This is a genomic window from Bradyrhizobium sp. B117 (genome assembly GCF_038969555.1).
Classification (GTDB): Bacteria; Pseudomonadota; Alphaproteobacteria; order Rhizobiales; family Xanthobacteraceae; genus Bradyrhizobium.
Window position 1 is genome coordinate 9343604 of record NZ_CP152414.1, and the last position, 56150, is coordinate 9399753.

General features: G+C 65.1%; 55 protein-coding genes (2 of these 55 running past the window's edge). 23 read left to right on the plus strand and 32 right to left on the minus strand.

Annotated elements, in window-relative coordinates:
• On the plus strand, positions 1-2413 hold the 3' portion of the coding sequence (locus AAFG16_RS44375; RefSeq protein ID WP_342735417.1) for a winged helix-turn-helix domain-containing protein. The gene continues 428 nt to the left of window position 1, outside the view; the window shows 2413 of its 2841 coding nt (coding positions 429-2841); the start codon falls outside the window, past its left edge; its stop codon occupies positions 2411-2413.
• A gap of 105 nt (positions 2414-2518) precedes the next feature.
• Here the strand turns inward: AAFG16_RS44375 and AAFG16_RS44380 are convergent, their stop codons facing one another.
• Positions 2519-3190 carry a response regulator transcription factor gene (locus AAFG16_RS44380; RefSeq protein ID WP_283082463.1) on the minus strand — a complete coding sequence of 224 codons (672 nt, stop codon included), beginning with the start codon at positions 3188-3190 and terminating at the stop codon, positions 2519-2521.
• A gap of 339 nt (positions 3191-3529) precedes the next feature.
• Between AAFG16_RS44380 and AAFG16_RS44385 the strand changes: the two genes are divergently transcribed.
• A complete protein-coding gene (locus tag AAFG16_RS44385; RefSeq protein ID WP_283082464.1) occupies positions 3530-5155 on the plus strand; it encodes an MFS transporter in 1626 nt (541 codons plus the stop codon).
• A gap of 67 nt (positions 5156-5222) precedes the next feature.
• On the opposite strand, the gene AAFG16_RS44390 is transcribed toward AAFG16_RS44385, so the two are convergent.
• The 3 genes from AAFG16_RS44390 to AAFG16_RS44400 all read right to left on the minus strand — a co-directional run bounded on the left by AAFG16_RS44390 (position 5223) and on the right by AAFG16_RS44400 (position 6675).
• Positions 5223-5696 carry a secondary thiamine-phosphate synthase enzyme YjbQ gene (locus AAFG16_RS44390; RefSeq protein ID WP_342735420.1) on the minus strand — a complete coding sequence of 158 codons (474 nt, stop codon included), beginning with the start codon at positions 5694-5696 and terminating at the stop codon, positions 5223-5225.
• A gap of 166 nt (positions 5697-5862) precedes the next feature.
• Positions 5863-6396, minus strand: coding sequence for a hypothetical protein (locus tag AAFG16_RS44395; RefSeq protein ID WP_342735422.1), 534 nt, complete (start codon positions 6394-6396; stop codon positions 5863-5865).
• A 36-nt stretch (positions 6397-6432) separates the two neighbouring features.
• A complete protein-coding gene (locus AAFG16_RS44400) occupies positions 6433-6675 on the minus strand; it encodes a hypothetical protein (protein ID WP_342735424.1) in 243 nt (80 codons plus the stop codon).
• Between the two features lie 75 nt (positions 6676-6750).
• On the opposite strand from AAFG16_RS44400, the gene AAFG16_RS44405 reads away from it, so the two are divergent.
• From AAFG16_RS44405 to AAFG16_RS44425, 5 genes are all read left to right on the plus strand, one after another.
• Positions 6751-7125, plus strand: a complete 375-nt coding sequence (locus AAFG16_RS44405; protein ID WP_283082468.1) for an AtpZ/AtpI family protein — start codon at positions 6751-6753, stop codon at positions 7123-7125.
• A gap of 113 nt (positions 7126-7238) precedes the next feature.
• On the plus strand, positions 7239-7988 hold the full coding sequence (locus AAFG16_RS44410) for a F0F1 ATP synthase subunit A (protein WP_080133417.1): 750 nt from the start codon (positions 7239-7241) through the stop codon (positions 7986-7988).
• Positions 7989-8041: 53 nt separating this feature from the next.
• Positions 8042-8269 (plus strand): F0F1 ATP synthase subunit C, encoded by a 228-nt coding sequence (locus tag AAFG16_RS44415; protein ID WP_018643436.1) that lies wholly within the window; start codon positions 8042-8044, stop codon positions 8267-8269.
• 61 nt (positions 8270-8330) lie between these two features.
• Entirely contained in the window at positions 8331-8897 is a 567-nt protein-coding gene (locus tag AAFG16_RS44420) for a F0F1 ATP synthase subunit B' (protein WP_283082469.1), read from the plus strand.
• A 5-nt stretch (positions 8898-8902) separates the two neighbouring features.
• Positions 8903-9388: an ATP F0F1 synthase subunit B gene (locus tag AAFG16_RS44425; RefSeq protein WP_283082470.1), complete on the plus strand. Its 486-nt coding sequence runs from the start codon at positions 8903-8905 to the stop codon at positions 9386-9388.
• A 197-nt stretch (positions 9389-9585) separates the two neighbouring features.
• Here AAFG16_RS44425 and AAFG16_RS44430 read toward each other — a convergent pair whose 3' ends face one another.
• The 5 genes from AAFG16_RS44430 to AAFG16_RS44450 all read right to left on the minus strand — a co-directional run bounded on the left by AAFG16_RS44430 (position 9586) and on the right by AAFG16_RS44450 (position 14890).
• Entirely contained in the window at positions 9586-10239 is a 654-nt protein-coding gene (locus AAFG16_RS44430; protein WP_283087109.1) for a hypothetical protein, read from the minus strand.
• A 129-nt stretch (positions 10240-10368) separates the two neighbouring features.
• Complete coding sequence (locus AAFG16_RS44435) at positions 10369-10956, minus strand: GNAT family protein (RefSeq protein WP_283082471.1); 588 nt, start codon at positions 10954-10956, stop codon at positions 10369-10371.
• 39 nt (positions 10957-10995) lie between these two features.
• Positions 10996-12285, minus strand: coding sequence for a pitrilysin family protein (locus AAFG16_RS44440; RefSeq protein WP_342735431.1), 1290 nt, complete (start codon positions 12283-12285; stop codon positions 10996-10998).
• Complete coding sequence (gene thrC / locus AAFG16_RS44445; protein WP_342735433.1) at positions 12282-13700, minus strand: threonine synthase; 1419 nt, start codon at positions 13698-13700, stop codon at positions 12282-12284. The genes AAFG16_RS44440 and thrC overlap by 4 nt, the downstream gene beginning before the upstream one ends.
• Positions 13701-14245: 545 nt before the next feature.
• Positions 14246-14890: a response regulator transcription factor gene (locus AAFG16_RS44450; RefSeq protein ID WP_283082474.1), complete on the minus strand. Its 645-nt coding sequence runs from the start codon at positions 14888-14890 to the stop codon at positions 14246-14248.
• A gap of 86 nt (positions 14891-14976) precedes the next feature.
• Between AAFG16_RS44450 and AAFG16_RS44455 the strand changes: the two genes are divergently transcribed.
• Positions 14977-16317: a histidine kinase gene (locus AAFG16_RS44455; RefSeq protein WP_342735435.1), complete on the plus strand. Its 1341-nt coding sequence runs from the start codon at positions 14977-14979 to the stop codon at positions 16315-16317.
• A gap of 120 nt (positions 16318-16437) precedes the next feature.
• Here the strand turns inward: AAFG16_RS44455 and AAFG16_RS44460 are convergent, their stop codons facing one another.
• From AAFG16_RS44460 to coxB, 9 genes are all read right to left on the minus strand, one after another.
• A complete protein-coding gene (locus AAFG16_RS44460; protein WP_283082476.1) occupies positions 16438-16803 on the minus strand; it encodes a nuclear transport factor 2 family protein in 366 nt (121 codons plus the stop codon).
• Between the two features lie 105 nt (positions 16804-16908).
• Positions 16909-17670 (minus strand): SURF1 family protein, encoded by a 762-nt coding sequence (locus AAFG16_RS44465; protein ID WP_342735437.1) that lies wholly within the window; start codon positions 17668-17670, stop codon positions 16909-16911.
• Positions 17667-18068: a DUF983 domain-containing protein gene (locus AAFG16_RS44470; RefSeq protein ID WP_342735439.1), complete on the minus strand. Its 402-nt coding sequence runs from the start codon at positions 18066-18068 to the stop codon at positions 17667-17669. The genes AAFG16_RS44465 and AAFG16_RS44470 overlap by 4 nt, the downstream gene beginning before the upstream one ends.
• A gap of 97 nt (positions 18069-18165) precedes the next feature.
• Positions 18166-19062: a cytochrome c oxidase subunit 3 gene (locus AAFG16_RS44475; protein ID WP_283082479.1), complete on the minus strand. Its 897-nt coding sequence runs from the start codon at positions 19060-19062 to the stop codon at positions 18166-18168.
• A gap of 80 nt (positions 19063-19142) precedes the next feature.
• A complete protein-coding gene (locus AAFG16_RS44480; RefSeq protein WP_342735441.1) occupies positions 19143-19796 on the minus strand; it encodes a cytochrome c oxidase assembly protein in 654 nt (217 codons plus the stop codon).
• Positions 19797-19801: 5 nt separating this feature from the next.
• Entirely contained in the window at positions 19802-19966 is a 165-nt protein-coding gene (locus tag AAFG16_RS44485) for a hypothetical protein (RefSeq protein ID WP_018644977.1), read from the minus strand.
• Between the two features lie 7 nt (positions 19967-19973).
• A complete protein-coding gene (locus AAFG16_RS44490) occupies positions 19974-20918 on the minus strand; it encodes a heme o synthase (RefSeq protein WP_342735445.1) in 945 nt (314 codons plus the stop codon).
• 60 nt (positions 20919-20978) lie between these two features.
• Positions 20979-22607: a cytochrome c oxidase subunit I gene (gene ctaD, locus AAFG16_RS44495; RefSeq protein WP_342735447.1), complete on the minus strand. Its 1629-nt coding sequence runs from the start codon at positions 22605-22607 to the stop codon at positions 20979-20981.
• A gap of 88 nt (positions 22608-22695) precedes the next feature.
• Positions 22696-23550, minus strand: coding sequence for a cytochrome c oxidase subunit II (coxB, locus tag AAFG16_RS44500; protein WP_283082483.1), 855 nt, complete (start codon positions 23548-23550; stop codon positions 22696-22698).
• A 447-nt stretch (positions 23551-23997) separates the two neighbouring features.
• Between coxB and AAFG16_RS44505 the strand changes: the two genes are divergently transcribed.
• Positions 23998-24558 carry an invasion associated locus B family protein gene (locus AAFG16_RS44505; protein ID WP_342735449.1) on the plus strand — a complete coding sequence of 187 codons (561 nt, stop codon included), beginning with the start codon at positions 23998-24000 and terminating at the stop codon, positions 24556-24558.
• A 6-nt stretch (positions 24559-24564) separates the two neighbouring features.
• Here the strand turns inward: AAFG16_RS44505 and AAFG16_RS44510 are convergent, their stop codons facing one another.
• Positions 24565-24852, minus strand: a complete 288-nt coding sequence (locus tag AAFG16_RS44510) for a hypothetical protein (RefSeq protein WP_342735451.1) — start codon at positions 24850-24852, stop codon at positions 24565-24567.
• A 170-nt stretch (positions 24853-25022) separates the two neighbouring features.
• Between AAFG16_RS44510 and tldD the strand changes: the two genes are divergently transcribed.
• The 4 genes from tldD to AAFG16_RS44530 are packed head-to-tail and all read left to right on the plus strand — an operon-like array spanning position 25023 to position 28154.
• On the plus strand, positions 25023-26450 hold the full coding sequence (gene tldD, locus AAFG16_RS44515; protein ID WP_342735453.1) for a metalloprotease TldD: 1428 nt from the start codon (positions 25023-25025) through the stop codon (positions 26448-26450).
• Positions 26447-27223, plus strand: a complete 777-nt coding sequence (lepB, locus tag AAFG16_RS44520; protein WP_342735455.1) for a signal peptidase I — start codon at positions 26447-26449, stop codon at positions 27221-27223. Before tldD ends, lepB begins: the two co-directional genes overlap by 4 nt.
• Before the next feature lie 10 nt (positions 27224-27233).
• Positions 27234-27575 carry an MmcQ/YjbR family DNA-binding protein gene (locus AAFG16_RS44525; protein WP_283082488.1) on the plus strand — a complete coding sequence of 114 codons (342 nt, stop codon included), beginning with the start codon at positions 27234-27236 and terminating at the stop codon, positions 27573-27575.
• Between the two features lie 12 nt (positions 27576-27587).
• A complete protein-coding gene (locus AAFG16_RS44530) occupies positions 27588-28154 on the plus strand; it encodes a nucleotidyltransferase family protein (RefSeq protein WP_342735457.1) in 567 nt (188 codons plus the stop codon).
• A gap of 124 nt (positions 28155-28278) precedes the next feature.
• On the opposite strand, the gene AAFG16_RS44535 is transcribed toward AAFG16_RS44530, so the two are convergent.
• From AAFG16_RS44535 to AAFG16_RS44545, 3 genes are all read right to left on the minus strand, one after another.
• Positions 28279-28857, minus strand: a complete 579-nt coding sequence (locus AAFG16_RS44535) for a PAN domain-containing protein (RefSeq protein ID WP_283082489.1) — start codon at positions 28855-28857, stop codon at positions 28279-28281.
• Between the two features lie 113 nt (positions 28858-28970).
• Entirely contained in the window at positions 28971-30341 is a 1371-nt protein-coding gene (locus AAFG16_RS44540; protein ID WP_283082490.1) for a glutamate--cysteine ligase, read from the minus strand.
• A 99-nt stretch (positions 30342-30440) separates the two neighbouring features.
• Positions 30441-30938, minus strand: a complete 498-nt coding sequence (locus AAFG16_RS44545; RefSeq protein WP_027561950.1) for a MarR family winged helix-turn-helix transcriptional regulator — start codon at positions 30936-30938, stop codon at positions 30441-30443.
• 126 nt (positions 30939-31064) lie between these two features.
• On the opposite strand from AAFG16_RS44545, the gene gstA reads away from it, so the two are divergent.
• The 3 genes from gstA to AAFG16_RS44560 all read left to right on the plus strand — a co-directional run bounded on the left by gstA (position 31065) and on the right by AAFG16_RS44560 (position 32936).
• Entirely contained in the window at positions 31065-31679 is a 615-nt protein-coding gene (gene gstA, locus AAFG16_RS44550; protein ID WP_342735461.1) for a glutathione transferase GstA, read from the plus strand.
• Positions 31680-31905: 226 nt separating this feature from the next.
• Positions 31906-32214, plus strand: a complete 309-nt coding sequence (locus AAFG16_RS44555) for a hypothetical protein (RefSeq protein ID WP_342735463.1) — start codon at positions 31906-31908, stop codon at positions 32212-32214.
• Positions 32215-32591: 377 nt separating this feature from the next.
• On the plus strand, positions 32592-32936 hold the full coding sequence (locus AAFG16_RS44560) for a hypothetical protein (RefSeq protein WP_342735465.1): 345 nt from the start codon (positions 32592-32594) through the stop codon (positions 32934-32936).
• Positions 32937-32988: 52 nt separating this feature from the next.
• Here AAFG16_RS44560 and AAFG16_RS44565 read toward each other — a convergent pair whose 3' ends face one another.
• From AAFG16_RS44565 to AAFG16_RS44580, 4 genes are all read right to left on the minus strand, one after another.
• The gene (locus tag AAFG16_RS44565) at positions 32989-35202 is read right to left on the minus strand and encodes an FAD-dependent oxidoreductase (RefSeq protein ID WP_342735467.1); all 2214 of its coding nucleotides are present in this window, start codon (positions 35200-35202) and stop codon (positions 32989-32991) included.
• Between the two features lie 155 nt (positions 35203-35357).
• Complete coding sequence (locus AAFG16_RS44570) at positions 35358-36566, minus strand: acetyl-CoA C-acetyltransferase (RefSeq protein ID WP_342735469.1); 1209 nt, start codon at positions 36564-36566, stop codon at positions 35358-35360.
• A 69-nt stretch (positions 36567-36635) separates the two neighbouring features.
• The gene (locus tag AAFG16_RS44575; RefSeq protein WP_342735471.1) at positions 36636-38426 is read right to left on the minus strand and encodes an acyl-CoA dehydrogenase C-terminal domain-containing protein; all 1791 of its coding nucleotides are present in this window, start codon (positions 38424-38426) and stop codon (positions 36636-36638) included.
• A 39-nt stretch (positions 38427-38465) separates the two neighbouring features.
• The gene (locus AAFG16_RS44580) at positions 38466-38849 is read right to left on the minus strand and encodes a nuclear transport factor 2 family protein (RefSeq protein WP_342735473.1); all 384 of its coding nucleotides are present in this window, start codon (positions 38847-38849) and stop codon (positions 38466-38468) included.
• Between the two features lie 204 nt (positions 38850-39053).
• On the opposite strand from AAFG16_RS44580, the gene AAFG16_RS44585 reads away from it, so the two are divergent.
• On the plus strand, positions 39054-39644 hold the full coding sequence (locus AAFG16_RS44585) for a PadR family transcriptional regulator (RefSeq protein WP_342735475.1): 591 nt from the start codon (positions 39054-39056) through the stop codon (positions 39642-39644).
• A gap of 11 nt (positions 39645-39655) precedes the next feature.
• On the opposite strand, the gene AAFG16_RS44590 is transcribed toward AAFG16_RS44585, so the two are convergent.
• The gene (locus AAFG16_RS44590) at positions 39656-40414 is read right to left on the minus strand and encodes an outer membrane protein (protein WP_342735477.1); all 759 of its coding nucleotides are present in this window, start codon (positions 40412-40414) and stop codon (positions 39656-39658) included.
• 441 nt (positions 40415-40855) lie between these two features.
• Between AAFG16_RS44590 and AAFG16_RS44595 the strand changes: the two genes are divergently transcribed.
• The 3 genes from AAFG16_RS44595 (at position 40856) to AAFG16_RS44605 (ending at position 46279) form a co-directional block, all read left to right on the plus strand.
• Positions 40856-44251 carry a hypothetical protein gene (locus AAFG16_RS44595; RefSeq protein ID WP_342735479.1) on the plus strand — a complete coding sequence of 1132 codons (3396 nt, stop codon included), beginning with the start codon at positions 40856-40858 and terminating at the stop codon, positions 44249-44251.
• A gap of 343 nt (positions 44252-44594) precedes the next feature.
• Complete coding sequence (locus AAFG16_RS44600) at positions 44595-45512, plus strand: sulfite exporter TauE/SafE family protein (RefSeq protein WP_342735481.1); 918 nt, start codon at positions 44595-44597, stop codon at positions 45510-45512.
• The gene (locus tag AAFG16_RS44605) at positions 45509-46279 is read left to right on the plus strand and encodes a TIGR02186 family protein (RefSeq protein WP_283082501.1); all 771 of its coding nucleotides are present in this window, start codon (positions 45509-45511) and stop codon (positions 46277-46279) included. The genes AAFG16_RS44600 and AAFG16_RS44605 overlap by 4 nt, the downstream gene beginning before the upstream one ends.
• A 157-nt stretch (positions 46280-46436) precedes the next feature.
• On the opposite strand, the gene AAFG16_RS44610 is transcribed toward AAFG16_RS44605, so the two are convergent.
• Together AAFG16_RS44610 and AAFG16_RS44615 are read right to left on the minus strand one after the other, a co-directional pair.
• Positions 46437-47210: an MBL fold metallo-hydrolase gene (locus tag AAFG16_RS44610; protein ID WP_342735484.1), complete on the minus strand. Its 774-nt coding sequence runs from the start codon at positions 47208-47210 to the stop codon at positions 46437-46439.
• 13 nt (positions 47211-47223) lie between these two features.
• Positions 47224-48132, minus strand: coding sequence for a DMT family transporter (locus AAFG16_RS44615; RefSeq protein WP_342735486.1), 909 nt, complete (start codon positions 48130-48132; stop codon positions 47224-47226).
• 95 nt (positions 48133-48227) lie between these two features.
• On the opposite strand from AAFG16_RS44615, the gene AAFG16_RS44620 reads away from it, so the two are divergent.
• Positions 48228-49091: a LysR family transcriptional regulator gene (locus tag AAFG16_RS44620; RefSeq protein ID WP_283082504.1), complete on the plus strand. Its 864-nt coding sequence runs from the start codon at positions 48228-48230 to the stop codon at positions 49089-49091.
• Between the two features lie 16 nt (positions 49092-49107).
• Here AAFG16_RS44620 and AAFG16_RS44625 read toward each other — a convergent pair whose 3' ends face one another.
• Positions 49108-49341 carry a hypothetical protein gene (locus AAFG16_RS44625; RefSeq protein ID WP_342735488.1) on the minus strand — a complete coding sequence of 78 codons (234 nt, stop codon included), beginning with the start codon at positions 49339-49341 and terminating at the stop codon, positions 49108-49110.
• A 208-nt stretch (positions 49342-49549) separates the two neighbouring features.
• Between AAFG16_RS44625 and AAFG16_RS44630 the strand changes: the two genes are divergently transcribed.
• Together AAFG16_RS44630 and AAFG16_RS44635 are read left to right on the plus strand one after the other, a co-directional pair.
• On the plus strand, positions 49550-52075 hold the full coding sequence (locus AAFG16_RS44630; protein WP_342735490.1) for a glycogen/starch/alpha-glucan phosphorylase: 2526 nt from the start codon (positions 49550-49552) through the stop codon (positions 52073-52075).
• A 226-nt stretch (positions 52076-52301) separates the two neighbouring features.
• A complete protein-coding gene (locus AAFG16_RS44635; RefSeq protein WP_342735492.1) occupies positions 52302-53117 on the plus strand; it encodes a thioesterase family protein in 816 nt (271 codons plus the stop codon).
• A gap of 171 nt (positions 53118-53288) precedes the next feature.
• Here the strand turns inward: AAFG16_RS44635 and AAFG16_RS44640 are convergent, their stop codons facing one another.
• Positions 53289-54905: a phosphoenolpyruvate carboxykinase gene (locus tag AAFG16_RS44640; RefSeq protein WP_283082508.1), complete on the minus strand. Its 1617-nt coding sequence runs from the start codon at positions 54903-54905 to the stop codon at positions 53289-53291.
• 284 nt (positions 54906-55189) lie between these two features.
• Positions 55190-56150, minus strand: the end of a protein-coding gene (locus AAFG16_RS44645; protein ID WP_342735494.1) for a CHAT domain-containing tetratricopeptide repeat protein. It continues 1628 nt past the right edge of the window; only the last 961 of its 2589 coding nucleotides appear in the window; its start codon lies beyond the right edge, outside the window — the gene reads right to left on this strand; the stop codon is at positions 55190-55192.

Consider the following 56150-nt stretch of genomic DNA (forward strand, 5'->3'; position numbering starts at 1 on the left):
TGCGATTGCAGCCATCTCTGACAGGCTCACGACCTCGCGATTCGTGACGATCACCGGCCCCGGTGGGGTCGGCAAAACCGCTGTCGCCGTGGCGATTGCTTACGACCTGCTCGAGACATTCTCCGGCGCCGCGCACTTCGTTGACCTTGCTGCGCTAAGCGATCCCGATCTTGTGACCACCTCGATCCTGCTGATGCTGGGCCTGCCGGCGCAGGCCGACGACCCGCTGCCCGCGCTGCTCGCCCATCTTCAGGACGAGCGGATGCTGCTGATCCTGGACAATTGCGAGCATGTCATCGCCGCTGCGGCGTCGCTCGCAGCGGAGATTTTCCACGCCGCGCCGCATGTCCATATCCTCGCCACGAGTCGCGAAGCCCTGCGCGTCGAGGGCGAGCAAGTCTATCGGCTGGCGCCGCTTGCCGTTCCGCCCGACGGCAGCGAGCTGACGGCGACGACAGCACAGACCTATCCAGCGCTGCAGCTCTTCCTCGAGCGGGCGTCAGCCGGCGGCGCGCAGATCGCGCTCGACGATGCCAATGCCGCGATCGTCGCGAACATCTGCCGCAAGCTCGACGGCATGGCGCTGGCGATCGAGCTCGCCGCGGGCCGGGTCGAAGCCTACGGCCTGGAGCAGACGGCCACGCTGCTCGACGAGCGTCTCAATCTGCTCTGGCAGGGCCAGCGCACCGCGCCACCGCGCCAGAAGACTTTGCAGGCGACGCTGGACTGGAGCTACGGCCTCTTGTCCGACACCGAGCGCCTGGTGTTGCGCCGCCTCGCGGTCTTCGCGGGCCACTTCACCATCGACGCCGCGCTGGAGGTCGTGCCGGACGAGCGCGTCGACCGCTCCCGCCTGTTCGACGCCATCGACAGCCTCGTCGCCAAGTCGATGGTCGCACCGCGCCCGATCGGCGCCATGATGCGCTATCGCCTGCTCGACACGACGCGGGCCTATCTGCTCGAGATCGAGCCCGACGAGGCGGCACTCGCGGCCCGCCACGCGACCTACTATCGGCGATGGCTGGAGCAGGCCGGGACGATATGGGCCACCGTGCCGAGCGCCGACGAGCGCGCGATCCATTTCTCCGCGCTTCACAATGTGCGCGCCGCGCTCGACTGGTGCTTTGGCGCGGGCGGCGATGCCGGCATCGGCATCGCGCTCGCGGCCTCGGCATCCCCGTTGTTCCTGGCGATGTCGCTGCTGATCGAATGCCGGCGCTGGTCGGAACGGGCACTGCTTGCGATCGATCCGTCCACGCGCGGCAGCGCCGAGGAAATGCACATCCAGGCCGCGCTCGGCCTGACCTTGATGTTCACGCGCGGCGGCAGCGAAGCAGCGCGTGGGGCACTGGCGAGAGGTCTTGCGATCGCCGAAGGGCGCGGCGATGCGCCGAACCAGCTCCAGCTGCTCGGCCGCATGCATATCTTCCACGAACGAATGGGACAGTTCGACGCCGCGCTCGGCTATGCCCAGCAGAGCCTCAAGGTCGCCGAAGCTCTCGGCGATGCCGCTTCAATTGCGCTCGCAAGGTCGCTCCTGGGTGTCTCTCTGCATCTGGCCGGCGAGCATCGCGACGCGCTGACGATGCTGGAAGCGGCTTGGCAGGGCCCCGGCACGGAGCGCATCAGCACGGTGTACGGCTTCGATCACCGCAACCGGGCCGGCATCTCGCTGGCACGAGAGTTTTGGTTGCAGGGCCGGCCCAAGGACGCTTCACGACTGGCGCAGCAGACGATCGCCGAGGCTGCGCAGATGGACCATCCGATCACGCTCTGCATCGCGCTGATCTGGGCAGTGTCGATCGATCTCTGGAACGGAGATCTCGACGCCGCCGAAGCGAACATCGACCGTTTCATCGCACATGCCAATTCGCGCTCGATGGGTCCGTATCTCGCAGTCGGCCGCGGCGTCAAAGGCGAATTGGCGATCCGGCGCGGCGATGCCGCGGGCGGTGTCGAGACGATAAGCGCCTGCCTGGGCGAGCTTCACGACGCAGGCTACGAGCTGCTCACCACGACCCTCAACATCGCTCAGGTCCACGGCCTGCTGGCGCTCGGCCAGATCGAGCAGAGCGCACGCCAGATCGACGACGCGATCCACCTCGTCGAGCAAAACGGCGATCATCTCTACATGCCCGAACTGCTGCGGATGAAGGCCAAGGTATTGCTGTCGCTACCGGAGCCGAATACCGGGGACGCGGAGGCCTGCCTCATGCGATCGCTGAAGCTCAGCCGCGACAAGGGCGCGAAAGCCTGGGAGCTGCGAGCGGCGATTGATCTTGCGCAGCTTCTTGCTGAACGGCGCAGCCGCAAGGACGCAAGGCAATTGCTCCAAGCGGCGCTCGAAGGTTTCGCCGATGGCTCCGAAACGGCCGATATCAGGGCGGCCGACGCGCTGCTGTCGACGCTGTAGCGGACTAAAGCGCGATGAGATCAGGACGAATCGTCATCGCGCTTTAGGTTATTGTTTGAGCATGATCTTTTCGGAAAACCGCTGCGCACTTTTCCGGATGATGCTCTACCCCGTCGGGGTGCCCTGCTTCCACTGGCCGCCGGCGATCTTGGCCGCCGCGATCACGGCCTGGGTGCGGCTCTCGACGCCGAGCTTTTGCAGGATCGCCGAGACATGCGCCTTGATGGTCGCCTCGGACACGCCGAGCTCATAGGCGATCTGCTTGTTGAGCAGCCCTTCCGACAGCATCATCAGCACCCGCACCTGCTGCGGCGTCAGCGTGACCAGGCGGTCGCGCAGGCGCGTCGTGTCGGGATCGGCGGCGGCGGAGAGGTCGGTGTCGGCGGGAACCCAGACGTCGCCCTCCATCACCTTGAGGATGGCGTCGCGCAGCGTCTCGACGCCGAACCGCTTCGGAATGAAGCCGGAGGCGCCGAAATCGAGCGAGCGGCGGATCGTGGCATTGTCGTCGGAAGCCGAGACGATGACCACCGGGATCGCCGGATATTGCGCGCGCAGATAGATCAGGCCGGAAAAGCCGGAGATCCCGGGCATCGAGAGGTCGAGCAGGATCAGGTCGACGTCGGAGGCCTGTTCCAGAAGCCCGGTCAAATCCTCGAACGATCCGGCCTCGTCGATCCTGGCCGAGGTCAGGACGCCCGCTACCGCCTGCCGCAGCGCGTCGCGGAACAAGGGATGGTCATCGGCAATGACGAGATGGGTCGAGGGAGCGTTCATCGTTCTCTTGCTGGCAATCACCGGCCAGTAAGCCGGTCCGGGGCCTCGGTCAATTCTTCCCCGACCCGCCGTGGCATGCAAGCAGACAATATCCCTTTGCGGGAACGGGGTTAATCCAAAGTCGAGCACTATCGTGCCGGTTGGAGGCTGCGCGCCGTCAGGTGCGCGTCAGTGCGCAAGGCCGAAAGTCGTATTGGGGCGGGTTTCACGCCGATGTTACCTTGCGGGCAAGACCTGGGTTGATCCGGCATGTTCGGACATCCGGGGCGCGAGGAAACGCATTTCGGGGAGCGACTCAACATGTCGACAATGGCTGTGTCTCAGACAGGCGCGGGAGGGATGACGAAGGACGAACGTTTCGTCATTCTCGCCTCCTCGCTCGGTACCGTCTTCGAGTGGTACGACTTCTATCTCTACGGTTCGCTCGCCTCGATCATCGGCGTGCAGTTCTTCTCGGACTATCCGCCGGCCACACGCGACATCTTCGCCCTGCTTGCGTTCGCTGCGGGCTTCCTGGTCCGGCCGTTCGGCGCGATCGTGTTCGGCCGTGTCGGCGACATCGTCGGCCGCAAATATACCTTCCTCGTCACCATCCTGATCATGGGTCTGTCGACCTTCATCGTCGGCCTCTTGCCCAGCGCGGCGACGATCGGCATCGCGGCGCCGATCATCCTGATTGCGCTGCGCCTCGCCCAGGGCCTGGCGCTCGGCGGCGAATATGGCGGTGCGGCGACCTATGTCGCGGAGCACGCGCCGAACGGCAAGCGCGGCTACTACACCTCCTTCATCCAGACCACCGCGACGCTCGGCCTGTTTCTGTCGTTGCTGGTGATCCTGTTCACCCGCACCGCGACCGGCGAGGCCGAGTTCGCGAAGTGGGGTTGGCGCATCCCGTTCCTGGTCTCGGTGCTGCTGCTCGGCATCTCGGTCTGGATCCGGCTCCGCCTCAACGAATCCCCGATCTTCCAGAAGATGAAGGATGAAGGGAAGAGCTCGAAGGCGCCGCTGACGGAAGCCTTCGGCAACTGGCAGAACGGCAAGCTCGTGCTGCTCGCGCTGCTCGGCGGCGTGATGGGCCAGGGCGTGGTCTGGTACACCGGCCAGTTCTACGCGCTGTTCTTCCTGCAATCGATCCTGAAGGTCGACGGCTACACCGCCAACCTCCTGATCGCCTGGTCGCTGCTGCTCGGCACCGGCTTCTTCATCGTGTTCGGCATGCTCTCCGACCGGATCGGCCGCAAGCCGATCATCCTCGGCGGCTGTCTGATCGCAGCGCTGACGTTCTTCCCGATCTTCAAGATGATCACCACCAACGCCAACCCGGCACTGGAAAAGGCGATCGAATCGGTCAAGGTCGAGGTGGTGGCGGATCCCGCAGGCTGCGGCGACCTGTTCAACCCGGTCGGTACCCGTGTCTTCACCGCACCTTGCGACACCGCGCGCGCCTACCTGTCGCAGTCGTCGGTCAAGTACTCGACCACGTCGGGCCCGGCCGGCTCCGGCGTCAAGGTGGTGGTGAACGGCAAGGAAGTTCCGTACGCGACCGCCAAGGACAGCAACCCCGCCGTTCTCGCCGCGGTGCAGGCGGCCGGTTATCCCAAGACCGGCGATGCGGGCATCGTGAAGATGGCGCATCCGTTCGACATCTTCCGTCCGCAGGTGGCCGCGACCATCGGGCTGCTGTTCATCCTGGTGATCTTCGTCACCATGGTGTACGGCCCGATCGCCGCGATGCTGGTCGAACTGTTCCCGACCCGCATCCGCTACACCTCGATGTCGCTGCCCTACCACATCGGCAACGGCTGGTTCGGCGGCCTCTTGCCGGCAACCGCCTTCGCAATCGTGGCCTCGACCGGCGATATCTATGCGGGTCTCTGGTACCCGGTCGTCTTCGCGGCCATCACCGTCGTGATCGGCTTCCTGTTCCTGCCCGAGACCAAGGACGTCGACATCAGGGCGACCTGATCGACGCTAGCGATCGACAATACGAACCGGCCGCGGAGCGATCCGCGGCCGGTTTCATTTTGGAAAGCTATTGATTGCTGCCGATGAATTGCAGCACCACCTCGCGCCGGTGCGGGCGGGCGCGATGCTCGATCAGGTAGATCGCCTGCCAGGTGCCGAGCGCGAGCCTGCCGTTCAGGACCGGCACCTGAAGCGAGGTCTGCGTCAGCATCGTCTTGACATGCCCGGGCATGTCGTCCGGTCCTTCGGTGTCGTGTGTCCAGCCGGCATTCTCGGGCGCAAGACGCGACAGTGCCGTGGTGAGATCGACCAGCACGGACGGATCGGCATTCTCCTGGATCGTGAGCGAGGCAGAGGTATGACGGATGAACAGCGTCAACACGCCCTCACCCGCGCGGGCCTCGTCGATGAATTTCGCGGCTTCGCTTGTGAGATCGGTGAAGCCGCGGCCCGGCGTCTGCACCGTCAGCAGCGACGATGCGATCGTGGTGGCTTGCACCGACGACGGCGCCGAGCGGGTCATGGATTTGGCTGATGTCATCGAAGTCTCTCAACTCTGGAAGCTGCCGTAGGGTGGGGCAAAGCGGCTTGTCCGCCGTGGCTCGAAGAGCGAAGGCGGAAGCGTGCCCACCAATCTGCGCGACGATATCAAGATGGTGGGCACGGCGCCTTGCGCCTTTGCCCACCCTACGACAGCTCGTCGCGCATCAAATCCTCCCCGACACGTCCTTCTGCACGCGGTTCGCCATGTCGATCAGCCGGCGCCAGGCCTTTTCCAGGAACGACATCACGCGGTCCATGTCCTGGTCGCTCGGCAGCGGGATCTCGATCTTGCGGTCGCCCTCGGCGACCTTCGGCTCCGCCTTCTTGAGCGGATCGGTTTTCGGCAGCGCCTCGTCGATCTTGCCCGAAACGGTCGGCCCGGCCGCAAGCTGCCCCTTCAGCTTCTCGACTTCGGCCTGGAGCCGGCCGATCTCGGCGTCGAGCGCGGCACGTTCGTCAGGCACCGCGTAGCAGGCCCAGCCCGCGCCGTTCTTGGTGCAGGTCGTCACCGTGCCGGTGCGGGTATCGAGCCGCAGCACGCCCTCGGGGATCGGCGTCATGCTGTAACGGCCGTTTTCACTGTCAGGCGCGGATTGGGCGGCAACGATGCCGCCGCCGGCGGTCATCGCCGCGGCGAACGCCATCGCTGCAAGCCAAGATGCCGTGCAGGTTGTTGTGGATGGTTTCGCAGGTCTCATCGCGCTCTCCGACGCGCCGGTGGCGCTTTCGCAATTCTACACCCCGGCCGGGCAATCCGCCGCCCAAAACGCGCCTGCGGCATCAACGATCGCGTCGGCCCCTTTGATCCCGGCAGGACGGCGAAATGGCGACCGCTTCCGCCGATCCTGCCGAGAGCTGCTGCGGTGCGGCGTCACGCTGTGCGCAGCGCGGCCGCTCACGCCAATATCGCCAATAAAATCAGTTAGATAATAGAAAGAGACGCAATCGTGACTTGGCTTGACTTGATTATAGGCCATCAGTATGGTCCGCGCGGCTTTTGAGGGTGGCGGGCGTAATTTCCATTCAACCGCGGCGTTTCTGGTCTTCGTGGCATGGCTCAAGACACGGGACACGACGAGAATGGAAATCGCGATAGATCGCCCGAGGAAGCTGCGCTTTCCGAACGGCTCGGAAGTCTTGATAAGCGGTTGTCCGAAATTCGCGGCCGCCACATCAAGACCGAGCAACCCACAGGTGACGGTGGAGACGGAGCGGCCAGAGCCTCGGCGATGGCGCTTGGTTTTCGGTTATCTTCGGAGTTGGTCGCCGGTGTCGCTGTCGGAGCGGGGATTGGCTGGGGGTTCGACCGCTTGCTGTCGACGTCGCCTTTCGGGTTTATCGTGTTCCTGCTGCTCGGCTTCGTGGCCGGCGTGGTGAATGTGGTGAGATCGGCGGGCGCGGGTCAAAACAGGCGCGGTGGTTCGTAAGGCCGATCCACACAGGAGAGGAATGATCGTGCCGGCTTCGCCGGTGCGGGCCGGCCCGGCCGGCAGACCGAGACCCGCCGGCATTGCCCGGCAGACCAAGAGATGCCGCGCTGATGAAAATCGACCCGATCCACCAGTTCAACATCGAGCCTCTCTTCACCCTGGGCCATATCGGCAATCACACGATCGCCTTCACCAATTCATCGCTCTACATGCTGGTGGCAGTCGCCATCATCTCGATCCTGATGCTTGCCAGCGGCACGCAGCTGGTTCCCGGGCGCCTCCAGTCGGTCGCCGAGATCTCCTACGAATTCGTAGCCAGCACCATCCGTTCGACGGCCGGCGCGGAAGGCATGAAGTTCTTCCCGCTGATCTTCTCGCTGTTCATGTTCATCTGCGTCTCGAACCTGGTCGGCATCATCCCCTACACCTTCACGGTCTCGAGCCACCTGATCGTCACCGTAGGACTGGCGCTGCTGGTCTTCTTCACCGTGCTGATCTACGGCGTCGCCAAGAACGGCCTGAAGTTCTTCTCGATTTTCGTTCCTCACGGCGTCCCGGGCTACATCCTGCCGCTGGTCATGTTCATCGAGATCCTGTCGTTCTTCCTGCGGCCGGTCTCGCACAGCATTCGTCTGTTCGCCAACATGCTGGCCGGCCACATCGCGCTGAAGGTGTTCGCGGGCTTCGTCGCCATGCTGGGCTTCTCCCTCGGTGCCATCGGCTGGGTCGGCGGCGTGCTGCCGCTGGCTCTCACGATCGCGCTGTACGCGCTCGAGATTCTGGTCGCGTTCCTGCAAGCCTATGTGTTTGCGATCCTGACCTGCATCTACCTCAACGACGCCATTCATCCGGGACACTGAGCGGTCCGGGGAATTTCCACCCACAACCCAATCTTTCTTCCAAGGAGTCTAAAATGGATCCGGCAGCAGCAAAACTTATCGGCGCGGGCATCGCGTGCATCGGCATGGGCGGTGCGGGCGTCGGCGTGGGCGTGATCTTCGGCAACTACCTCGCCGCAGCCGTCCGCAATCCGTCCGCCGCTCAGGGCCAGTTCGGCAACCTGATCTTCGGCTTCGCCGTGACCGAAGCGCTCGGCATCTTCTCGCTGCTGATCGCTCTGCTTCTGCTGTTCGTTTTCTAAAGAACGACTTCTTCCGCGCCGCTTCATCCGAAGCGGCGCGTGACAGCAACAGGAGTACTCCATGGCCGAGAGTCATGGCGGGGCAAAAGGTCCGGCGGCGGGCGCTCACACCGAAGCCGATGGCGGTCACCACGCCGGCGGTTTTCCGCCGTTCGAGAGCAGCACTTTTGCTTCGCAGCTGGTGTCGCTCGCGATCTTCTTCGTCCTGCTCTACGTGATCGTGTCCAAGCTCGCTCTGCCCAAGGTCGGCGGTGCGATCGAAGCGCGTCAGAACAAGATCGAGGGTGACCTCACTGAGGCGCAGGCGCTGAAGGACCAGTCCGAGGCAGCGCTGAAGGCCTATGAAAGCGAGCTCGCTTCAGCGCGTTCGCGGGCGCAGGCGATCGGCAACGAATCCCGCGACAAGGCGAATGCGCAGGCGGAAGCCGAGCGCAAGACGCTGGAAGAGCAGCTGGCGGCCAAGCTCGCCGAGGCGGAGAAGACCATCGCCTCGACCCGCACGACCGCCATGAGCAACGTCCGCGGCATCGCGGCCGACGCGGCAGGCCAGATCGTGCAGCAGCTCACCGGCATCGTTCCGGATGCGGCGTCGGTCAGTGCCGCCGTTGACGCGTCCTTGAAGGGTTAGTCGAGATGTTCTTCGATCCTGAAACCTGGGTCGCCGTCGCCTTCGTGATCTTGATGATCGTGTTCGGCTATCTCGGGGTGTTCAAGTCGGCGATGACCGCGCTCGATCATCGCGCCGCGCGCATCAAGGCCGAGCTCGACGATGCGACGCGCCTCAAGCAGGAAGCGGCCAAGGTGCTCGCCGACTACAAGGCCCGCAGCGCCACGGCCGAGCGCGAGGCTGCCGACATCATCGCCAACGCCAAGTCCGAAGCCGAGCGCATCGCGACCGAGGCCAAGGCGAAGATGGAAGACTTCGTCGCCCGCCGCACCAAGACCGCGGAGAGCAAGATCGCGCTCGCCGAAGCCCAGGCGGTGGCCGATGTCCGCGCCGCAGCCGCGGAAGCCGCCGTGCAGGCCGCCTCGACGATCCTGTCGCAGTCGGTCAAGGGCCAGGTCGCCGACGATCTGCTCGCCAAGGGCATCAACGAGGTTCGGCAGAAGCTGAACTGAGGGGGTAGCCTTCACTAATCAAAAAGCCGGCGCGTGAGCGCCGGCTTTTTTGTTTGTGCGAGTATTGTAACCGCAAACTCGATGTCATCACCCGCGAAGGCGGGTGATCCAGTATTCCGAGACGGTTGTGATTGCTCGATAGGCCGCGGCGTACTGGATGCCCCGCCTCCGCGGGGCATGACAGCCAAACTAGCCGCCTATTTCTTCTTCTTCGCCTTCGGCTCCGGCGACAGCGCCTGCGGATCGAAGCCGACATAGAAGATGTAGGAATCGGCGACCGCGGCCGACGGCACCGGATAGGACAGGTCCTCGGCAACGAAGGTGAACGGCACGCTGCCGCCCTCCGCCATCTCGACCGTGGTCCGGTAGGCCTTCGAGGCGATCACTTTCTCGCCGACGCCGCCCTGCACCACCGCCACGCGCAGGGGCACCTCGACCGTCGACGGCGCGCCGGCGGGACCGGCGATGACGCGGCCCTGGATGCCGATCCGGGCCGTGATCTCGCCGCCGTTCCGGGTACATTCGCGCGCCATCTTGGTGATCGAGGCCTGGAAGCGGACGTCGTTGCCGACGGCCGGCTTGCCGGTGGCGCCGACCCCGTAAGTGGAGGCGCCAGCGCGCACCGTGACCTGGGGGCAATCGACGTCGTCATCGGCGGCCGGCTGGCCCGGTGCGGGCGCCGGCTTGGGCTGGGCCGGCTCGTCGGACTTGCCGCCGAACAGGCTCTTGAATCGGTCGGTGAGCGACTGGGCCGCCACCGGCGAGACCGAGGCGAGCGCAACCGACAACGCCAGTGCGATCCCCGTCCCCCGCCGCAACATCGTCCGCGATGACCGAAGCTCCTGCACCATCGACACCCACACTCCATGACAAATACCGGCCGATCGCCGCCGGCCTTGCGCGTTATATCGTCAAAATCGGCGAACCCAAGGCAGCAAAAGGCCGTCGCAATGCGACTTTGGCCACAGGAATGGCCGGGTTCAGCCCCGGAAATCCTCGTGCAGCAGGCCGAACAGCAAATGGTCCTGCCAGACCCCGTTGATGCAGAGATAACGCCGCGCCAGCCCCTCGCGGGAGAAGCCGCATTTCTCCAGCACCCGGATCGACGGCGCATTGGTGGGGATGCAGGCGGCCTCGACCCGGTGCAGATTGAGCTCGCCGAACAGCGTCGGCAGCAGCACCCGCAGCGCCGCCGTCATGTAGCCGCGACGGGCATGGGGCTGGCCGACCCAATAGCCGATGGTGCCGGCCTGTACGATGCCGCGCCGGACATTGGCGAGCGTGATGCCGCCGACCATGGCGCCGTCGAGCTCGCGGAAGATCAGAAACGGGTAGGAGCGGTCCGCGGCGATGTCCTCGGAATAGCGGCGCAGGCGGCGGCGGAAGCCGGACCGGGTCAGGTCGTCAGACGGCCAGATCGGCTCCCAGGGCGTCAGGTAATCGCGGCTGCTCTCGCGCAAATGCGCCCATTGCAGGAAGTCCGACATCTGCGGCGCGCGCAGCAACAGCCCGTTGCCGCGCGGAGCGAGGGCGGCGGGTCCACTGGAAGGCAGGCGAAAGAGAGCCATGGTGATGCTTCCCGAAGGCGAGGCTCCGTGGTGCGGCTCCTAATGCAGCCGCGCCTTGGCGCGCGCGCGCGTCAATCCTTCCGCAAAAGACACCGCCGTGTCCAGACCCCTGCCGCTGCCTAATGCGACAACTGCAGGGCGGCTGCGCGAAAGCAGCGCACGCGCCGCGTCCCGGGTCGATTCGACACTGACGGCGTCGATCCGGGCTACCAGTTCCTGCACCGTTTGCGGCCGGCCATAGGCCAGCACGTGCCGGGCCAGTTGCTCGGCGCGGGACGAGCAGCTCTCCAGCGCCATCAGGAGCCCGGCCTTCATCTGCGCCTTGGCGCGCGCGATCTCGGCCTCGGTCAGGGTCTCGACCGAATCATTCATGATGTCGACCACGACCTCCATCATCTCGGGCGCGTCGGCCGGATCGGTTCCGGTGTAGAGGCCGAAGAAGCCGGTGTCGGTATAGGGGGCGTGGAAGCTGTAGATCGAGTAGCAGAGGCCGCGCTTCTCGCGCACCTCCTGGAACAGCCGCGACGACATCCCGCCGCCGAGGATGTTGGTGAAGACCTGGAGCGAGAACAGCGACAGGTCGGTCTGGGGCACGCCTTCCAGCGCCAGCGTCAGATGCGCCTGCTCGAGCTCGCGATGCACCACCTTGGCGCCGCCCTTGCCGAACTGCGCCGACTGCGGCTTGGGACCCGGCGTCGCCTCGAAGCTCGCAAAGCGGTTCTCGACCTCGGCGACCACCTGTTTGTGATCGACCGCGCCGGCGGCCGCCACCACCATGTCGGGGCCGCGATAATGCGTCGACAGATAGCCGCGCAGCATGTCGCGGTTGAAGCTGCGCAGCGTCTTCGCGGTGCCGAGCAGCGAGCGGCCCATCGGCTGGTCGGGATAGCAGAGCTCGTTGAGGTGCTCGAACACGACGTCATCGGGCGTGTCCTGCGCAGCGCCGATCTCCTGCACGATGACGTTCTTCTCGCGCTCGAGCTCGTCTGGCTCGAAGGCGGGATTGGCGAGGATGTCGGCGAGCACGTCGAGCGCCAGCGGCACGTCGGCCTTCAGCACCCGCGCGTAATAGGACGTGGTCTCGGTCGAGGTGCCGGCATTGAGGTCGCCGCCGACCGCCTCGATCTCCTCGACGATCTCGCGCGAGGAGCGCTTGGTCGTGCCCTTGAACGCCATGTGCTCCAGGAGATGCGAGATACCGTGCTCATTCGGCTTCTCGTCGCGGCCGCCGACGCCCGCCCAGACGCCGAGCGCCGCAGTCTCGAGATGGGGCATCTTGTCGGTGACCACGGTCAGGCCGGAGGCAAGCTTGGAAATCTCGACGCTCATCCGGCAACTCCCTGTTTTGCGGCGCGGCTGACCGACAGCACGAACCGCTCGATCTCGGCCTGATCGTTCTTCATCACCTTCATGTGTTCGGATTTGGTCATGAGACCATCGAGCCAAGCCGGCAGTTGCGGCCGCTGGCCGCAGGCTGCCTCGACCGCGTCGGGGAATTTGGCCGGATGGGCCGTGGAAAGCACGATGCTGGGCACCGTCGTGTCGGTGGTGTCGCGGTCGGCAACGGCAAGCGCCACCGCGGTGTGCGGATCGACCAGCTCGCCTGCCTCACGCCAGGCGGCGCGAATCGCAGCCGCGGTCTCGGTCTCGTCGGCACGGCCCGCGTCGAATTCCTCGCGGATGGCGGCCAGCGTCGCATCGGGCAGCACGAAGCGCCCCGACTGCTTCAGCGAGTCCATGAGGCGGCGCACGCCGGCCGCATCGCGCTTGCCGGCCTCGAACAGCAGCCGCTCGAAATTCGAGGAGATCTGGATGTCCATCGACGGCGAGGCGGTCGCATGCACCTCGCGCACCTCGTAGATGCCGGTCTTCAGCGTGCGCGCCAGGATGTCGTTGACGTTGGCGGCGATGCAGAGGGTGCGCACGGGCAGGCCCATGCGCTTGGCGACATAGCCGGCAAAAATGTCGCCGAAATTGCCGGTCGGCACGATGAAATCCACCGCGCGCGCCGGCGCGCCGACGGCAACGGCCGAGGTGAAGTAGTAGACCACCTGGGCGACGATGCGCGCCCAGTTGATGGAATTGACGCCCGAAAGCGAGGTCGCATCGCGGAAGCGATGGTTGTTGAACATCCCCTTCACCAGCGCCTGGCAGTCGTCGAAATTGCCTTCGATGGCGAGCGCATGGACGTTGGCCGCGCCCGTCGTCGTCATCATCCGCTGCTGCACCTCGGAGATGCGGCCGTGCGGGAACAGCACGATGAGATCGACATTCTCGAGGCCCGCGAAGGCTTCGACCGCGGCGCCGCCGGTGTCGCCTGACGTCGCGACCACGATGGTGGTGCGCTGGCCGCGCTTGGCGAGCACGTGGTCCATCAGCCGCGAGATCAGCTGCATCGCCACGTCCTTGAAGGCGAGCGTCGGACCGTGAAACAGCTCCAGCACGAACTGGTGCGGCGCCATCTGGCGCAGCGGCACCACCGCGGGATGACGGAAGGTCGCGTAGGCCTCGTTCGCCATGCGGCCGAGCTCGGCGTCCGATATCTCGCCGCCGGCGAAGGGCCGGATCACGTCGACCGCGACCTCCCAATAGGGACGGCCGAAGAAGCCGGCGATGGTCTCGGTCGAAAGCTGCGGCCAAGTGACCGGCACATACAGGCCGCCGTCACGGGCAAGCCCGGTCAGCATCACGTCGCAGAAGCCGAGTTCGGGGGCCTCGCCCCGGGTCGAGATATAACGAGTCAAACTGCCCTCCAAAGGCCGACCGGGCCGAAGCTCGATCCGTAAGCCTTTGATTTCACGAAAATACTTGTTAACAGCCAGAGGCTTTGGGCCACCATAAAGTGTTTTGCGGCATCGGGAAACCGCCTCCCGCCAGGGGTTCTGCAACGAAAAAGGGCTGCGGCGATGCCGCAGCCCTCTCTTGGAAGGTCTGTCGTTGATGTGCAGACCGGTTTGCCTTGTCCGGGTCGCCGACCCGCTAAACTATCGGCGCCAGCTTTCATTGCCTGTCATCAGATCGTCAAGAGCGAAAACCGCGCAGGCCGAAAGATGTTCCTTGTTTTTCCCGGGATGCTTCGGGCAGCTCCCGGGCATTCGCACGCAAGTTCATTCCGGAATTACCACTTTTTCCCGAATCCATTGCCTGCCTCGGGAACAATTGACCCGGCGGCCGATTGTGTCGGCGGATGGTATCAGCCGTCATCCATGCATTGCCCGGCCGACGGCGGCGCCGATCCGTCGACCGAACCGCTGCATCCTGGAGCAGCCGGTTCGGTCGCTGACGGACCTCAGCTCATCCCGATTTCCACCGCGATCCTGATCAGGTCGGAATGGTTCTTGGCCCCTAACTTCTGCTTGAGCAGGGACGTCGTGTTTGCGACGGTCTTGTAGGAGATGCCGAGCGCCTCGGCGACCTCGACGATCTTGTCGCCGCGCCCGAGCAGGCGGAGAATCTCGAGCTCCCGCGGCGTCATCTGCGAGGCCGGATTGGCCTTGATCGCGGCGCCGGAGAACGTCACGGCCTCCGCGAGCTGCGGCGAGATGAAATTGTCACCCGCGACGACCTTGCGCACCGCCTTGAGCAGAATCCTGGGATCGTCGCCCTTGGAAACATAGCCCTGCGCGCCCAGCTCGACCGCCCGCACCACGAAGGCCGGATCGTCGTTCATGCTGAACATGATGATCTTGGCGTCGGGATCGTCCTTGCGAATGCGTCGCATCAGCTCAAAGCCTGAGACGTCAGGCAGGCTGATATCGATCACGGTGACGTCAGGCCGCTTGCTGACATAGGCGCGATGCCCGGATTTGGCATCGGTCGCCTCGTCGATGCGGATCGATTGGTCGGACGCGAAAAGCGTCCGGCATCCGGACAGCACCACAGGATGGTCGTCGACGATCAGAACCTTGGTCGCCGGCTTGGCGGTATCTTGCATCGCGCGCTCTCTTGTTTTTCGACTCATAGACCGGCGGGAACAAATGGAAAGAGAAAATCGCCCCGATGCGCGTTAGAATTGACCTAATGTGGCAACGGCTCTCGTTCAGAACCCAATTGTTTCTTCCGCTCGGCCTGAGCTTTCTTGCCGCGCTGGCTATGGGCGGCGTGCTGCTCAAGACATTCGCGACCGGCCAGCTGGCCGATGAGAACGAGCCGGGTCGCCGCTCGACCCGGACTGTCGCTGTTGCGCTCAACAACGCCCTCGGCGCCTCGGATCATCCGCGGACGATTCTCGACGCATTCGTCCGTTCCCTGGATTCCTCCTCTGATATCCAATTCCGCCCCATAGAAGCAGGTCCCGCGCCTTCCGTGAAGGACGGTCTGCGCAATCTGCATGGCGTACCGCAATGGTTCGCGGAGCTGATCGTCATTCCGGACATGGACGCAGCCTCACCTGTCATCATCGACGGCAGGCGTGTCGGCGACATCGTCTTCGTGCCTGACCTGTCGGCCGACCTGTTCGAGAAATGGATCGGCTTTCTGGCGCTGACGAGCCTGATCGCCATATTGACGGTGCTGACCGGCACGATCGCTTATCTGTTCGCGGAATCGGCGCTGCGCCCCCTGCAAAAGCTCGGCGCAGGCCTCACCCGAATGCGATGCGGCGATTACGCGATGCCGATCCCGGTGGCAGGGCCGCCGGAGATCCGGCAGAGCTGCGAGGAGGCCAATGCGCTGGCAACGACGCTGGCGCGACTGAGCCAGGACAATCGCGACCTGCTGCATCGCCTGGTGTCGCTCCAGGACGACGAGCGGCGCGACCTCGCCCGCGAGCTGCATGACGAGCTCGGGCCGCTGCTGTTCGGCATCCGCGCCAGCACCATCGCGCTGGCCGACGCCTCGCCACAAGCAGGAAATCTCGGCAATTCGGTGCAGGAGGTGATGCGGTCGGTCGAGGCGCTCCAGCAGACCAACCGCCGTATCCTCGACCGGCTGCGGCCGCTCTATATCGAGCAGCTGGGGCTCGAGACCACCGTGCAGACGTTGCTCCAGAACTTTCGCAGACAGGCGCCGCATATCGGCCTGACGGCCACGATCGATCCGGCGCTGAACGAGATCGACGGACCGCTGGCCCAGACCGTCTATCGGTTGATCCAGGAGGCGCTGACCAACGTCCTGCGCCATGCCAATGCCGGCAATGCCCACGTGCAGGCCACCGTCGCGGGCGAGGCGCTCGTCATCGAGATCTCCGACGACGGCGGCGGCTTTCCGGAGAGCAACGTCTTCGGCCGGGGCCTCACCGGCATGCACGAGCGCGTGCGCGCGCTCAGCGGTTCATTGTCACTGCTGCGCGCCGATGAGCGAACCTATGTGCGCTGCCTGCTGCCGGTGAATGCGACGCAAGAAGAGCCGCCGCAGAGCTAAAGCGCGATGGGATGAAGATCACCACCGCGCTTTAGCTTATTGTTTGAGCATGATCTCCGCGCAAACGCGTTCCGCGTTTGTCGCGAGGGAAAACCGCTACGCATTTTTCCGGTTCATGCCCTAGCACGCACAACCGTCGTGGGAGTTCTGCCGCGACGGCGTGCACAGCGTGCTGTAGATCTTGCCTTCCGCGCTGAAGCGGAACGAGGCGTGGATGCGCAGTGAGCCAGCGATGGAATATTCGAGATCGACGCCGTGCGGCACGGGATTGATTTCTTCGAGGCCGAATCCGACCGACGAGAACGTGCTGAGCCGGGGTCCCCAATAGGTTTCGAGCTCGCTTCGGCCACGATAATGCTGCGTGCCGTTGCACGTGCATTCGACCCGGGCGTCGTCCGCATAGAGCTCGAGCAGGCTCGCAAGGTCGCCCTTGCGGCAGGCATCGACCCAGTCGACGACAATTCCCATCTGATCAATATCGCTCACGCCAACATCCTGCTTGCCGCGAAAAATTTCGTGCGGCTTAGGACCACACTCGTGAATATGCGCTGAATAATAAACCCCGGACGATCCCGGGTTCCTCCCGGAAACCTACGGAGAATTTGCCGGACGTCGTCCTCTCGTCCAGACGCCGAACGCGATCAACACCGCGCCTGCGAGCGCGAACCAGGTGATGGCGTATTGCAGATGATCGTCCTTCAGATGCACGTCGAGCGGCCCCGGACGCGGGATGCCGTTCTCGGGCGCCGGCTGCTCGAGGTCGATGTAGAACGGCGCAACCGCGCCCCAATGAAGCGCGCTTGCGATCGCCAGATGATCGCGCACGAACCAGAGGCGCTTGTCGCGGTTCTCCGCCGGCGTCAGCCAACCCGGCGCCTCCGGAAAGCGCAGATAGCCGGTGAACATGACCGGAGCGCCGGTGACGAGCTTCTTCACCGCACGATCCTCGATGCTGCGGTCCTGCATCGTGTTCTCGACGAAGCCGGCATCGATCACGATTGTCTCACCGCTCGCAAGGCGCGCCGGCAGGAACGCCCAGGTGCCGGGACCGGAGGCGTCCTTGCGCACGGCCGAGCCGGAGGAATAGACCATCGCATCAGGCAGCGGTGCATAGGTCGCGGTGAAGCTGACGCGGCGGAATTCGTCGCGCGCGGGATCGAGCGCGGTCCATTGCGCCGGCGGCGGCAGCGCGATCGGCGCTTCGGCCAACCGCTCGGTGAGCGCCGCGATCAGCGCATGCTTGGCGGTCCGGCGCTGCAATTGCCAGACTCCGAGCGAGATGAAGACCGCCGTCAGGAACAGCGTGAACAGCGCGAAGCCGGCCACGCGAGGCTTGCGCGCCGTCTCGTTCATTTCGCGCGGTCGACCAGCCGGCCCGGCGCCGCCTTGTGGTGGAATTGCAGTGCGATCAGCAGCGACTTCATGGAGCGCAGCGGCAACAGCGTGGTGACGAGGATCAGCGGCAGCCACAGCGCCGCATGCAGCCAGAACGGCGGCTGGTACTTGACCTCGACGACGAGCGCGCAGCCGACCACGATCGCACCGGCCAGCATGATGATGAAGATAGCCGGACCGTCGCCGGAATCGATGAAGGCGTAATCGAGGCCGCAACGGTCGCAGGACGGCGCGAGCGTCAGGAAGCCCGCATAGAGCTTGCCCTGGCCGCAGCGCGGGCACTTGCAGGCAAGCCCGCGCAGCGCGCTTTGCAGGACGGTGGTCTCGGGCTCGGTTGGACCGGCAGTGTCGTTCATGATCGCGGACTCTATCACAGTTTCCGCCGAAACTTGCGACGGCTGAAAAGCGAAAGGGCGGCCCAGCGGCCGCCCCTTCTGATCAATTCACGACGGCTCAGTGCGCGCCGTGGGCCATGGTCTCGGCGCCGTGTCCCCACACATAGATGCAGAGGAACAGGAACAGCCAGACCACGTCGACGAAGTGCCAGTACCAGGCGGCGAACTCGAAGCCGAGATGCTGCTTCGGCGTGAAGTGGCCGGCGTAGGCGCGGAACAGGCAGACCAGCAGGAAGATGGTGCCGACCAGCACGTGGAAGCCGTGGAAGCCGGTCGCCATGAAGAAGGTCGCACCGTAGACGTTGCCGGCGAAGGAGAACGCCGCATGGCTGTACTCATAGGCCTGCACGCAGGTGAAGAGCGCGCCGAGCACGACGGTGAGGATCAGGCCGTACTTCAGGCCCTGGCGATCGTTCTCGAGCAGCGCATGGTGAGCCCAGGTCACCGTGGTGCCCGAGGTGAGCAGGATCAGCGTGTTCAGCAGCGGCAGATGCCAGGGATCGAAGGTCTCGATGCCGTGCGGCGGCCAGGTGCCGGGGACCGAGCAGGCGCCGGCCTGGGTGCCGAGACCGCAGCCGAACACCGCATCGCGGGTGGCGTGGACGGCGTCCGCCGGGAACAGCGCCGCGTTGAAATAGGCCCAGAACCAGGCCACGAAGAACATCACCTCGGAGGCGATGAACAGGATCATGCCGTAGCGGTGATGCAGCTGCACGACGCGGGTGTGGTCGCCCTTGTACTGGGCTTCCTTGATCACGTCGCCCCACCAGCTCGCCATGGTGTAGAGCACGCCGACGGTGCCGACACCGAACACGATCGGCGCGGCCGAGAACATGTGGTGCATCCAGGCGATCGCGCCGACCGCCATGATGAAGGCCGAGAGCGAACCGACCGCCGGCCAGGGAGAGGGATCGACCAGGTGATAGTCGTGATGCTTGCCTTGCGCGGTAGCCATTTGCGGTCTCTCTCCTCAATCCCGTGCCTGTTCGGCACTTATCCCCTTGTTTCCAACCCCCATGGCGCGAAGCCCGGCGATCAGAGATTTCCCTTGCGTTGGTCGTTCTCGCCGGATGCGAGCGGCTTCACCACCGGATCCTTCACCGGATAGAACGTGTAGGACAGCGTGATCGTGTTCAGCCCGTCGTTCTCGTGATCGTCGGCGATCGACGGATCGACATAGAACACGACCGGCATCTCGCGCTTCTCGCCCGGCGCCATGGTCTGCTCGGTGAAGCAGAAGCAGTTGATCTTCTGGAAGTAGGACCCGACCGTCAGCGGCGCGACATTGTAGGCGGCCTGGCCCGCTGTGGTGCGCGCAGCCTGGTTGGTGACGGTGTAGAAGACAGTCACGACCTGGCCGATATTGACCTCGATCTCGTTCTGCTCCGGCTCGAACTTCCAGGGCAGTCCGGGCGCGACGTTGGAATCGAAGCGCACCGAAATCTTTCGGGCGATCGGGCCGTTGGCCGGTGCCGAGGTCGCAACTTGCGTCGTGCCGTTGAAGCCGGTGGCGCGGCAGAACCAATTGTAGAACGGCACCGCCGCGTAGGAGGCGCCGACCATCAGCGCGACCACGCCGCCACAGATGGAAGCAACCACCACATCGCGGCCCAGCCCGCGGCCCTTGGCCGGCTCACGATTGACCGGCTTGGCGCTGACGTCCTGCGATATGGTCGGCTCGTGATCCATGATTCCTACATCGGCCGGACTAGCACTGCCGGTCCCTTGACCATGGTGACGGCGAAGAACAGCACGACCAGCACGCCGAGCGCCAAAGCAATGGCAATCGAGCGCTGACGACGGCTCTTCTTCTGCGCCTCGGTGAGGACGATTCCATCTGGCTCGGGTTTGTCGGCCATTCCTGCCTCATGCGCCCCCAACCATCGGAGCAATCGCCCGGAACACGACCTCGGCCAGCAGGGTCGCGAACAGCGCGAACAGATACAGGATCGAGAAGGCGAACAGTTTTCGCGTCGCGCGCAGGGACTGGCTGCGTTCGCGGCGCACATAGACGTTGATCGCAAGCAACAGCATGCCGGCGCCGAGGATCAGCGAGACCACGCCGTAGACGGCGTCGAAATAGCCGAGCACCCAGGGCGCGGCGGCGACCGCGATCAGCACGACGGTGTAGAGCAGGATCTGGAGCCGCGTCGCGTCGGGGCCGGCGACGTTGGGCAGCATCGGAATGCCGGCGCGCGCGTAATCGTCGGAGCGGAACAGCGCCAGCGCCCAGAAATGCGGCGGCGTCCAGAAGAAGATGATCGCGAACAGCAGCAGCGGCTCGACGTCGACCGTGCCCGTCACCGCGGCCCAGGCCACCACCGGCGGCAGCGCGCCGGCGGCGCCGCCGATGACGATGTTCTGCGCGGTCCAGCGCTTCAGCCACATCGTGTAAATCACGACGTAGAAGAAGATGGTGAAGGCAAGCAGCGCGCCCGCGATCCAGTTGACGAGGATGCCGAGCGTCATCACCGAGAAGAAGGCGAGCGTCGTGCCGAACGCCATGGCTTCAGGGCGGGTGATGCGGCCGCGCGGGATCGGCCGGTTCGCCGTGCGCGACATTTTCGCGTCGATGTCGCCTTCGAGCGCCATGTTGAGCGCCCCGGAGGCGCCGGCACCGACGGCGATGCAGAGCAGCGAGGTGATCGCGAGCACCCAGTGGAAATGCCCGGGCGCCATCGCCATGCCGACCAGCGCGGTGAAGATCACCAGCGACATCACCCGCGGCTTGAGCAGCGCGATGTAGTCGCCAACCTCCGCTTCGGAGATGCGGGGATTGATGTCGATGGCGTTGTGGTCGAGGACGGACACTAATCTAACTCGCTTCGTTGTAGAGCCGCGGCGCCCATGACGGGCGCCGCGGAAGATGGCTTACTGCACGCGGGGCAGCACTTCGAACTGGTGGAAGGGCGGCGGCGAAGGCAGCGTCCACTCCAGCGTGGTCGCACCCGCACCCCACGGATTGTCTCCCGCCGGGACCTTCTTCATGAAGGCGTCGAGCACGCAGTAGAGGAAGATCAGGACGCCGAAGCCCGAGATGTAGGAGCCGACCGACGAGACCAGGTTCCAGCCGGCGAAGGCATCGGGATAGTCGACGTAGCGGCGCGGCATGCCCGACAGGCCGAGGAAGTGCTGCGGGAAGAACACCAGGTTCACGCCGATGAAGGTGACCCAGAAGTGCGCCTTCGCCAGCGTCTCGTTGTACATGTAGCCCGTCATCTTCGGGAACCAGTAGTACCAGCCGGCAAAGATCCCGAACACGGCGCCGAGCGACAGCACGTAGTGGAAGTGCGCGACGACGTAGTAGGTCTCCTGGAGCACGCGGTCGACGCCGGCATTCGCCAGCACGACGCCGGTGACGCCGCCGACCGTGAACAGGAAGATGAAGCCCACCGCCCAGATCATCGGGGCGCGGAATTCGATCGAGCCGCCCCACATCGTGGCGATCCACGAGAAGATCTTCACGCCGGTCGGGACCGCGATCACCATCGTGGCAGCAACGAAGTAAGCCTGCGTCGCCGACGACATGCCGACCGTGTACATGTGGTGCGCCCACACCACGAAGCCGATGCCACCGATCGCGACCATGGCGTAGGCCATGCCGAGATAGCCGAACACGGGCTTGCGCGAGAAGGTCGAGACGATCTGGCTGATCATGCCGAAGGCGGGCAGGATCAGGATGTACACCTCGGGGTGACCGAAGAACCAGAACAGGTGCTGGAACAGCACGGGGTCGCCGCCGCCGTCGGGCGCGAAGAATGTCGTGCCGAAATTGCGGTCGGTGAGCAGCATGGTGATCGCACCGGCGAGCACCGGCAGCGACAGCAGCAGCAGGAACACCGTCACCAGGATCGACCACACGAACAGCGGCATCTTGTGCAGGGTCATGCCCGGCGCGCGCATGTTGAAGATGGTGGTGATGAAGTTGATGGCGCCGAGGATCGACGAGGCACCGGCAAGGTGCAGCGACAGGATCGCGAAGTCGACGGCCGGGCCCGGATGGCCGGAGCTCGACAGCGGCACGTACATGGTCCAGCCGGCGCCGACGCCGTTGGCGCCCGGCTCGCCCTCGACGAAGGTCGACATCAGCAGCAGCGCGAACGAAGCCGGCAGCAGCCAGAACGAGATGTTGTTCATGCGCGGAAATGCCATGTCGGGCGCCCCGATCATCAGCGGCACGAACCAGTTGCCGAAGCCGCCGATCATCGCGGGCATGACCATGAAGAAGATCATGATCAGGCCGTGGCTGGTCACGAAGACGTTGTAGGTGTGCGTCTCGTGGAAGATCTGCACGCCCGGATACATCAGCTCGGCACGGATCGCGATCGACATCGCGGCACCGATGATGCCGGCGACGACCGCGAAGATCAGGTACATCGTGCCGATGTCCTTGTGATTGGTCGAATAGACGTAGCGCCGCCATCCGGTCGGATGGGCGTGCTCGTGGTCATGTCCGTGGTCTTGCGCGTGATCGCCGTGTGCCGCTGCGCTCGTTGCCATTTTCAAATCCTGCCTTGCGTCCCATGCGGACCTTATGCGGTCCCGCCCTTTATGTCGCTTTCAGTCCCCTCGAGCCCTGACCCGGCGCTTACTGCGTCGGGCCGGCCGCCGAGGCGTAAGTGCTGGTGCCGCCGCTCGCAAACTTCTTCTTGGCCGTCTCGACCCAGGAGGCGAACTCCTGGTCGCTGACCACGCGGATCGCGATCGGCATGAAGGCGTGATCCTTGCCGCAGAGCTCCGAGCACTGGCCGTAGAACATGCCGGTCTTGGTGGCCTTGAACCAGGTCTCGTTCAGCCGGCCCGGGATGGCGTCGATCTTGACGCCGAAAGCCGGCAGCGCGAAGGCGTGAATGACGTCGGCGCCGGTGACCTGGACGCGAATCACCTTGTTCACCGGCACCACCATCTCGTTGTCGACGCCGAGCAGGCGGGGCTGCTTGTCCTGGGCCATCAGCGAGTCGAACTCGAACTTGCCGTTGTCAGGATAGGCATACGACCAGTACCACTGCTTGCCCGTCGCCTTCACCGTCAGATCCGCCTTCGGCACGTCGAGCTCCAGGAACAGAAGCCGGAACGACGGCACCGCGATGCCGACCAGGATCAGCACCGGAACCAGCGTCCACACCACCTCGATCAGCGTGTTGTGAGTGGTCCGCGACGGCACCGGATTGGCCCTCGCATTGAACTTCAGCACCACGATCACCAGCAGCGCCAGAACGAACAGCGTGATCAGGGTGATCAGCACGAACAGGAAGTTGTGGAACCAGACGATGTTGTCCATCACCGGCGAGGCCGATTGCTGCAGCGTCCATTCCCACGGCGCCGGCTGCCCGACCTCGGCGAATGCCGTCCCGCCCGCCGCCAGCGTCATGCCAGCCGCCACCAAGGCGATGGTGGCCATTCCCAGCAAATGCCGGCCCACCCGACCCATCGACATCCTCATGCCGTTCGCGCTCCCCTTACGAAATCACCCCAGGTGCGTTCCCCTATTTTTGGGAAACGCTTATTCGATCCGCCCGTCTGACAAACCGCCGCGCAAGAATACCTCTAAGAGGAATTGGGGCCAGATCGCTAGAACGCCGAAATCAAGCCTCTCAAACCATAATTCTTGATCTATCGCAATGCAGTCTTGAGGCCTGTCTGTCAGCGATCACCCGCAAGATATTTCCTAGTAACATCAGAGAAAAATACCGTTTCCCGGGATGCTGCGGCTTGACAGCGGCATTGCCCGCGGTAGGCACTGGCGAACAGCCGCGCAGGAATCTGATTCGTGCTGATGTTGGCGGTGTGGGCGGCGCGGAATTTGCTTGGGAATCGCCTTCAAGCCGCCGTCATTCCCGTATCAGTCCGCCAGGTGCGAGCGACCCAGGCGAGCAGAGGGACCGACCCGATGGGGTTTTCGAGATGCATGGCAAGGGAGGCCAAAAGGCAGGCTGACGGCCTCACGAGGCTTGCCGCCCTGCTGGCTGCGGTCGTCCTGCTGGCGCTGCCAGGCCTCTTCGTACCAAGCCTTGCCCATGCGCAGGGCGCGGTGCGCTCCGTCCATGGCGACTGGCAGATCCGCTGCGACACCCCGCCGGGCGCCCAGACCGAGCAATGCGCCCTGATCCAGAGCGTGGTGGCCGAGGACCGCTCCAATGCCGGCCTGACCGTGATCGTGCTCAAGACCGCCGACCAGAAGAGCCGCCTGATGCGCGTGGTCGCCCCGCTCGGCGTCCTGCTGCCCTCCGGCCTCGGGCTGAAGCTCGACAACCAGGACGTCGGCCGCGCCGGCTTCGTCCGCTGCCTGCCCAATGGCTGCGTCGCCGAGGTCGTCATGGACGACAAGCTGCTCGGCCAGCTGCGCAGCGCCAAGACCGCGACCTTCATCATCTTCGAGACGCCGGAAGAAGGCATCGGCTTCCCGCTCAGCCTGAACGGGCTCGGCGAGGGCTACGACAAGCTGCCGTAGCAGGGCTCACGCCGCGTCGACGCGATAGAGCTCCGTGTCGCACCAGCCGCAGCGATAGATGCGGCCTCTCCCGGCCACCGGCCCGACCAGCGCCTTGCGCCGGCATGTCGCGCAGACGACGCCGTCCACGGTGTCGCAGCCCGGGTGAGCTGCGACATAGGCCTCGCGGGTGGGATAGGAGGTCCAGAAGCGGCGATAGACGAACTGGTTGAACAGCAGGACCAGCCCCAGCGCGCCAAAGCCGATGATCAGGCCGTGATACTGATCCCAGAACACAAGCAGGGAATTCCACATGCTTTTGCCGGCAGATCTCTCACCAAGGGTCGCCCTCGATAGCCCAAAATCCTGAAAACCGGTTTAAGGGGAAGCCGTACCTATCGTTTCCGTAATGTGACGGCCCAGCCCTCGCGGAACGCGCGGGAAACCATTATCTTGCCCAACATCCCCCGATAATGGACGGACGCATGATCAATCCTGCCACAACCTCCCTGCTCGACCGCGCCAATCTCGATCGCGACCAGGTTCGCAACGAGGTCGCGCGCGGGCTTGCCGGCGCCGACGACGGCGAATTGTTCCTGGAATACAGCCAGACCGAAGCGCTGATGTTCGACAATGGGCGACTGAAGCAGGCGACCTACGACACCTCGCAGGGTTTTGGCCTGCGCGCCGTCAAGGACGATGCGGTCGGCTATGCGCATTCCTCCGACGTGTCGCTGCCGGCGCTGATTCGCGCCGCCGACGCGGTCGCGGCCGTGCGCGGCGGCTATTCCGGCAGCTTTGCCGCTCCGCCGGCGCATACCAATGTGCGGCTCTATAGTGACGACAATCCGCTGGATGCGCCGGGCTTCGAGACGAAGGTCAAGCTGCTCGCCGAGATCGACGCTTATCTGCGCGACAAGGATCCGCGGGTGCGGCAGGTCAGCGTCAGCCTGGGCGCGACCTGGCAGGTGGTCGAGATCCTGCGGCCCGATGGCGAGAGCTATCGCGACATCCGCCCGCTGGTGCGCGTCAACATCTCCGTCGTCGCCGGCCAGGGCGACCGCCAGGAGAGCGGGAGCAAGGGCTATGGCGGCCGCGCCGGCTATGCCGAATTCATTGAGAGCAGGAATTGGCGCGAGGCCGCCGACGGCGCGCTGCGCGAGGCCCTAGTCAATCTGGAATCGATCCCCGCCCCCGCCGGCGAGATGGACGTCGTGCTTGGCGCCGGCTGGCCCGGCGTGATGCTGCATGAGGCGGTTGGTCATGGCCTCGAAGGCGACTTCAACCGCAAGAAGACGTCTGCATTTGCGGGCCTGATGGGCCAGCAGGTTGCGGCCAAGGGCGTCACCGTGGTCGACGACGGCACCATTGCCTCGCGCCGCGGCTCGCTGTCGATCGACGACGAGGGCACGCCGACCAACCGCACCGTTCTGATCGAGGACGGCATCCTGGTCGGCTACATGCAGGATCGGCAGAACGCGCGCCTGATGAACATGAAGCCGACCGGCAACGGCCGCCGCCAGGGCTATGCCCATGTGCCGATGCCGCGTATGACCAACACCTACATGCTGGCGGGCGGCCGCGACCCGGCCGAGATCCTTAGCTCCGTGAAGAACGGCGTGTTCGCCGCGAATTTCGGCGGCGGACAGGTCGACATCACCTCGGGCAAATACGTGTTCCAGTGCACCGAGGCCTACAAGATCGAGAACGGCAAGCTGGGCGCACCGCTGAAGGGCGCCATGCTGATCGGCAACGGGCCGACGGACCTGCATCGCATCCGCATGATCGGCAACGATCTGGCGCTCGATACCGGCATCGGCACCTGCGGCAAGAACGGCCAGGGCGTCCCTGTCGGCGTCGGCCAGCCGTCACTTCTGATGGAACGCATTACGGTGGGTGGAACAGGCGCATGAGTGTCGAGAAGGTAACCGTCCCCGCCAAGCGGAAGACCAGCGGCTGGGGCGGCCAGCTGATGCAGCTCGCCGGCATCGTTGCCGCAGTGTTCATCGCCAAGGGCGCGCTGGCCGAGCCGTTCTACGTGCCGTCCGGCTCGATGGAGCCGACGCTGCTGATCGGCGACGCACTGCTCGCCTCGAAATTCCCCTACGGCTACGGCACCTCGTCGCTGCCGATCCAGATCAACCTGCCCGAAAGCGGCCGCGTGTTCGCGGAAACGCCGAAGCAGGGTGACGTCGTCGTGTTCCGCTGGCCCGGCGACCGCTCGCAGGCTTGGGTCAAGCGCGTCGTCGGTCTGCCCGGCGACCGCATCCAGATGCGGCAGGGCCAGCTCTTTATCAACGACCGGCCCGCCGAGCTGAAGCCGGATGGCATCGGCCAGGCCGAGGACGACAATGGCGGCAGCGAGCCCGCCCACCGCTATATCGAGACGCTGCCGAACGGCGTCTCGCATCTGATCTTCAAGATGCGCGACAATGGTCCGCTCGACAACACGCCGGAGGTGACGGTGCCACCCGGCCATCTCTTCGTGCTCGGCGATAACCGCGACAACTCCGCCGACAGCCGCGTGCCGCTGCGTTCCGGCGGTGTCGGCCTTCTGCCGATCGACAATCTGATCGGACGCGCGGATGCCGTGGTTGGCTCCTGGGATCTCGGCATGCGCAGCCAGCCCGTGTACACGTGGCTGTCCGGCTTCCGGCTCGCACGGTTCTTCACCGCCGTGCACTGAGCTGATCCTCATGACCTTCGACGACGTCAGAAAATTCGCGCTGACGTGGCCGGAGGTCGAGGACGGCACCTCCTACGGCACGCCGGCACTGAAAGTGCGCAAGAAGATGCTGGCGCGCCTGAAGGAAGACCGCGACAGCCTGGTGATGCCGGATGTGCCGATCGACGAACGCGCCATGCTGGTCGAGAGCCAGCCAGGAATCTTCTATTTCACCGACCACTACGCCGACTATCCGATCGTGCTGATCCGCCTGTCGAAGGCGAAGCGCGCGATCGTCGAGCCGTTCCTGCGGCGGCGCTGGCGCGCGCTGGCGTCGAAGGCGGCGCGCACCGCATTCGACGCCAGCCTGTAGGTCATGGCCGCGATGGATCGCGATCGTTTCCTCGCATTAGCGCTGAAAAATCCCGTCAATGCCGCGATCGTCGACGAACTCGCGCGGCTGGATCTGCCGGATGCATGGCTGGTCTCGGGATGCCTGGTGCAGACCGTATGGAACGTGCTCACCGGCCGCGCCATCGATCACGGCATCGCCGACTACGACGCGTTCTATTTCGACCCTGACACCTCGTGGGAGGCGGAGGATGCGGTGATCCGCAAGCTGCATGAGCGGCTGGCGCATCTCGGCGTCAAGGTCGAGATCCGCAACCAGGCACGCGTGCATCTGTGGTATCCCGGCAAGCACGGCCTGCCCTATCCGCCCCTGAGAAGCTCGACGGAGGGCATCGACCGCTTCCTCACGCAGAACACGCAAATCGGCGTCAGGCGCGCAGGCGATGGCTACGAGGTCTACGCGCCGCGCGGCTTTGGCGATGTCGCAGGGCTGATCGCGCGGCCAAATCCGGGACCGAATTTTTCGGCGGCGAATTACGCGGTGAAGGCCGGGCGATGGAAAGCGCTATGGCCGGAGCTCACGGTGATCGCGGCGGAGTGAGGTACCGTAGGGTGGGCAAAGCGAAGCGTGCCCACCACCTCTTGTAATAGTTGAAAGATCGTGGGCACGGCGCTTTGCGCCTTTGCCCACCCTACGACAGCAATGACGATGGAAAGAGCTGCGCCTACCGCACCACGCCCGACGTAAATCCCGCCTTCCTGCGCGGCGGCTTGATTTCCTTCTTCAGGAAGCAGCGCGCCTCGCGCCCGGTGTAGCCGGGGCGGGCATAGGTGAAGGCGCGGCATTTGTTGTCGGCGATGCAGGCCGCCTTGCAGGCCTCCTCGCCTTCGCCCTCCTTGAGCTCGAAATTGCGCAGATCGCCGCCGGGGCGGTCGATCGACGTCTCCACGCCTTCGACCCGCGGCTCGATCACGCCGGCACCGCGCACGCCGGAGATGCAGCAATTGCCGGGCACGCGCGGCGGCACGACGTTCTTGAGCCAGCACACGGCCGAGCCGCCTTCGACATCGGGATAGCTGAAGCTCCAGGAACGACAGCGGCGGTCGCGCTCGCAGAGCAGCGCGCAATCCTCGGGATCGCCCGAGGTGACCGGCGTGCTGAAATAGTCGCCACCGGGCCGATCGAACGCCGTCTGGGCGCGCACGGGCCAGCTCGCACATGCGAACGAAAGCAGCGCGACGCAGGCCACGACGCTTGCCAAGACCTTCGCCATGACGGCCCTGGGCGGGCGGCCCTTCCCCATCAGAACAGCTTTCGAGTTATTGACGACGCTCAGGTTTTTTCAGCCGGTCATTTGATCGCCGCAAACCTGTATGGGCGATGAACGGCTCAAGTCCTGGGCGTTGGCCTATGTGTCTAGAAAGCGTATTCCGCGTAGGCCGGTTCCACCGAGCCGTTCCAGGGACCGTTGAACTTCTCGAGCATCTCCTCGGCCGGCGTGCGGCCAGAATCGATGATGCGATCGAGCGGCTCCAGATGCCGGGTCTCGTCACGGCCGAGCTGGTCGATCCGGCCGCGCCGGCGCAGGCCGGCATGTGCCAGAACGAGGCACTCCTTGGCGATCTCGAACAGATAGCGGTCCTTGAGCCGCGCCTTGAAGCCGAAGCGCGGCACGTCGTCGCGCAGGGCCTGGCGTTCATGCGCGCTCCAGTGCTTCACCATGTCCCAGGCGGCATCGAGGGAGACATCGTCATAAAGCAGTCCTACCCAGAACGCGGGCAGCGCCGGCAGCCGGCCCCACGGACCGCCGTCGGAGCCGCGCATCTCGAGATAACGCTTCAGGCGCACCTCGGGGAAGATCGTCGAGAGATGGTTGGCCCAGTCCGACAAGGTCGGACGCTCGCCGGGGAGGTTGTTGTTGCGGCCGTCGAAGAAGGCACGGAACGAGGAGCCCGAGACGTCGATATACTCCTCGCCGCGCTTGACGAAATACATGGGGACGTCGAGCGCGTAATCGACATAGCGCTCGAACCCCATGCCGTCCTCGAACGCCCACGGCATCATGCCCGCACGCGCATTGTCGGTGTCGCGCCAGATCTCGGAACGGAACGAGAGGAAGCCGTTCGGCTTGCCTTCGGTGAACGGCGAATTGGCGAACAGCGCAGTCGCGACCGGCTGGAGCGCGAGCGAGACGCGCAGCTTCTTGACCATGTCGGCTTCGGAGGAGAAGTCGAGATTGGTCTGCACGGTGCAGGTCCGGTACATCATGTCGAGGCCGTACCGGCCGACCTTCGGCATGTAATTGGTCATGATCTTGTAGCGGCCCTTGGGCATCACCGGGATGTCGGCGCGCGACCAGGACGGCGTCATGCCGAGGCCGAGGAAGCCGATGCCGAGCGGAGCCGCGATCTCGCGCACCTGCGCCAGATGCGCCATCAGCTCGCTCTGGGTCTGGTGCACGTTCTCGACCGGCGCGCCCGAAAGCTCGAACTGTCCGCCGGGCTCGAGTGAGATCGCGCCGCCGCCGGTGACGTCGTAGAGGCCAATGATGTTGCCCTTCTCCATGATCGGCTCCCAGCCGAGCAGGAGCTTCATGCCCTCGAGCAGCGCGCCGATGCCGCGCGGGCCTTCGTAAGGCACCGGACGGTGGCCCTCGAGCGTGAACGGCGTCTTCTCGTGCTCGGTGCCCAAACGGAAGTCGGACGGGTCCTTGCAGCCGGCCTCGAACCACGCGACGAGCTCATCGCGCGATTGCAGCGGCGTCATATCGATCTGGTCTCGCGCCATATCAAACTCTAATCAAAAGCGCTTCGACCGAATGCGCGCGGGTGACGGGATGGTCCGCGAACCCACCGGGCGCGCGGACGTGCTGGTTTTGCCGCGCGATCATCGCGTCGGCGAGGTTTCGTTGACGTTGGCGACGGGCGGCAGCTTCATCTCGCCGCACGAGCAGCCGAGGCGGTCGAGCAGACCGCTGAGCTTGACGGCATCGGCATCGGACAATTTCGAGCCGACATACTTCTCGATTGCGGCCGAATAGGCACCCCACATCCGCTTCTGCAATTCGCGGCCGGCTTCCGTGATCTCGACGAACTGGCCACGCTTGTCGATCTTGCATTCGCGCCGGGAGGCAAGGCCTTCGTCGACCAGGCGGTCGATCAGGCGCGAGGTCGAGTATTGCGGGATCAGCATCTGCCGCTCGAGCTCGACCGGCCGCAGCTCTCCGCTCGGCGCGCGCGACAACTCGAGCAACGCATCATACCAGGCCAGCGGGGGGAACCCCGCCTTCTTCAGATCCTGCTCGACGCAATCGAGCACGCGGCTCTGCACCCGCATCAGGCGGATCCAGGCGGAGGTTGCCTCGGTCGATGGTTTGCGTTTCATGGTCCCGCTCAAGCTCGTCGTCCGTGTCTTACCCCATTCGATGCAGCTGCATCAATCTTGACTATTCCATGCAGACGCATGTAGTCGTTCTTTCGCCCAAGCCAAGCGGCAAGAGGAGGAAATTCCATGAAACTGTACTATTCGCCCGGCGCCTGCTCCCTGTCCCCCCACATCGCGCTCCTGGAAGCCGGCCTGCCTTACGAGCTGGTCAAGGTCGATATCCGGGCCAAGAAGCTCGAAAACGGTGAGGATTATCTGAAGCTGAACCCCAAGGGTCAGGTTCCCGCACTAGGCCTCGACAGCGGTGAGATCGTGACCGAAGGCCCGGTGATTGTCCAGATGATCGCCGATCAGGCCTCGGCCAAGGCGCTGGCGCCGGCCCATGGCAGTTCCGAGCGCTACAAGCTGCTCGAGTGGCTGAATTTCCTCACCTCGGAGGTCCACAAGAGCTTCGGTCCGCTGTTCGCGCCGGCGCTGAACGACGAGGCCAAGGCCTTCTTCAAGGATCGCGTCATGGGCAAGCTGAAATACATCGACAGCCAGCTCGGAGGCCGCGACTACCTCATGGGCCAGCAGTTCACGGTCGCCGACGGCTATCTCTTCACGATGCTGACCTGGGGCGACCGGATGAAGTTCGATCTCTCGGCGATGCCGAATCTTGCGGCCTACAAGGCCCGCGTCGCGGCGCGGCCGAAGGTGCAGGAAGCGCTGACCAAGGAAGGGCTGGCCCAGGCGAAGTAAGGACAGATCACGACTGCAACGACGAAGAGCCGGACGATGATCCGGCTCTTCGCTTATGGAACCCGGCGGTTCGTGACGCCGCATCTTCAATTTTTACGAGGATTGTCGGGGTTAACAATAACTCCGCCTTGTTTGCTCCACGAACGTCACCATCCTTGTGAGAGCAATGCAGTTGGCTCAACCTCAGCTCGGGACGCAATGCGGACCGCTGAACTGGGAAGCTGTCGTGACGATCGTATTTTGTCTATTGCTCGCGAGCGGAATCACCGGACTGGCGACCGGGCTGTTCTTCCGGGTCTGGGCGCTGGTGCTCGTCTCGCCGGCCATCGCAATTCTTGCAGCGATCGTTCTGCAGAGCTCGAACTTCGGATTCTGGACGGGCATTCCGATCGTCGTCAGCTGCCTGCTGGTCGGCCAGCTCGCCTATCTGGCAGGGGCGTTCCACCTGCACAGAGGGGAACTCTCAATGCAGGACGACGCTAACGGCGAACCAGGCAAGTATAGCCATCGCCACATCGGCGACCAGAACGAGTAGGGCCAGGCCCAGCCACGAGGGAACTTTCCTGCGCCGCCGGAGCATCTTGCGGCGCGACCACGGCCGACCCAGCAGCAACAGCGGAGCGTATCTGACCGCAACGCCGGCTGCGCTATCTTGAAACACCATGGGGCTCATTGCGGGACACCTTCACTGCTAATCGTCGCGGTGTGGATTCGTTAGCAAGAGCGGTGCCAATGCGGAGCGGGCGTGACCGTTGCGGGGATTTGGAGCGGCCCTAGTGTGGCACGGAAACACACGAACCGAAGTGACAAGCCCCAAGCAAGACGTGGCGGGATTGGTGATCCGGTCTTTTTCATTGTGAACCATCTGGCGGGCAACGTCGTCTAAGGAGCATCTCCACGAGACAATGCCCCATGAACATGATCGTCCTGATGACCGCCGCTGGCGCGCCGCTTGCGATGCTCGGCTTGTCGACGCCGGTCGCGCCGGAGCACAACTGTTTCTTCATGATCCATCCGCAGATCACCTCGTCCGTGTTCGAGAGCAAGGAAGGAAAGATCGTCTTTCCCGACCGGCCGACCGAATATCCGTGCAGCTACGCCAAAAAAAAGGGCGGAGTGGACATCGCCTTCACCAACCAGAATGGCTGGCGCTTCGAGGTGCGTATTGGCCGCGGCGACGAAGGTCGCTGGAAAGCCAGTCTCGCCGACGATGCGGTCTCGGGCCGCGCGTTCTCGCCATTCGGCGACGGAAAATAAAAAGGCCGGATCGAGGATCCGGCCTTTGTTGTTTCTGCGTCGTCGGGTGCCGTCAGGCCGCCGTCTTCTTCGGCGCGAAACGGCCGTAGAAGGTCTCGCCCTTCGCCGCCATGTCCTCGAGCAGCTTCGGCGGGGTGAAGCGCGAGCCGTACTTCGCCTCGAGCTTGTGGCAGAGTTCGACGAACTTCTTCGTGCCCATGAAGTCGATGTAGGACAGCGTGCCGCCGGTGAACGGCGCGAAGCCGAAACCGAGGATCGAGCCGACATCCGCCTCACGCGGATCGGTGATGACGTGATCCTCGACCGTGCGCGCGGCTTCCACCGCCTGCACCACCAGGAAGCGCTGCTTCAGCTCCTCGACGTCGAGCGTATCGGGGTCGAGCTGCTTCGGCTGCAGCGCCGAGAGGCCCGGCCACAGGCTCTTCTGACCCTTGCCCTTCTCGGGATAATCGTAAAAACCCTTGCTGTTCTTGCGGCCGAGGCGGCCCTGGTTCTCGACCATCTCCACCATCAGCTTCTTCTGATCGGGGTTGATGGCGTTGGGGCCGAGGTCGGCTTCGGTGGCCTTCATGATCTTGAGGCCGAGGTCGAGCGCGACTTCATCCGAGAGCGAGAGCGGGCCGACCGGCATGCCGGCCATCTTGGCGCAGTTCTCGATCATCGCCGGCGGCACGCCTTCGAGGAACATCTCGTTGCCTTCGGCGACGTAGCGGCCGACGCAACGATTGGCGAAGAAGCCGCGGCTGTCATTGACGACGATCGGCGTCTTGCCGATCTGCCGGACGTAGTCGAGCGCGGTCGCGAGCGCGACATCGCCGGTGTTCTTGCCGAGGATGATCTCGACCAGCATCATCTTCTCGACCGGCGAGAAGAAGTGGATGCCGACGAACTTGCCCCGGTCCTTGAAGCTCTCGGCCAGCGAGGTGATCGGCAGGGTCGAGGTGTTCGAGGCGAAGATCACGTCCGGCTTGAGATATTCCTGCGCCTTGGCGAAGGTCTCGGCCTTGACCTTGCGGTCCTCGAACACGGCCTCGATGACGAGGTCGACATCCTTCAGCGCGGCGTAGTCAGCCGTCGGCGTGATACGCGCGAGCAGCGCTTCGGCATCGCCCGGCTTGGCGCGGCCCTTCTTGATCTGGTCCTCGATCACCTTCTGCGCGTGCGCCTTGCCCTTGTCGGCGCTCTCCTGATCGCGATCGATCAGCACGACGTCAAGGCCGGCGCGGGCCGAGACATAGCCAACGCTCGCGCCCATGAAGCCGGCGCCGATCACGGCGATCTTCTTCACCTTGGTCGCGGGCACGTCCTTCGGACGGCGCGCGCCCTTGTTCAGCTCCTGCATCGACAGGAACAGGCTGCGGATCATCGCCGCCGCTTCCTTCGAACGCAGCACCGATGTGAAGTAGCGCGACTCGACGCGGAGCGCGGCGTCGATCGGCAGCTGGAGGCCTTCATAGACGCAGCTCATGATCGCGCGCGCGGCCGGATAGTTGTCGTAGGTCTCGCGGCGGTAGATCGCGTTGCCGGCCGGGAACATCATCATGCCGGCCTTGGAGAACACCGGTCCGCCGGGCAGCTTGAAGCCCTTCTCGTCCCACGGCGCGACAGCCTTGCCACCGCCCTTGATCCAGTCCTTCGCGGCCTTGACGAGGTCGGCAGCCGGAACGATGGCGTGGATCAGGTTCAGCGCCTTGGCTTTCTCGACGGTGACCGGATCGCCCTTGAGCAGGATGGTCATCGCGTCCTGCGGCGGCACCAGACGCGGCACGCGCTGCGTGCCGCCGGCGCCGGGGAACAGACCGACCTTGACCTCGGGCAGGCCGAGGCGGGTCTTGGGATTCTCCGCGGCCACGCGATAGTGACAGCACAGCGTGATCTCGAAGCCGCCGCCGAGCGCGAGGCCGTTGATTGCAGCCGCCCACGGCTTGCCTGATGTCTCGATCGAGCGCAGCACCTGCGAGAAGCGGCGGCTCTGATCGAACAGCATCTGGTTCGCGGCGTTCTCGCCCTGCTCCTTCAGAACCTTGGCATAGGCCTGGTTCATGCCTTCGAGCATGGAGAGGTCAGCGCCGGCGCAGAACGCTTCCTTGGCGGAGGTGATGACGACGCCCTTCACTGCGGCGTCGGCCGTGGTTTGCTTGACGATCGCGTCGAGCTCGCTGGTCGAGGTCTCGTCGAGCACGTTCATCGAACGGCCCGGGATGTCCCAGGTGACGAGCGCGATGCCGTCGGAATCGGTCTCAACCCTAAAGTTCTTGTAAGCCATGTTGGTTGCTCCTCGGTGCCGCAGCCGATGTCAGGCGCGGCGGTTGACTCTGGATCTCGTAGGGTGGGCAAAGGCGCCCTTGCGCCGTGCCCACCATGTTTCGCGGAGATATCAGCGGTGGGCACGCTTCGCTTTGCCCACCCTACGGCAGCTCGTTAAACGCGCTCGATGATGGTGGCGGTACCCATGCCGCCGCCGATGCACAGCGTCACGAGGGCGGTGGACTTGTTGGTGCGCTCGAGCTCGTCGAGCACGGTGCCCAAAATCATCGCGCCGGTGGCGCCGAGCGGATGGCCGAGCGCGATCGCGCCGCCATTGACGTTGATCTTGGCATTGTCGATGTCGAAGGCCTGGATATAGCGCAGCACCACCGAGGCGAAGGCCTCGTTGAGTTCGAACAGGTCGATGTCCGACTTCTTCATGCCCGAGCGCGCGAACAGTTTTTCGGTGACGTCGACCGGGCCGGTCAGCATCATCGCCGGCTCCGAGCCGATGTTGGCGAAGGCGCGGATCTTTGCGCGCGGCTTCAGGCCATACTTGGCACCCGCCTCCTTGCTGCCGAGCAGCACGGCGCCGGCGCCGTCGACGATGCCGGAGGAGTTGCCGGCGTGGTGCACGTAATTGACGCGCTCGATCTCGGGATGCGACTGCACGGCGACGCCGTCGAAGCCGCCCATCTGCGCCATCATCGTGAACGACGGCTGCAGCTGTGCCAGCGACTGCATCGTCGTCGAGGGACGCATATGCTCGTCCTTGGCGAGGATAGTGAGGCCGTTGATGTCCTTCACCGGCACCACCGACTTGTTGAAACGGCCCTCGTCCCAGGCCTTGCCGGCGCGCTGCTGGCTCTGCACCGCGTAGGCATCGACGTCGTCACGGGAGAAGCCGTACTTGGTGGCGATCAGGTCGGCCGATACGCCCTGCGGCATGAAATAGGCCGGCACCGCCATCGACGGATCCATCGGCCAGGCGCCGCCGGAGGCGCCGATGCCGACGCGGCTCATGGATTCGGCGCCGCCGCCGATCACCAGCTCATGCTGACCGCTCATCACCTGGGCTGCGGCAAAATTCACGGCGTCGAGGCCGGAGGCACAGAAGCGGCTGATCTGCACGCCCGGCACGGCTTCGCCGAGCCCGGCCTTGAGCGCCGCAAAGCGCGCGATGTCGGAGCCGGCTTCGCCGACCGGATCGACCACGCCGAGCACGACGTCGTCGACGGAATCTTCCGGCAGGTTGTTGCGGTCCTTCAGCGCCTTCAGCGGCACCGTGGCGAGCGCAAGCGCGGTCACTTCGTGCAGCGCGCCGTCGGCCTTGCCGCGGCCGCGGGGGGTGCGGACGTGATCGTAGATATAGGCATCTGCCATGGGAGCCTCCTGATTGCAGTTATTGGTTACGACCGCGGCGCGATCGGATCATTGGTGAAGCGAGAAGCCTCAGAACGCTTCCGCCGGCAGTTCCATGATGGTGGCGCAGCCGGCCTGGATGCGCGCAAGATTGGCCGCAGTCTCCGGCAGCATCCGCTCCATGAAGAAGCGGCCGGTGACGAGCTTGGTCGAGAGATAGGGCGTGGCGCCCTGCTCGGCAATCTTGGCCTGGGTGACCTTGGCCATCTTCGCCCACATGTAGCCGAGCGCGACGAAGCCGAAGAGATGCAAATAGTCGGTCGCGGCCGCACCGGCATTGTCCGGCTTCATCATCGCATTCTGCATCAGCCAGGTGGTGGCCTGCTGGAGATGACCGAGCGAGGCCGAGAGCGGAGTGATGAACGGCTTCATCGCCTCGTCGCCGCCGTTCTCCTTGGCGAAGGCCATGACCTCGCCGAAGAACGCCATGATGGCACGGCCGCCGTCGCGCGGCAGCTTGCGGCCGACGAGGTCGAGCGCCTGGATGCCGTTGGCGCCTTCATAGATCATCGCGATACGCGCATCGCGCACGAACTGCTCCATGCCCTGCTCGGCGATGTAGCCGTGACCGCCATACATCTGCTGCGCCTGCACCGCGTTGGCAAAGCCGTAGTCGGTGAGGAAGCCCTTCAGCACCGGGGTCATCAGGCCCATGTGGTCGTCGGCGGCCTGGCGGTCCTTCGGGTCTTCGGAGCGGTGAGCGACGTCGCTCTTCAGCGCGGTCCACATCACGAAGGCGCGCGCGGCTTCGTTGAAGGCGCGGATCGAGAGTAGCGTGCGGCGCACGTCGGGATGCACGATGATCGGGTCGGCCGGCTTGTCCGGCGCCTTCACGCCGGTGAGCGCGCGGCCTTGGATACGCTCGCGCGCATAGGCAACCGCGTTCTGATAGGCCACCTCGGACTGCGCAAGGCCCTGAACGGCGACGCCGAGGCGAGCCTCGTTCATCATCACGAACATGCCCTGCATGCCCTTGTTCTCTTCGCCGATCAGCCAGCCGGTGGCGTTGTCGTAGTTCATCACGCAGGTCGAGTTGCCGTGAATGCCCATCTTGTGCTCGATCGAGCCGCAGACGACGCCGTTGCGGGCACCGACTGAGCCATCCGGATTCACTAGGAACTTGGGCACCACGAACAGCGACACGCCCTTGATGCCGGCGGGCGCGCCTTCGATGCGGGCCAGCACGAGGTGGATGATGTTGTCGGCGAGGTCATGCTCGCCGGCCGAGATGAAGATCTTGGTGCCCGTGATCTTGAAGCTGCCGTCGGCCTGGCGCACGGCCTTGGTGCGCAGCATGCCGAGATCGGTGCCGCAATGGGGCTCGGTCAGGTTCATGGTGCCGGTCCATTCGCCCGCCACCATCTTCGGCACGTAGGTCTGCTTCTGCTCGGGCGTTCCATGCACCAGGAGCGCTGCGGTCGCGCCCATGGTGAGGCCGCCATACATCGAGAACGCCATGTTGGCGGAGATCTGGAATTCGTTGACGGCTTGCGAGAGCGTCACCGGCAGGCCCTGGCCGCCGAACTCGGTCGGCGCGGAGAGACCAAGCCAGCCGCCTTCGGCGACCTGCTTGAAGGCGTCCTTGAAACCCTTCGGCGTGGTGACGCTGCCGTCCTCAATGCGCTTGCAGCCTTCGAGGTCGCCGACGCGGTTGAGCGGCTGCAGCACCTCTTCGGCGAGCTTGGCGGCCTCGCCCAGGATCGCCTCGCGCACGTCGCTCGATGCATCGGAGAAGCCGGCGAGATTGTCGTAGCGGTCGATCTGGAAGACGTCGTTGAGCAGGAAGTTCACGTCTTCGACGGGGGCTTTATAGATCGGCATTGCGTTCTCCCGGCATGGGGCTTGAAGTGGTGGAGTTCTCTAGGATTGGGCGGCAAGCTGCTCCGCCATCAGGCGGTGCAGCATGTTGATCGCCTTGAGTGGACGCACCATCACCTTGAAATGGGTGATGCGCCCCTCGGCGTCGAAGGTGATGATGTCGACACCGTTGATCTCGATGCCGTCGATGATGGTCTTGAATTCGAGCACGGCGCCGCTCTCGCTCTTCCACTCGCCGACATAGGTGAAGCCGGGACCGCCGAGCACCTTCTCGGCGCTTGCGAGATATTTGAAGGTGATGTCGCGGCCGCGCTGGGGCGAATGCACGACGGGGCTTTCGAACACGGCGTCCGGATGCAGCAGGTCCCAGAGCGCGGTGCGGTCATGGGACTTCATGAAGGCGTACCAGGAATCGAGGTCGGTCATGGTCAGGATGCCTCCCTAGATAAAAGCCTTGGCAAAAAACTCGAAAACAACCCCATGCACAGTAGCAAGGAGGTTGATTCCGTTGGGTTATCCGGTCAGGTCTTGAGCCCGGCCCTGGATTACCTCATATGCACATTGACGCATATGCACCAATGCGCATAAAGTCAAGTCAATTGGTCGGGACCGCAAGAAGGAGCTGATGCCATGGCGCTGGGCGACGCAATCCTCGCATGCCTGACGGAACGTCCGATGACGGGCTACGAGCTCGCCAAGACGTTCGATTCCTCGATCGGCTTCTTCTGGAAGGCCGACCACCAGCAAATCTACCGCGAACTCTCCAAGCTGCGCGACCGCGGCTACATCCAGGGCCGCGAGGTCGTGCAGTCCGGCAAACCCAACAAGCTCATCTATACGCTCACTCCGGAGGGCCGAACAGCGCTGCGGCACTGGGCCGCGCGGCCGAGCACACCACCCTCGATCAAGGACGACCTCCTGGTGCGGCTGCATGCGCTCGACAGCATCGACATCGAGCCCATGCGCACCGATCTGATGGACCGGCTGGAGCACCACCGCGACCGTCATGCCAATTACGAGCGCATCCTCAAGAAGCGCTTTCCGGACGGCACGGCGGAGGGTGTGCTCGACCTCGGAAATCTGCTGCTGCTCCGCCTCGGCGCCCGCCACGAGCAGATGGTGGCCGATTTCTGCGAGGAGGCGCTGGAGGCGCTGTCGGCGATGAGCAGCAAGGGCACGGTGGTGTCGCTGGAGGACGGCAAGCGCGAGGGCAAGGGCTAGCGAGTGCGCGGCTAGAACTTGGTGACGACGGGCCTATCCCAGTTGAAGCGGACGTTCACGCCGGCGCGGACGATGTCGTCGGTCAACCGGACATCGCGGGTGCTGACGGTGAGTGCACCAGTCGGGACGGCCGGGTCGACATATCGCTTGCTGCCGAAATCGGCGTGAACGTATTCGAACTTGAAGCTCACCGCGCCCCAGCTATCGGTCCACGCCGCCCATTCGCCGCCGAGACCGGCCGCGAGGCCGGTGCGGGTCTTGGAGTCCGTGACCTGCCCCGCCGGATTCGACACGGTGACCTCCGTGCCGGCGAAGGCGATGCCGGCTGTGCCATAGATCAGGAACTGATCGATCGCATAGCCGATGCGGCCGCGAAACATGTCGATCCAGCGCTCCCGCGTGCTGCTCAAGGCTGCGCGATTGAAGGGCGGCAGGTCCTGCGCGGAGCCGTGCGTGTTGGTCCATGAGGCGTCGTTCTCGAATCCGAGCACCGTCTTCTCGATCTGGAAATCGCAGCCGAAAGCCCCGCCCGCGACCCCGCCGGTGAGATTGAAGGTGCCTGTGAGCGTGGGACCGACGGCATCGCCGGCGCGCGCGACGTGCTCGCTCTTGCCCCAGGAGCCGCCCCCCTGAACGCCGACATAGCAGCCGGTCCAGTTGAACGGCGCAGGCGCGGGCGCCTTGACCGCGGGCTTTGCCGCCGGGGCATCGGCGGCAAAAGAGGGCGATACCAGTCCGGCCGCCATCGCGGCCACGAGCAACCATTTCATGTCGGCAACAATCCGCTCAGGCGGAGCGCAGAACGCGGCGCTCTCTATCCCTGAGACGGGCCGGCCATGCCGGCGGCGAAATTTTTTCGGGAATATGCGCCGCGCGCTCGACCGTCATCGCCCGCGAAAGCGGGCGATCCAGTACGCCGCGGCGTCTCGTTTACGGCCGCACTGCCTCGGAGTACTGGATGCCCCGCCTTCGCGGAGCATGACACCGGTTATGGAACGACTTGCGGCGGCCGCAGGACTCGGCCCCCTGCTCCCGCCGCCCAACTTTAAGACACCGGCGCCGCATTCCTTAACCCGTTATTTACCGTAACAGGAAAAAGTCGGTTTTCGAGGCAGACGACCCGCGCCAAATCCGATTGTCTTTGCAACCGGCACGCGAGGGAAGGCTGGAGGCGCCGGGGTGGGGCGCTGAAGTCGGAACCGGACAGAGTCATGAATTCGCGCGTATCGTGGAGTGTTGACGGCATCGATCCATCCGTCAGGGAGCGGGCCGAAGCTGCTGCGCGGCGCGCCGGCATGTCACTCAACGATTGGCTGAACTCCACGCTCGGCGAGACTGCCCCGCCGAGCTTTCGCGCGCCTTACGATCAGCGCCAGCAACAGCAACAGATCCCAAGCCAGGAGAGCCGCGAAGTCGCGGACATTCACCAGCGGCTCGATGCGATCACCCAGCAGATCGAACGGATCTCGAAACCGGCGCCGCGCCAAGACTCTTCTCGTGAAAGAGACGTCTCGCGCGAGCAGGGCGTCGCGCGGCAGCTCAACGACGCGATCTCGCGGCTCGATGCGCGGCTGTCGCAAATTTCCCGACCACAGCCTCAAGCGCAGGCGCCGCGGCCCGCGCCGTCACCGGTCGAGACGCGCCAGCGCCAGGCCGATGCAGTCGAGCGCGCGGCCGCCCAGGTCTATCGCAACTCACCACCCCTGAGCCCCGCCTCGTTCGACGTCGCGGTCGCCGAGATCACCGCGCGCCAGAGCGAGCTCGACGGCTTTACGCCGAGGCAGATGCCGCCGCGCGCCGCGCCCTCGATTGCACCCGCAGCACATTACGCGCCGCCCGCGCCCGCCTATGCTCCGCCGCCGCAGCAGCCGGGGCCGGATTTCTCGGCGCTCGAGCGCCATCTGCTGAAAATCACGAGCCAGATCGAATCGCTGCAACGCCCTGACAATACCGAGCAGGCCATCTCCGCCTTCCGCGGCGAGCTGGCCGAGATCCGTCAGGCCATCACCGAGGCGATGCCGCGCCGCGCGATCGAATCGATCGAGAACGAGATCCGCTCGCTGCACCGTCGCATCGACGAGACCCGCTCCAACGGCACCGACGGCCAGGTGCTGTCGGGCATCGAGCGCGCGCTGTCCGACATCAAGCAGGTGCTGCGCACGCTGACGCCAGCCGAGCAGCTCACCGGCTATGACGAGGCGATCCGCAATCTCGGCGCCAAGCTCGATCTGATCCTGCGCGCCAATGACGATCCCTCGACGGTGCGCCAGCTCGAGGAGGCCATCTCGGCGCTGCGCGCCATCGTCTCCAACGTCGCCTCCAACGAGGCGCTGGCACGGCTTTCCGAAGACGTGCACCTGCTCTCGTCCAAGGTCGACCAGATCACCCGCTCGTCCGGCCACAGCGACAGCTTCGCGGTGCTCGAGCAGCGCATTGCCGCCCTCACCGCCGCGCTGGAAACGCGCGAGCGGCCACAGCCGTCCGAGAGCACCGAGCATCTGGAAGCCGCGATCCGCGCGCTGTCGGACCGCTTCGACCGCATGCAGGTCGGCAATGATTCCGCCTCGACCTTCGCGCATCTCGAACAGCGGGTCTCGTATCTCCTCGAGCGGATCGAGGCCACCGCCGATCCGCGCAACGGCAATCTAAGCCGCGTCGAGGACGGGCTGCACGACATCCTCAGGCACCTCGAGCGGCAGCAGGCGACCTATTCCGCACTCGCCGAGAGCCGCAACGCGGCCCCTGCCGATTCCGGGGTGGTCGATCTCGTCAAGCGCGAGCTCTCCGACATCCGCTTCAGCCAGGCCGAGACCAACCGCAGCACGCAGGACTCGCTCGAAGCCGTCCACAGCGCGCTCGGCCACGTCGTCGATCGCCTCTCTATGATCGAGGGCGATCTGCGCGCGGTGCGCTCGGCGCCCGCGCCGCAGCCGATGCCCATGGCGATGCCGATGGCCGCGCCCATGGAGCCCGCGCCGATGGCGCGCGAGCCGTGGCCGCAAGTGCAGCAGCAGCCGAAATACGATCCGAAGCCCGAGCTGCCGAATCCGGCCGCCGCGCAGCACCCGCCGCACTCCGCCTTCGTCGCCGCGCCGCGCGAATTCCACGCCGCTGCCCCCGCCGCGCCGCCGCCGGTGCCGGCTGCCCCACCCGTTCCGCCGCGCGCGATCAGCGAGATCCTGGAGCCGCACACGGCGCCCGCGCGCGCCGCGATTGCACCGGAATTGCCGCCGGATCATCCGCTCGAGCCGGGCACGCGGCCGGGTGGTCGTGCCGCCACGCCCTCGGAGCGCATCGCCGCCTCCGAGAGCGCGATCAGCGAAATTCCCGCCGCGCCGAAGGAGCCGGTGTCGTCGTCGAGCTTCATTGCAGCCGCACGCCGCGCAGCCCAGGCCGCAGCGGCGCAGCCGCCCGAGAAGCCCGGACGCGCCGCCAAGGCCGCAGCCCGCGCCAAGGACAAGGGCCAGGAAGGCGGCTCGACCATCACCTCGAAGATTCGCTCACTGCTGGTCGGCGCGAGCGTGGTCGTGATCGTGCTCGGCACCTTCAAGATGGCGATGAACTTGCTCGAGGGCAGCGGCCCGGCGCCGGCGCCGCAGGCGATGGAGAATTCGTCGCCCGCACCCGCGCCGCAGCCGGCACCGCCGCCGGTCGAGACCAAGCCTGCCGCGCCCGAGCAGATCACGCCTTCGATGACCTCGCCGACGCCGATCGGCCGGCAGTCGCAAAACAATGCCGCGCCTGCGCCCATGAATAATTCCGGCGGCACGGCTTCGGTCGAAATCCCGCCTGCGCCCGCAGTGCCGCCTCCGCCGGCGGCGTCGAGCGATGTGACCGGCGCACTGTCCGGCACGAGCCGCGCGAAGCTCGGAACCATCCAGGTGCCGCCGAGCGAAAGGCTGCCTGACGGTATCGGCGGTCCGGGCTTGCGCACCGCCGCGATGAAGGGCGATGCGACCGCGGCCTACGAGATCGGCCTGCGCTTTGCGGAAGGCAAGGGCGTCGCCACGAATTACGACGAAGCCGCCAAATGGTACGACCGCGCGGCGCAGGCCGGCGTGGTGCCCGCGACCTTCCGCCTCGGCACGCTCTATGAGAAGGGCCTCGGCGTGAAGAAGGACGCCGACATCGCCCGCCGCTACTACACGCAGGCCGCCGAGCGCGGCAACGCCAAGGCCATGCACAATCTCGCGGTGCTCGATGCCGACGGCGGCGGACGCGGCGCCAATTACAAGAGCGCGGCGCAGTGGTTCCGGAAAGCGGCCGATCGCGGCGTTGCCGATAGCCAGTTCAATCTCGGCATCCTCTATGCCCGCGGCATCGGCGTCGAGCAGAACCTCGCCGAGTCCTACAAATGGTTCAGCCTCGCAGCCGCCCAGGGCGACGCGGATGCCGCCGGCAAGCGCGACGATGTGGCCAAGCGCCTCGACCCGCAATCGCTCGCCGCCGCCAAGCTCGCGATCCAGACTTTTAGCGCCGAGCCGCAGCCCGACGACGCCGTCAACGTTCCGGCCCCGAACGGTGGCTGGGACAGCGCGCCGCAGGCCAGCGCCAAGCCCGCGCCGAAGCAGGTTGCGACGAAGCGTTCGGCCTCTGCGGCGCATTAGAGGCGCATCGTTTTAACTCGACAATCGAGCCGCGTGCTCGGTGCACCTCTCCCGCTTGCGGGAGAGGTCGCGCCGGAGGCGCGGGTGAGGGCTTTCTCCTCTGGGGGAGTCTCACTGCGGAGACACCCTCTCCCCCACCCTCCCCCGCAAGCGGGGAGGGAGCGCACCTCCGTTGTCGCAACGATCGAGCCTGGTTCACACTCTTCTTGCCGCCATTCACCACGCCCCAAATTCCCGGTCCCGCCCGCCGCCAAATTCCGCTATTGAGGGACGCGGCAATCGTCACGACCTTCCGGCGAGTAGTCCGCGAACTCGATCCGTCTCGCCGGAGCGTGGTCCTACGATGCAGCTCTATCTCCCGATCGCCGATCTGCCGGTCAACGTCTTCCTGGTGTTGGCGATGGGCGCCGCGGTCGGCTTCGTCTCGGGCATGTTCGGCATCGGCGGCGGCTTTCTCATGACGCCGCTCCTGATCTTCATCGGCATTACGCCGGCGGTGGCCGTCGCTTCGGTCGCGAGCCACATCGCGGCCTCGTCCTTTTCCGGCGCGCTCTCCTACTGGAGGCGGCGCGCGATCGATCCGGCGCTGGCGAGCGTGCTGTTATGCGGCGGCGTCACCGGCACGGCGCTCGGCGTGTGGACATTTACGCAGCTCCGCGCGCTCGGCCAACTCGATCTGATGATTGCGCTCTCTTACGTCGTGCTACTCACCACGGTCGGCAGCCTGATGTTCTCCGAAGGCCTGCGCGCCCTGATGCGGACGCGGAGCGGGGCGGTGCCGCCGCGACGCACGCATAACTGGATCCACGGCCTGCCGCTGAAGATGCGGTTCAAGCGCTCGAAGATCTACCTCTCGGTGATCCCCGTGGTGATCGTCGGGATCGTGATCGGCTTCATCGGCGCCATCATGGGCATCGGCGGCGGCTTCATCCTGGTGCCGATCATGATCTATCTTTTGAGGGTGCCGACCTCGACGGTGATCGGGACCTCGATGGTCCTCACCCTCGTCACCATGCTGTTCGCGACCATGCTGCATGCGGTGACCAATCACCTCGTCGACGCCGTGCTGGCGCTGATCCTGATGGTCGGCGGCGTCACCGGCGCCCAATTCGGTGCCCGTGCCGGCCAGAAGATCCGCGGCGAGCAGCTGCGGCTGCTGCTGGGCCTCCTGATCCTGTCGGTCGGCGTGCGCTTTGCGATCGAGCTTGTGATCCAACCTGCGGACCTCTTCACCATCCGCGAGCTCGGGGTGACCGGATGACACGCGCGGTTCTCGCAATCCTTGTCGTCCTGCTGCTCGGCTCGGCCGCGCGCGCCGAGCGGCTGATCGTGTCGGTCTCCAACCACCGCGTCACCGTGACGCCGAACTATTCCGGCGAGGAGCTGGTGCTGTTCGGCTCGGTCGAGCGGGACGCCACGACGCCCGCCGATCGCACCGCCTATGATCTCGTCGTCACCGTGATGGGCCCGCGCGCCGACATGGTGACGCGGCGCAAGGAGCGCAGGTTCGGCATCTGGATCAACACCGACTACCGGCAATTCCTGGAGGTGCCCAGCTATCTGGCGCTGTTCGCCAACCGTCCCTTCAACCTCATCACCTCGCCCGAGATCGCGCGCCGGCAGCAGATCGGGCTCGACAACGTGCTGCTGACGCAGCGCGTAAGCGGCGACTATGCCGACGTGGTGCCGAACGATGCGTTCCGTTCGGCCTTCATCCGCCTGCGGACCGAGCGTGGGCTCTACCGCGAGGATGCAAGTGCGGTGACGTTCCTGACGCCGACGCTGTTCCGCACCGGCATTCCGCTGCCGGCGGAAGTGCCGATCGGCACATATGAGGTCGAGATCAAGCTGTTCGCGAACGGCGCGCTGATCACCAAGACCGAGACCGCGTTCGAGATCGTCAAGGTCGGCTTCGAGCAGTTCGTCGCGACCAGCGCCCGGCAGCACGGGCTGATCTACGGCCTCGCCACCGCGGCGATGGCGCTGATGACGGGATGGATGGCGTCGATCGTGTTCAGGAAGGATTAGCCTCGGTCATTCCGGGGCGCGCCACTCTCTCCGCTCGTCATCGCCCGGCTTGACCGGGCGATCCAGTATTCCAGAGGCCCTTGTCGGATAGCTCGCTCTCGCAACGACCGCCGCGGCGTACTGGATGCCACGCCTTCGCGTGGCATGACAGTGGGGCTCACGGCGCCTCGATCACCGTCGGCACGCCCGGCTCCAGCAATCGCAGCCGCGTCCCGAAGCCGAGCACGTCAAAGGTCTTGCGCAGGTCCTCGCTGTTCTGGCGGAAATGCGCCCAGCCCTCGGTGTGCACGGGCACGATCACCGCGTTCGGAAAGGCGCGCGCGGTCTCGATGGTGTCGTTGGTGTCCATGGTGAGATGGAACGGCCCACGCGTCTGCGCGGCGCCGGCGAAGGGCAGCACCACGCCGCATTTGAAGCGGCGCGCGACCTCGGCGACGCCGTCGAACCAGGTGGTGTCGCCGCTGATATAGATGGAATGGGTGTCCTTCCGGCTCGACGACACCACAAAGCCGATGACGTCGCCCGACAGCGGCTCGATGCCGGCCGGGCCGTGGCGCGCCGGGGTCGCGGTGATCGTCAGCGTGTTGCCGTCATCGTCCTTCAGATGCGCGGTCGCCCAGGGCGCGAGGCCCTCGACATGGCCGCCGAGGCGTTTTGCTCCGGCCTCGGTCGTCAGCGCGCGCGGCGCCTTGAGCAGATAGTCGCGGCCGGAATTGTCGAGATTGTCGGAGTGCTGGTCGTGGCTGAGCAGCACGGCATCGATCGGGCCGATCGCATCGGCCTTCAGCGCGGGACCGATCGTCTTCTCCAGCTTGACATGCGGCAGCTGGTAGGCGCCAGGCGCATCGAAGGTCGGGTCGGTGAGCAAGCGAAAACCGTCGATCTCGATCAGCGCGGTGGGGCCGCCGTTCAGCGTGATGGAAATGGGCATGAGAAAGCTCCTCTTACGCGACGGCCCTTGCCGGCCGCGTCACCAGGTAAATGCCGAGCGCCACCGGAATGATCCCGAGGAGGTCGCGCATCTCGATGTGCTCGCCGAGCACGATGTAGGCGAACAGCATGCCGAGCGGCGGCATCAGGAAATGATAGGCGCTGGCAGCGGTGGCGCCACACACTTTCAGGAGATGAAACCAGAGCCAGTAGGCGAGGATCGAGCCGCCGAGCACGAGGAAGGCGAAGGCGCCGATCAGGCTCGGCGTGAAGTCAATGGCGTGGACGTCGGCGAAGGTGAGCGCGACCGGCGTCAGCACGATGCCGGCGGCTAGGTTCTGCACGCCGTTGCCGATCCACAACGACCCCCTCGGTGCCAGCAGCTTGAACAGGATGGTGCCGGCGACGATGGAGGCGAGCGAGGCCAGCGTGAAGACGATGCCGTGCAATGAATCGGTGCCGACCGACAGGCGATGCCAGACGATCGCCGTCACGCCGATGATGCCGAGCATGAGGCCGCTCGCCTTGCGCCAGGTCATGCCCTCGCCGAGCAGCAGCGCCGCGAGCGCCGCGGTGAACACCGGATTGGCCGAGACGATCAAACCGCCGAGGCCGGCGGAGACCGATTGCAGGCCGGTGTAGCCGAGCCCGAGATACAGCGCGTTGTTGGCGATGCCGAGCACGGCGAAGATCGCGGCGTCGCGCCATGACAACGACCAGTCGCCGCGGACCATCGTGGCCCCGAGGATCAAAATGCCGGCGAGCGAGAAGCGCGCCGCGAGCAAGATCAGTGGCGGGCAATGGGTGACGCCAATCTTGCCGGCGACGAAGGCGTAGCTCCAGAGCAGGCAGAACAGGCCGATATAGAGCGGTAGCGCGTTGAAGCGGCTGCGGGGGACGGACATCGAAGGGGCAAGCGACATGATATTTCTCCTGAGCCTTCGACATAGGGAGGCGGCTTGCCATTTGGAAATTAAATGATTAACTGCGTACCAGTGGATTTTCGAATGAGGCGGGCATGCTCGATCTGGAGCTCCTGCGCAGCTTCGTCTCGGTGGTCGAGGCCGGCGGCTTCACCCGCGCCGGCGAGCGCGTTCACCGCACGCAGTCGACCGTCAGCCAGCAGATCAAGCGGCTGGAGGAGGATGTCGGCCAGGTGCTCCTGCACCGCGACGGCAAGGACGTGCGTCCGACTGAGGCCGGCGAGCGGCTGTTGTCCTATGCGCGGCGGCTGCTCTCGCTTGCAGAAGAAGCGCGCGACGTGCTGCGCGAGCCCGGCGGCGAAGGCGCGATCCGGCTCGGCATCCCCGAGGATTTCGCGGCGTATCGTCTGGCAAAACTGCTCGGCGCGTTCTCGCGCTCGCATCCCGGCCTGCGCCTCGATGTGCGCGCCGACCAGAGCAAGAACCTGTCCCGCGATCTCGAACGCGGCGAGCTCGACCTCGCGCTGTTCAAGCGCGGAGCCGGCGAGAAGGGCGCGATCGCGGTGTGGCCGGAACGGGTGCACTGGGTCACCAGCAAGAGCCACCCGGTCGATGTGAATGTGTCCTCGGTGCCGTTGATCGGCTTTCCGCTCGGCTGCCTCTATCGCGCCGGTGCCATCCACGCGCTGGAAAGCGCCGGTCGCCCCTGGCACATGGCCTATTCGTCATCGAGCCTCGCCGGCATCCAGGCTGCGGTAGCCGCCGGCATGGGCCTCAGCATTTTGTCCGAGATGTCGATCCAGTCCGATCACCGCGTGCTCACCGCCAAGGACGGTTTCGCGCCGATCAACAGGACCGAGGTCGCGCTGATGGCCGCGCCGGATGCGAGCCCGGCAACTCTGCGGCTTGCGGATCGTCTCGCCGAGTTCTGCGATACGGTGCAGGCGAAGGCCGCCTGAGCGCGCGAGATCAACCTCAATTCGCCGCCGACATCAGCCTGTCGCCGCACGCATTGGCGTAGAACTTGCCGCCGCATTGACGCTTGATGGCGGCGCAGCGGGCTTTCGGCGACGCATTTTCCGGGACCGTGAAGCCGCAGCCGAGACCATCGGCGCTGCGGCCGGACTTGCCGGCGGCAAAGGCGGCGCTGGAGGCGGTGATGCAGACCACGAGCAGGGCCGCAGCGGCGATCCCGATCAGCAGTCGCATCGTGGGCGTCTCCCTCCACACTGATGGCTGAATCTGACTGCAATCTACCACGGAATCCGAGTTTCTCCGTGGCCGCCCGGGTTCCCAAACCGGCCCATTCCTTGCATAATTTTACGCCAGCGCAGTGCATCGGCGCGCCGGCGACGGTTCCGGCGCCGCGGCAAGACGCGTAGGGTGAGTAGCAGTTTTCGACCAGGAAGTGACGGCCTTGCAAGATCAATCGTTCCAGCCCAGTTTTCCCGCGCCCGGGCAGCCCATCGACGAACTCGCGCTGGCCGAGATCAAGGGCGCGATCCTGGCGAAGCTGCGCCTTGCCATCGGCAAGGACGCCGGCATGGCGACGAAGCACGACTGGTACCAGGCCGCCGCGCTGGCGCTGCGCGACCGCATCGTGCACCGCTGGCTCACCGCCGAGAAGCGCAGCTACGATGCCGGCCGCAAGCGCGTCTATTATCTCTCGCTCGAATTTTTGATCGGTCGCCTCTTCACCGACGCGCTGAACAACATGGGCCTCCTAGAGATCTTCGAGGTCGCGCTCGGCGATCTCGGCGTGTCGCTCCCCGACTTACGCAAATGCGAGCCGGACGCGGCGCTCGGCAATGGCGGCCTCGGGCGTCTTGCCGCCTGCTTCATGGAGAGCATGGCGACGCTGTCGATCCCCGCGATCGGCTACGGCATCCGCTACGATTTCGGCCTGTTCCGCCAGATCATCAATCAGGGCTGGCAGCAGGAATATCCCGACGAATGGCTGAGCTTCGGCAACCCCTGGGAATTGCAGCGGCCCGAAGTGATCTACGACGTCAATTTCGGCGGCGGCGTCGAGCATGTCGACGACAAGGGCCGCGACCGCGCGATCTGGCATCCGGCCGAGACCGTGCAGGCGATCGCCTATGACACGCCGATCGTCGGCTGGCGCGGCCAGCACGTCAACGCGCTGCGGCTGTGGTCGGCGCGCTCGCCCGATCCGCTCAAGCTCGACGCCTTCAACAAGGGCGACTACGTCAGCGCCAGCGCCGAACAGGCCCGCGCGGAGGCGATCTGCAAATTCCTCTATCCCAACGACGAGAGCCCGGCCGGCCGCGAGCTGCGGCTGCGCCAGGAATATTTCTTCGTCTCGGCTTCGCTGCAGGATCTGGTGAAGCGGCATCTTGCGTCGGACGGCCAGCTGCGCAGCCTGTCGTCCAAGGTCGCGGTGCAGCTCAACGACACCCATCCGAGCCTCGCCGTCACCGAGCTGATGCGCATCCTCGTCGACCTGCACAATTTCCGCTGGGACGAGGCCTGGAAGATCACGGTCGCCACCCTCTCCTACACCAACCACACGCTGCTGCCCGAGGCGCTGGAGACCTGGCCGGTCGAGCTGTTCGAGCGGCTGTTGCCGCGGCATCTCGAGATCATCTACCGCATCAACGTGCAGCACCTCGCGCTCGCCGAAGCGCGCGCGCCCGGCGATATCGACTTCCGCGCCTCGGTCTCGCTGATCGACGAGAAGAGCGGCCGCCGCGTGCGCATGGGCCAGCTCGCCTTCGTCGGCTCGCACCGCATCAACGGCGTCTCGGCAATGCATTCGGATTTGATGCGCGAGACCGTGTTCCACGATCTCAACCATCTCTATCCCGGCCGCATCACCAACAAGACCAACGGCATCACCTTCCGCCGCTGGCTGATGCTGGCGAACCCCAAGCTCACCGACCTGTTGCGCGAGACCTGCGGCGAGGCCGTGCTCGACGACCCGACCCAGCTCTCGCTGATCGAGGCGCGCGCCAGCGACGTCGAGTTCCAGAAGAAATTCCGCAGCGTCAAGCTGCACAACAAGGCCGCGCTGGCGCGCCTGATCGGCGAGCGGCTCGGCATCAAGGTCGATCCGAACGCGCTGTTCGACGTGCAGATCAAGCGCATCCACGAGTACAAGCGCCAGCTGCTCAACGTCATCGAGACGGTCGCGCTGTACCAGGCGATCAAGGACGACCCCAACGGCAATTGGGTGCCGCGGGTGAAGATCTTCGCCGGCAAGGCGGCGGCGAGCTATCGCTACGCCAAGCTGATCATCAAGCTGATCAACGACGTCGCCGAGGTCGTCAACAACGATCCCGCGATCGGCGGCAAGCTCAAGGTCGTCTTCCTGCCCGACTACAATGTCAGCCTCGCCGAGGTCATCATTCCAGCGGCCGATTTGTCCGAGCAGATCTCGACCGCCGGAATGGAAGCCTCCGGCACCGGCAACATGAAGCTGGCGCTGAACGGCGCCATCACCATCGGCACGCTCGACGGCGCCAATATCGAGATCCGCGACCAGGTCGGCGCCGAGAACATCGCGATCTTCGGCATGGAGGCCGGCGACGTGATGATCCGCCGCAAGCAAGGGCTGGATGCCTCCGACGTGATCCGCAGATCGCCGAAGCTGCAGCGTGCCATCAACGCGATCGGCGCCGGCGAGTTCTCGCCCGGCGATCCCGGCCGCTTCGAATCGATCGCGCATGCGCTGCGCTATCTCGACCATTACATGGTCAGCGCCGATTTCGCTTCCTATTACGAGACGCAGCGCGCGGTCGATGCGCGCTGGCTGGTTTCGCCGGCCTGGACGCGCGCCTCCATCCTCAACGTCGCGCGCATGGCGTGGTTCTCCTCGGACCGCACCATCCGCGAATACGCCGAGGAGATCTGGAGCGTGCCGGTCAATCCGATCACGCCGCCGTTCCAGGACGCCGAGGACCAGCGCGGCGCGACGGGCTGATTTTTCCGCGGCGTGAAATCGGCGTTACCTGCGAGGTCATTGCATCTGGCTGAGAGGATGATGATATGATTGTCATCATCCCCAAGGCAGCGTCAGTGATACGCACACCGCAACCTCAACGTCGTCATTGCGAGCGCAGCGAAGCAATCCAGGGTCTTTCCGCGGAGGCAGTCTGGATTGCTTCGCTGCGCTCGCAATGACGATGGGGCCGGCATCGAGGACCAACATGCACGCCAAGCTCCCGCACCCCTTCGACGACGCCACCCGCATCACCGCGGGTGACTCGAGCTGGCAGGGGCACACCAGCGACGACTACTGGGCCTTTGTCGGCCCGTTCGGCGGCGCCACCGCCGCGACCATTTTGCGCGCGCTGATCGAGCATCCGCAAGCCGCCGGCGATCCGCTGGCGCTGACCGTCAATTACTGCGCGCCGATCGCCAAGGGCCCGTTCGATCTCGACATAAGGCTGGTGAAGGCCAATCGCTCCAGCCAGCACTGGAGCGTCGAACTGTCGCAGGGCGGCGGCGAGGTCGCGACGCTCGCCACCGCCGTGTTCGCCGAGCGCCGGCCGTCCTGGGAGCACAGGGTGGCCAAGGTCCCGGACGCAAAGCCGTTCGAGCAGACGCTGCCGTTCCCGAAGATCCAGGCGTCCTGGGCCAACCAGTATGAATTCCGCTTCGTCGAAGGCGAGATGCGCATCGGCCCGCCGCAAGCGGAATTCGCCAGCACCTACTCAAAGCTCTGGATCAGCGACCGCGAGCCGCGCAGGCTCGACATGCCCTCGCTGATGTCGATGTCGGACGCGTTCTTCGGCCGCATCTTCCACGCGCGGCGCGAGCTGGTCCCGTTCGGCACGGTGTCGCTGACGACCTATTTCCACACCGACAGCGACGAGCTCGCCGCAGAGGACATCACCCGCGTGCTGGCGACGGTGGATTCGAAGATCATGCACAAGAGCTACGCCGACCAGAACGCCGAGCTGTGGTCGCCGAACGGCAGGCTGCTCGCGACCACGACGCAGATCGCGTATTTCAAGGCGTAGCTGTTTCCACAAACTCGTCATTGCGAGGAGCGTAGCGACGAAGCAATCCAGACTGTCTCCGCGGAGAAATTCTGGATTGCTTCGCTGCGCTCGCAATGACGCGTGGAGAGATCTTGCTACAAACAAGAAGGGCGGCCTTGCGGCCGCCCTTTTGCATTGAAGACGGAGCGATTACTCGGCCGCGAGCTTCACGTCCGGAGCGGCGGCGCGCACCTCGGCGTCGACCTGGGCTTCGAACTTGGCAAAGTTCTTCTGGAACATGCCGACCAGCGCGCGGGCGGTCTTGTCGAACTCGTCCTTGTCCTTCCAGGTGTTGACCGGGTTGAGGATCTCGGCGGGCACGCCCGGCAGCGCGGTCGGGACCGCGAAGCCGAAATATTTGTCGGTGCGGAATTCGACGTTGCGAAGCGAGCCATCGAGCGCGGCGGTGAGCAGCGCGCGGGTCACCTTGATCGGCATGCGCGAGCCGGTGCCGTACTTGCCGCCGGTCCATCCCGTATTGACCAGCCAGCAATCGACATTGTGCTGGGCGATGAGGTCACGCAGCATGTTGCCGTAAACGCTGGGGTCGAGCGGCAGGAAGGGCGAGCCGAAGCAGGTCGAGAATTCCGGCTGCGGCTCGTTGCCGAGGCCGCGCTCGGTGCCGGCGACCTTGGCGGTGTAGCCGGAGAGGAAGTGATACATCGCCTGCGCGGGCGAGAGCTTTGCGATCGGCGGCATCACGCCGAAGGCGTCGGCGGCGAGCATCACCACGTTCTTCGGCTGCGGCGCGCGGCCGGTGCGCGAGGCGTTCGGGATGAAGTCGAGCGGATAGGCCGAGCGCGTGTTCTCGGTCTTGGAGCCGTCGTCGAAGTCGACGACGCGGGTGTCCACGTCGAGCACGCAGTTCTCGAGCACCGCGCCGAAGCGGGTCGAGGCGGCGAAGATCTCGGGCTCGGCTTCCCGCGACAGCTTGATGCACTTGGCGTAGCAGCCGCCTTCGAAGTTGAAGACGCCGTTCGGGCCCCAGCCGTGCTCGTCGTCGCCGATCAGCGTGCGGTTCGGATCGGCCGACAGCGTGGTCTTGCCGGTGCCGGACAGCCCGAAGAAGATCGCGGTGTCGCCCTTGGCGCCGACATTGGCCGAGCAGTGCATCGGCATGACGCCACGCTCGGGCAGATAATAGTTCAGCGTGGTGAAGACCGACTTCTTCATCTCGCCGGCATAGTAGGAGCCGCCGATCAGCACGATCTTGCGGGCGAAGTCGATCGCGACGACGTTCTCCGAACGGCAGCCGTGACGCTTCGGATCGGCGCGGAAGCTCGGCATGTCGATGATGGTGAGCTCGGGCGTGAAGCTCGACAGCTCGACCGCCTCGGGGCGGATCAAGAGCGTGCGGATGAACAGCGAGTGCCAGGCGAGCTCGGTGAAGACGCGCGTCTTGATCCGGTAGGCCGGATCGGCGCCGCCGTAGAGATCCTGCGCGAACAGCGTCTTGCCTTCGGCGTGCTTGAGGAAGTCCTGGTAGAGCGTCTCGAACTGCTCTGCGGTGATCGACTGGTTGCCGGCCCACCACATCTTCTTGTCGGTGGTGGCGTCACGCACCGTGAACTTGTCCTTCGGGCTGCGGCCGGTGAATTCACCGGTGTCGGCGCACAGAGCGCCGTCGGCGGAGAGCACCGCCTCGCCCGCGGAGAGCGAGTATTGGTAGAGTTGCGGCGCACCGAGATTCCAATGAACCTGCTTGAGATTCCTTAAGCCGAATTTGTCGGCGCCGAAGGCACCGTTGCGCACGCCCGTCTCTTGCACGAAAAAATCCTCCTAGAACCCGCGACACTCAGCGCGGCCAAGCTTTGGCACCATCGCGGTCACCGTTAATAATAGACCATCCGGCCTCGGCTGGGCGACCTAATACTGATGAACGCTGGCGTTGCCAAGCCGATCCCGCAGGATTTGGTTTATTCAAGGACCGCGCCAAACGCCGCGCATGTCAGCTCTGAGCAGGCGCATCATAAAATCGCAAATGATCGCGCAACCAAATGCGTATTTCGGCGTTGTTCGAGGTTTTTGCGATGCACAACCTCGCGTGCGGCCTATCGTACCTCTCCTTCGCCGATGAGTGCGAACGGTCCCCACATGGCGGGGTAGGCATTGCGCGGTGACGAAGCGTCATCGACGTAGGTTAACATCGCGCGGCGCAAGGCTTCGGCTCGCCCGATCCTTGGTTCGTTTTTGAGCAGCTCGAAAGTCGACGTGGTCAGGCGGGTGGCAGCTTCCGAGTCCACCGCCCAATGCGAGACCAGCAGCGCGCGGGCGCCGGCATAGAAGAACGAGCGCGCCAGCCCCGACAGTGCCTCGGCGCCGGGCTTGTCGCCGGCGATCGTGTTGCACGCCGACAGCACCACCCAATCCGCATTGAGCTTGAGCTGGGCGACCTCGCTCGCGGTCAACAAGCCGTCGTCGAGGTCGGTGGGCTGATCGGGAATGGAGAGCGCAAGCGAAGGCTCACCCAGTCCCTTGATGTCGCCGGCAACGAGGCCGTGAGTGGCGAAGTAGATGATGCTGTATTGAGCAAGCGCTGCACGCTTCAGCGTCGTCTCGCTGGCGTCGCGGCCGAGATGGATGTCGGCATCGGTGGCACCGACATCCTTCGCCACCGCGTTCAACTCGTCGGCGGTGTCGGGCAGCTGCGGCAGCGCTTTCGCAAGCTGCGCACGATCGACGCCGGCACCGCGCCAGAAGTCGGTATAGGCGATGGTCGCAATGTTGCGCGCGGCGACCTTGCGGCTTGCGGCGCGCCGATCGGCCGGGCCTTCCAGCGCCGGGTTGAACACGGGATCGCCAAAGCCTGTCATCGGCTTGACGCCCTGATCCCGGCGCGCAACCGCGCGCAGGGATTTCAGGCTGATCACCGACGGCAGCACCGACACCGCCTGACGCCGCAGCAGCCAGGCGGCGCTGCGATAGCCTTCGAGCGTGTCCGGGATCGCAGCCTGCGGCTTCTCCGTGACCAGCAGGTGAAACGGCAACGCGGTGAGCGCCGCCGACGGCACC

Coding starts and splice junctions, on each gene's coding strand:
- AAFG16_RS44380 (WP_283082463.1), bottom strand. CDS start 3,190: ATGAACGCTCCCTCGACCCATCTCGTCATTGCCGATGACCATCCCTTG.
- AAFG16_RS44385 (WP_283082464.1), top strand. CDS start 3,530: ATGACGAAGGACGAACGTTTCGTCATTCTCGCCTCCTCGCTCGGTACC.
- AAFG16_RS44390 (WP_342735420.1), bottom strand. CDS start 5,696: ATGACATCAGCCAAATCCATGACCCGCTCGGCGCCGTCGTCGGTGCAA.
- AAFG16_RS44395 (WP_342735422.1), bottom strand. CDS start 6,396: ATGAGACCTGCGAAACCATCCACAACAACCTGCACGGCATCTTGGCTT.
- AAFG16_RS44400 (WP_342735424.1), bottom strand. CDS start 6,675: ATGGCCTATAATCAAGTCAAGCCAAGTCACGATTGCGTCTCTTTCTAT.
- AAFG16_RS44405 (WP_283082468.1), top strand. CDS start 6,751: ATGGCTCAAGACACGGGACACGACGAGAATGGAAATCGCGATAGATCG.
- AAFG16_RS44410 (WP_080133417.1), top strand. CDS start 7,239: ATGAAAATCGACCCGATCCACCAGTTCAACATCGAGCCTCTCTTCACC.
- AAFG16_RS44415 (WP_018643436.1), top strand. CDS start 8,042: ATGGATCCGGCAGCAGCAAAACTTATCGGCGCGGGCATCGCGTGCATC.
- AAFG16_RS44420 (WP_283082469.1), top strand. CDS start 8,331: ATGGCCGAGAGTCATGGCGGGGCAAAAGGTCCGGCGGCGGGCGCTCAC.
- AAFG16_RS44425 (WP_283082470.1), top strand. CDS start 8,903: ATGTTCTTCGATCCTGAAACCTGGGTCGCCGTCGCCTTCGTGATCTTG.
- AAFG16_RS44430 (WP_283087109.1), bottom strand. CDS start 10,239: ATGGTGCAGGAGCTTCGGTCATCGCGGACGATGTTGCGGCGGGGGACG.
- AAFG16_RS44435 (WP_283082471.1), bottom strand. CDS start 10,956: ATGGCTCTCTTTCGCCTGCCTTCCAGTGGACCCGCCGCCCTCGCTCCG.
- AAFG16_RS44440 (WP_342735431.1), bottom strand. CDS start 12,285: ATGAGCGTCGAGATTTCCAAGCTTGCCTCCGGCCTGACCGTGGTCACC.
- AAFG16_RS44450 (WP_283082474.1), bottom strand. CDS start 14,890: ATGCAAGATACCGCCAAGCCGGCGACCAAGGTTCTGATCGTCGACGAC.
- AAFG16_RS44455 (WP_342735435.1), top strand. CDS start 14,977: ATGTGGCAACGGCTCTCGTTCAGAACCCAATTGTTTCTTCCGCTCGGC.
- AAFG16_RS44465 (WP_342735437.1), bottom strand. CDS start 17,670: ATGAACGAGACGGCGCGCAAGCCTCGCGTGGCCGGCTTCGCGCTGTTC.
- AAFG16_RS44470 (WP_342735439.1), bottom strand. CDS start 18,068: ATGAACGACACTGCCGGTCCAACCGAGCCCGAGACCACCGTCCTGCAA.
- AAFG16_RS44475 (WP_283082479.1), bottom strand. CDS start 19,062: ATGGCTACCGCGCAAGGCAAGCATCACGACTATCACCTGGTCGATCCC.
- AAFG16_RS44480 (WP_342735441.1), bottom strand. CDS start 19,796: ATGGATCACGAGCCGACCATATCGCAGGACGTCAGCGCCAAGCCGGTC.
- AAFG16_RS44485 (WP_018644977.1), bottom strand. CDS start 19,966: ATGGCCGACAAACCCGAGCCAGATGGAATCGTCCTCACCGAGGCGCAG.
- ctaD (WP_342735447.1), bottom strand. CDS start 22,607: ATGGCAACGAGCGCAGCGGCACACGGCGATCACGCGCAAGACCACGGA.
- coxB (WP_283082483.1), bottom strand. CDS start 23,550: ATGAGGATGTCGATGGGTCGGGTGGGCCGGCATTTGCTGGGAATGGCC.
- AAFG16_RS44505 (WP_342735449.1), top strand. CDS start 23,998: ATGGGGTTTTCGAGATGCATGGCAAGGGAGGCCAAAAGGCAGGCTGAC.
- AAFG16_RS44510 (WP_342735451.1), bottom strand. CDS start 24,852: ATGTGGAATTCCCTGCTTGTGTTCTGGGATCAGTATCACGGCCTGATC.
- tldD (WP_342735453.1), top strand. CDS start 25,023: ATGATCAATCCTGCCACAACCTCCCTGCTCGACCGCGCCAATCTCGAT.
- lepB (WP_342735455.1), top strand. CDS start 26,447: ATGAGTGTCGAGAAGGTAACCGTCCCCGCCAAGCGGAAGACCAGCGGC.
- AAFG16_RS44525 (WP_283082488.1), top strand. CDS start 27,234: ATGACCTTCGACGACGTCAGAAAATTCGCGCTGACGTGGCCGGAGGTC.
- AAFG16_RS44530 (WP_342735457.1), top strand. CDS start 27,588: ATGGATCGCGATCGTTTCCTCGCATTAGCGCTGAAAAATCCCGTCAAT.
- AAFG16_RS44535 (WP_283082489.1), bottom strand. CDS start 28,857: ATGGGGAAGGGCCGCCCGCCCAGGGCCGTCATGGCGAAGGTCTTGGCA.
- AAFG16_RS44540 (WP_283082490.1), bottom strand. CDS start 30,341: ATGGCGCGAGACCAGATCGATATGACGCCGCTGCAATCGCGCGATGAG.
- AAFG16_RS44545 (WP_027561950.1), bottom strand. CDS start 30,938: ATGAAACGCAAACCATCGACCGAGGCAACCTCCGCCTGGATCCGCCTG.
- gstA (WP_342735461.1), top strand. CDS start 31,065: ATGAAACTGTACTATTCGCCCGGCGCCTGCTCCCTGTCCCCCCACATC.
- AAFG16_RS44560 (WP_342735465.1), top strand. CDS start 32,592: ATGAACATGATCGTCCTGATGACCGCCGCTGGCGCGCCGCTTGCGATG.
- AAFG16_RS44565 (WP_342735467.1), bottom strand. CDS start 35,202: ATGGCTTACAAGAACTTTAGGGTTGAGACCGATTCCGACGGCATCGCG.
- AAFG16_RS44570 (WP_342735469.1), bottom strand. CDS start 36,566: ATGGCAGATGCCTATATCTACGATCACGTCCGCACCCCCCGCGGCCGC.
- AAFG16_RS44575 (WP_342735471.1), bottom strand. CDS start 38,426: ATGCCGATCTATAAAGCCCCCGTCGAAGACGTGAACTTCCTGCTCAAC.
- AAFG16_RS44580 (WP_342735473.1), bottom strand. CDS start 38,849: ATGACCGACCTCGATTCCTGGTACGCCTTCATGAAGTCCCATGACCGC.
- AAFG16_RS44585 (WP_342735475.1), top strand. CDS start 39,054: ATGGCGCTGGGCGACGCAATCCTCGCATGCCTGACGGAACGTCCGATG.
- AAFG16_RS44590 (WP_342735477.1), bottom strand. CDS start 40,414: ATGAAATGGTTGCTCGTGGCCGCGATGGCGGCCGGACTGGTATCGCCC.
- AAFG16_RS44595 (WP_342735479.1), top strand. CDS start 40,856: ATGAATTCGCGCGTATCGTGGAGTGTTGACGGCATCGATCCATCCGTC.
- AAFG16_RS44600 (WP_342735481.1), top strand. CDS start 44,595: ATGCAGCTCTATCTCCCGATCGCCGATCTGCCGGTCAACGTCTTCCTG.
- AAFG16_RS44605 (WP_283082501.1), top strand. CDS start 45,509: ATGACACGCGCGGTTCTCGCAATCCTTGTCGTCCTGCTGCTCGGCTCG.
- AAFG16_RS44610 (WP_342735484.1), bottom strand. CDS start 47,210: ATGCCCATTTCCATCACGCTGAACGGCGGCCCCACCGCGCTGATCGAG.
- AAFG16_RS44615 (WP_342735486.1), bottom strand. CDS start 48,132: ATGTCGCTTGCCCCTTCGATGTCCGTCCCCCGCAGCCGCTTCAACGCG.
- AAFG16_RS44620 (WP_283082504.1), top strand. CDS start 48,228: ATGCTCGATCTGGAGCTCCTGCGCAGCTTCGTCTCGGTGGTCGAGGCC.
- AAFG16_RS44625 (WP_342735488.1), bottom strand. CDS start 49,341: ATGCGACTGCTGATCGGGATCGCCGCTGCGGCCCTGCTCGTGGTCTGC.
- AAFG16_RS44635 (WP_342735492.1), top strand. CDS start 52,302: ATGCACGCCAAGCTCCCGCACCCCTTCGACGACGCCACCCGCATCACC.